General features: G+C 39.3%; 35 protein-coding genes and 1 pseudogene. 4 read left to right on the forward strand and 32 right to left on the reverse strand.

The features are described 5' to 3' along the window. From ACFX4I_RS23250 to ACFX4I_RS23265, 4 genes are all read right to left on the reverse strand, one after another. A partial coding sequence (locus tag ACFX4I_RS23250; RefSeq protein ID WP_377423317.1) for a ribonuclease YeeF family protein occupies nucleotides 1-1,096 on the reverse strand: 1,096 nt, incomplete at its 3' end. Beyond that, nucleotides 1,093-1,383, reverse strand: a complete 291-nt coding sequence (locus ACFX4I_RS23255; protein WP_057277738.1) for a YwqI/YxiC family protein — start codon at nucleotides 1,381-1,383, stop codon at nucleotides 1,093-1,095. The genes ACFX4I_RS23250 and ACFX4I_RS23255, both read right to left, overlap by 4 nt. Further along, the gene (locus ACFX4I_RS23260; protein WP_034312189.1) at nucleotides 1,383-1,811 is read right to left on the reverse strand and encodes a YwqH-like family protein; all 429 of its coding nucleotides are present in this window, start codon (nucleotides 1,809-1,811) and stop codon (nucleotides 1,383-1,385) included. The genes ACFX4I_RS23255 and ACFX4I_RS23260 overlap by 1 nt, the downstream gene beginning before the upstream one ends. Nucleotides 1,812-2,049: 238 nt before the next feature. Next, complete coding sequence (locus ACFX4I_RS23265; RefSeq protein WP_377423319.1) at nucleotides 2,050-2,298, reverse strand: hypothetical protein; 249 nt, start codon at nucleotides 2,296-2,298, stop codon at nucleotides 2,050-2,052. A 388-nt stretch (nucleotides 2,299-2,686) separates the two neighbouring features. On the opposite strand from ACFX4I_RS23265, the gene ACFX4I_RS23270 reads away from it, so the two are divergent. Next, nucleotides 2,687-3,091 carry a hypothetical protein gene (locus tag ACFX4I_RS23270; RefSeq protein ID WP_230303505.1) on the forward strand — a complete coding sequence of 135 codons (405 nt, stop codon included), beginning with the start codon at nucleotides 2,687-2,689 and terminating at the stop codon, nucleotides 3,089-3,091. A gap of 170 nt (nucleotides 3,092-3,261) precedes the next feature. Here the strand turns inward: ACFX4I_RS23270 and ACFX4I_RS23275 are convergent, their stop codons facing one another. The 3 genes from ACFX4I_RS23275 to ACFX4I_RS23285 form a co-directional block, all read right to left on the reverse strand. Further along, a complete protein-coding gene (locus ACFX4I_RS23275; protein ID WP_230303506.1) occupies nucleotides 3,262-3,555 on the reverse strand; it encodes a hypothetical protein in 294 nt (97 codons plus the stop codon). A 527-nt stretch (nucleotides 3,556-4,082) separates the two neighbouring features. Next, complete coding sequence (locus tag ACFX4I_RS23280; RefSeq protein WP_377423321.1) at nucleotides 4,083-4,403, reverse strand: RidA family protein; 321 nt, start codon at nucleotides 4,401-4,403, stop codon at nucleotides 4,083-4,085. Nucleotides 4,404-4,448: 45 nt separating this feature from the next. After that, entirely contained in the window at nucleotides 4,449-5,231 is a 783-nt protein-coding gene (locus ACFX4I_RS23285) for a PhzF family phenazine biosynthesis protein (protein ID WP_377423324.1), read from the reverse strand. 114 nt (nucleotides 5,232-5,345) lie between these two features. On the opposite strand from ACFX4I_RS23285, the gene ACFX4I_RS23290 reads away from it, so the two are divergent. Then, nucleotides 5,346-6,734, forward strand: a complete 1,389-nt coding sequence (locus tag ACFX4I_RS23290; RefSeq protein WP_377423326.1) for an aminotransferase-like domain-containing protein — start codon at nucleotides 5,346-5,348, stop codon at nucleotides 6,732-6,734. A gap of 737 nt (nucleotides 6,735-7,471) precedes the next feature. Here ACFX4I_RS23290 and ACFX4I_RS23295 read toward each other — a convergent pair. The 6 genes from ACFX4I_RS23295 to ACFX4I_RS23320 all read right to left on the reverse strand — a co-directional run bounded on the left by ACFX4I_RS23295 (nucleotide 7,472) and on the right by ACFX4I_RS23320 (nucleotide 14,473). Beyond that, a complete protein-coding gene (locus ACFX4I_RS23295) occupies nucleotides 7,472-8,470 on the reverse strand; it encodes a carbohydrate kinase family protein (protein ID WP_377423328.1) in 999 nt (332 codons plus the stop codon). 52 nt (nucleotides 8,471-8,522) lie between these two features. Beyond that, nucleotides 8,523-9,986, reverse strand: a complete 1,464-nt coding sequence (locus tag ACFX4I_RS23300; RefSeq protein ID WP_377423362.1) for a glycoside hydrolase family 32 protein — start codon at nucleotides 9,984-9,986, stop codon at nucleotides 8,523-8,525. A gap of 21 nt (nucleotides 9,987-10,007) precedes the next feature. Then, on the reverse strand, nucleotides 10,008-11,249 hold the full coding sequence (locus ACFX4I_RS23305; protein ID WP_377423330.1) for an MFS transporter: 1,242 nt from the start codon (nucleotides 11,247-11,249) through the stop codon (nucleotides 10,008-10,010). Between the two features lie 121 nt (nucleotides 11,250-11,370). Continuing rightward, entirely contained in the window at nucleotides 11,371-12,219 is an 849-nt protein-coding gene (locus tag ACFX4I_RS23310; protein WP_309519016.1) for a carbohydrate ABC transporter permease, read from the reverse strand. Continuing rightward, on the reverse strand, nucleotides 12,219-13,163 hold the full coding sequence (locus ACFX4I_RS23315) for a carbohydrate ABC transporter permease (RefSeq protein ID WP_230303515.1): 945 nt from the start codon (nucleotides 13,161-13,163) through the stop codon (nucleotides 12,219-12,221). The genes ACFX4I_RS23310 and ACFX4I_RS23315 overlap by 1 nt, the downstream gene beginning before the upstream one ends. 11 nt (nucleotides 13,164-13,174) lie before the next feature. Beyond that, nucleotides 13,175-14,473, reverse strand: coding sequence for an ABC transporter substrate-binding protein (locus ACFX4I_RS23320; RefSeq protein ID WP_377423333.1), 1,299 nt, complete (start codon nucleotides 14,471-14,473; stop codon nucleotides 13,175-13,177). Nucleotides 14,474-15,083: 610 nt separating this feature from the next. On the opposite strand from ACFX4I_RS23320, the gene ACFX4I_RS23325 reads away from it, so the two are divergent. Then, a complete protein-coding gene (locus ACFX4I_RS23325; protein ID WP_377423335.1) occupies nucleotides 15,084-16,058 on the forward strand; it encodes a LacI family DNA-binding transcriptional regulator in 975 nt (324 codons plus the stop codon). Nucleotides 16,059-16,479: 421 nt separating this feature from the next. Here the strand turns inward: ACFX4I_RS23325 and nadE are convergent, their stop codons facing one another. The 18 genes and pseudogenes from nadE to pruA form a co-directional block, all read right to left on the reverse strand. Beyond that, nucleotides 16,480-17,310 carry an ammonia-dependent NAD(+) synthetase gene (gene nadE / locus ACFX4I_RS23330; RefSeq protein WP_230303518.1) on the reverse strand — a complete coding sequence of 277 codons (831 nt, stop codon included), beginning with the start codon at nucleotides 17,308-17,310 and terminating at the stop codon, nucleotides 16,480-16,482. A 34-nt stretch (nucleotides 17,311-17,344) separates the two neighbouring features. Beyond that, complete coding sequence (locus tag ACFX4I_RS23335; protein WP_230303519.1) at nucleotides 17,345-18,814, reverse strand: nicotinate phosphoribosyltransferase; 1,470 nt, start codon at nucleotides 18,812-18,814, stop codon at nucleotides 17,345-17,347. A gap of 61 nt (nucleotides 18,815-18,875) precedes the next feature. Further along, nucleotides 18,876-19,427, reverse strand: a complete 552-nt coding sequence (locus ACFX4I_RS23340; RefSeq protein ID WP_377423338.1) for a cysteine hydrolase family protein — start codon at nucleotides 19,425-19,427, stop codon at nucleotides 18,876-18,878. Nucleotides 19,428-19,442: 15 nt separating this feature from the next. Beyond that, entirely contained in the window at nucleotides 19,443-20,207 is a 765-nt protein-coding gene (locus tag ACFX4I_RS23345) for an NUDIX domain-containing protein (protein WP_377423341.1), read from the reverse strand. Nucleotides 20,208-20,401: 194 nt separating this feature from the next. Beyond that, the gene (locus ACFX4I_RS23350) at nucleotides 20,402-21,931 is read right to left on the reverse strand and encodes an acyl-CoA carboxylase subunit beta (protein WP_230304189.1); all 1,530 of its coding nucleotides are present in this window, start codon (nucleotides 21,929-21,931) and stop codon (nucleotides 20,402-20,404) included. Between the two features lie 23 nt (nucleotides 21,932-21,954). Further along, complete coding sequence (locus ACFX4I_RS23355; protein WP_230304188.1) at nucleotides 21,955-22,737, reverse strand: enoyl-CoA hydratase; 783 nt, start codon at nucleotides 22,735-22,737, stop codon at nucleotides 21,955-21,957. Between the two features lie 19 nt (nucleotides 22,738-22,756). Then, nucleotides 22,757-23,656 (reverse strand): hydroxymethylglutaryl-CoA lyase, encoded by a 900-nt coding sequence (locus ACFX4I_RS23360; RefSeq protein ID WP_377423344.1) that lies wholly within the window; start codon nucleotides 23,654-23,656, stop codon nucleotides 22,757-22,759. 17 nt (nucleotides 23,657-23,673) lie between these two features. Then, the gene (locus tag ACFX4I_RS23365) at nucleotides 23,674-23,886 is read right to left on the reverse strand and encodes an acetyl-CoA carboxylase biotin carboxyl carrier protein subunit (protein WP_230304186.1); all 213 of its coding nucleotides are present in this window, start codon (nucleotides 23,884-23,886) and stop codon (nucleotides 23,674-23,676) included. Nucleotides 23,887-23,924: 38 nt separating this feature from the next. Then, complete coding sequence (locus tag ACFX4I_RS23370) at nucleotides 23,925-25,274, reverse strand: acetyl-CoA carboxylase biotin carboxylase subunit (RefSeq protein WP_377423347.1); 1,350 nt, start codon at nucleotides 25,272-25,274, stop codon at nucleotides 23,925-23,927. A 12-nt stretch (nucleotides 25,275-25,286) separates the two neighbouring features. Continuing rightward, a complete protein-coding gene (locus ACFX4I_RS23375; RefSeq protein ID WP_377423364.1) occupies nucleotides 25,287-26,924 on the reverse strand; it encodes an AMP-binding protein in 1,638 nt (545 codons plus the stop codon). 124 nt (nucleotides 26,925-27,048) lie between these two features. Next, nucleotides 27,049-28,191 carry an acyl-CoA dehydrogenase family protein gene (locus ACFX4I_RS23380; protein WP_230302191.1) on the reverse strand — a complete coding sequence of 381 codons (1,143 nt, stop codon included), beginning with the start codon at nucleotides 28,189-28,191 and terminating at the stop codon, nucleotides 27,049-27,051. 60 nt (nucleotides 28,192-28,251) lie between these two features. After that, the gene (locus ACFX4I_RS23385; protein WP_377423350.1) at nucleotides 28,252-28,926 is read right to left on the reverse strand and encodes a TetR/AcrR family transcriptional regulator; all 675 of its coding nucleotides are present in this window, start codon (nucleotides 28,924-28,926) and stop codon (nucleotides 28,252-28,254) included. 178 nt (nucleotides 28,927-29,104) lie between these two features. Beyond that, the gene (locus ACFX4I_RS23390) at nucleotides 29,105-29,863 is read right to left on the reverse strand and encodes a hypothetical protein (RefSeq protein WP_230302190.1); all 759 of its coding nucleotides are present in this window, start codon (nucleotides 29,861-29,863) and stop codon (nucleotides 29,105-29,107) included. A gap of 28 nt (nucleotides 29,864-29,891) precedes the next feature. Then, nucleotides 29,892-30,938 (reverse strand): cytochrome d ubiquinol oxidase subunit II, encoded by a 1,047-nt coding sequence (locus ACFX4I_RS23395; RefSeq protein ID WP_283932976.1) that lies wholly within the window; start codon nucleotides 30,936-30,938, stop codon nucleotides 29,892-29,894. Nucleotides 30,939-30,953: 15 nt separating this feature from the next. Further along, on the reverse strand, nucleotides 30,954-32,315 hold the full coding sequence (locus ACFX4I_RS23400; protein WP_377423352.1) for a cytochrome ubiquinol oxidase subunit I: 1,362 nt from the start codon (nucleotides 32,313-32,315) through the stop codon (nucleotides 30,954-30,956). A 1,349-nt stretch (nucleotides 32,316-33,664) separates the two neighbouring features. Then, complete coding sequence (locus ACFX4I_RS23405) at nucleotides 33,665-34,171, reverse strand: acyl-CoA thioesterase (protein ID WP_230302194.1); 507 nt, start codon at nucleotides 34,169-34,171, stop codon at nucleotides 33,665-33,667. A gap of 546 nt (nucleotides 34,172-34,717) precedes the next feature. Next, nucleotides 34,718-35,632, reverse strand: a complete 915-nt coding sequence (locus tag ACFX4I_RS23410) for a proline dehydrogenase family protein (protein WP_377423355.1) — start codon at nucleotides 35,630-35,632, stop codon at nucleotides 34,718-34,720. A gap of 72 nt (nucleotides 35,633-35,704) precedes the next feature. Continuing rightward, nucleotides 35,705-36,916: pseudogene (gene pruA, locus ACFX4I_RS23415) on the reverse strand (L-glutamate gamma-semialdehyde dehydrogenase); the annotation flags it as partial. A gap of 99 nt (nucleotides 36,917-37,015) precedes the next feature. Here pruA and ACFX4I_RS23420 point away from each other — a divergent pair. After that, a complete protein-coding gene (locus tag ACFX4I_RS23420) occupies nucleotides 37,016-38,410 on the forward strand; it encodes an amino acid permease (RefSeq protein WP_377423357.1) in 1,395 nt (464 codons plus the stop codon). Nucleotides 38,411-39,607: 1,197 nt separating this feature from the next. Here ACFX4I_RS23420 and ACFX4I_RS23425 read toward each other — a convergent pair. Beyond that, a complete protein-coding gene (locus ACFX4I_RS23425; protein ID WP_377423360.1) occupies nucleotides 39,608-41,305 on the reverse strand; it encodes a sigma-54 interaction domain-containing protein in 1,698 nt (565 codons plus the stop codon). Nucleotides 41,306-41,612: the final 307 nt, after the last annotated feature.

The following is a 41,612-nucleotide window of genomic DNA, read 5'->3' on the forward strand; positions in this document are numbered from 1 at the left end:
CGCCGAGGCCGTTGGCTGCGAGGAGTCCGTATATTCCGTATTCGGTTTTCTGGAGGAGGCTAAAGCCTTTTGTCGTTTTATAGGCATCGAGCGCGTGGTCCGCTGCGTTGAGTCCTTTGGCCGTTTTGTATAGGGCGCTGCCGCCTTTGATGGCCCGTCCGGCCCAGCCGACGACGGGGATGAACCCAGCGGCTGCCATGGCGCCCGCGGCGATTCGTTCGGCATCGGACAGCTTGCGGCCCGTTACTGGATCGACTCCGGTTGAGGCCCTGATTGAATCATAATATCCCGTGAATTCCCCTGTAAAGGTTTTTGTCGTATCCCAGGCCTTTTCGTACCATGGCCGGTTTTCGAGTTCTTCCATTTCCTGTTCGATTTTCCGGGCTTCGGCTTGCTGCTTTTTGAAGGTTTGATAGTCTTTCATCTGACCGGCGACTTCATCCTTCACTTGATAGACGTCACTGCTCTTGAATGCCGATTGATCGAACGTCATCGGCGAAACATTGCCGTCCTGTTTGGTGGCATCAAGCAAGGCACGGAAGAGCCCAACGGCCACGTTTTCCTGCCCGACGGACACATCATATTCCTCGACCAATTGCCGGTCGATATTCTCGACCTTTGTCACGGTGTCATCCAGCCTGTGCCCGGCCAGCGTGATTTTTTCATTAAAGTCCTTTTGATCGAACATATCAAGAGGCAAAATATCGTCAATGCTGTTCAGGATTTTTTGGAGATCATTCGCTTGTTCATCGACAAGCGATTTCGCTTGGTTGATGCCGTTAGACACTTCGCCATCTAAAAAGGGAACCTCGACCACCGTATTTCCCGAGAGGTCCGCCTCTTCCAGACTGCCCGGTATGCCTTCCAAAAAACTGATTTGGGTCGTGAATAGTTCCATCCAGGCGTCCGCCACCTCGATTTGCGCTTCATAGAAGCTTTTGATGGCGGTAGCACCGGCTCCCTGAAACTCGTTATCAAGGCCGACAATGCCCTGAAATTCCTTTTTCAGGGCTGCGACTTCCTTCTTTAGTTCTTCATATTGCTTGGCTCGCGACTTGGTTGCGGCCGTCAATGTCTCGGCTTCATATATTTTCATCTCACAGGATACCCATGTGAAGACGTATGAGAGATGGCTTCATCCTGTTCTTTTAATAAGTCAATGTTGGCACGGGTATCTTCCACATTTTTCTGGACGATTTTGATATATTGCTCGAAGACCTTCTCCAGGTTCGTTTCCCGATCGATCCATTTCGAAGTGAATTCCAATTTATTGTTGCCAAGCTCGCCTGCCGGCAAATTTCCAAGCGTGACTGTACCAAGTGCCGTCTTCACTTGATCGACTTGCTTCATTACGGCAGGATGATTCAGTTTGATTGTCGTCATTAAAACAACCGCCTTTTTAAATCGGATATTTTACTTTCCAGCTGCTCAAATGCCTCTTCGCCTTTGTTCAAAAGGGAGTCGGCTTCTTGGGCTATATTCCCCGCTATGCTAAGAAGCGTATTCTCTGCATTCAGCTTTGTAATCATCGCTTCGATTTTCCATTGGTAATCATCATAATCGTCATGAATGATACTAAACATCACATTATAAGCATCATGACGTGCATCCTGAAAGTGATCCGAACGGTTCCCTGTCCAGCTGCCACCAAGCTCAGGCTCTTTTATTTTCCTAATCTCGTTAAGACACATGCTCTGTTCTTTTATAATATCGTTTTTTGCATTTTCTAATCGTTCAATTTTCACATTTAAATCTGCTTTTTTACTGGAGATAGCAGAGTGTATATTACTCAAAATATCTGCATATACCATGAAACTCACCTCAGAAACAGTATAATCCTACACTAAATGTCATATTTTCCTATTTAACATTATAAGGATTAAAGTCCGAGAGTTAAATAGGGAGAAATATGCTATTTTGTCAGTTAAAAGAGAAGATTGGCATAAAAAAGTTCCTACATACCATATTCTTTATACCCTGCATTTTACCAATTTTAAACAAGTGAACAGAATGTCACTCATTGGATTCTCTATAAAAATTTCAACCACTTCATTCAAATTGCCCTAAACTGTATCTGTGCAACAATTCATCCCGAACAAATTCCCTGCAAGTCGAAGATAGATGTGACCGTTTTGGATGTATCAAATCTCCAAAAGGCAAATCGCCGACAAACTTAACTTCGCCTTCAAAATCCTGTCCGGATTCACCATCAAAACCGATGACTTTCACAAAGCAAGTTTTGTGACCGGTTTTCATAAAATCAATTACCGTTAACACATGAGTATGTACATCATTCATTCCTTTTTCCTCCTACCATGAAAACATTAAGTAAGGATATTTTTTACTACCTATAAATAAAGAAACCGATCAAAAACCATGGCTAAGATCGCTAAAGGCATTAAAACATTGGAAATAGACACACCCACTTTCCATGAATCGCTTATACTTTATTATTTTATGTATTTTGGTTGATCTATTAACCATACCTTATTTAACTGACGTTGCATGGCCTGACTTCCCAATTCATTCACTTATGCTTTTTTTACGTTTCCCGGAATATACTTCTCTTAGCATGTCCATGATTTCATATCACTTCCATCGAAGATCAGGCTGGCACCCCCGTGGACCTCCCCTCTTCTATATAGATTTAAAACCTGCTATAATCTAAGGATTGGAGGTGTGAAAAATGAAAGAAATCATCCAGATATTAGCTGAAATCGTCAATAATCTTCACGATTTCATCCTATTCTTTGTGAGTGACACATTAAATTCAAATGCAACGGACAAAGATTTGCATTTTTGGATAATGGGAATCATCGGTATCATCATATTTTTGTTCGTGTTATTTTTATCTAATTTAATTTCCCGGATGCGTTTTGGAATAACGATACTCTCTTTCCTTTATACCTTTACAGTCATGGTTGTTTTAGTATTTGCCATTGAAATACAGCAAGCCCTTACCAGCAGGGGGAATATGGAGTTTCAAGATGCGGCGGTAGGCCTTTGGGGGTTCATCGTATTTTTCATGGTTTTTGCTGTACTATCATCCATTTTCCTTTTGGTGAAGAATTTTTTCAAGCAATCAAAATAAAGGTAACGATAGGTCACCTTGCTTAAAACATTCCTATTGGCCTTTCAATAACTTTAAATTCGGATTTTGTATTGGCAGGAATGATAAACTCTCTGTAGCATCATCTTAAACCGGAAGGAAGGTTACAGAGAAGATAATTTGATTCGGGGTAAATAAGCATATACTATCAATTACTTCGGTTCACTTTCATTGAATAAATCAATGCTAAACAGATTGAAAGAATCGTCGTCATTCAAACGTTCCTGGTCATTCCCGGATATATCAGGACTATTTTCCCTGCGACGGCGATTCACTTCCCTTAATTCCGCTTCCAGAAATCCAGCTTGTTCGTGGGAGAGCTTGATCGTGATTTCATTATTTTGATCATCTGCAGCTTTCAAGAGGACATAACTATCCGCTGCATTACGTAAAGTCACATTGCTTACTGTTAAGTTCATGTTCGCGAGTTCATATCTTGCCTTCATAAAGTAAAAAGAACCTCCATCGGAAAATACCGGTTAAAATAATGTATATTAAATATACTCTACTTCAAGATATCTAAATATACAAATTCTTTGTTTGCAGTGCTACACTTAAAAGTAACGTAAGCCTCAGTTATTTTATCCCATCACCAATATGGTTTAATTTGAAAATCAGCAACCCTAGTAACCCCCAAAGTAAAACCGATGAAATAGCCCCGCGTATTGTATTGTGTAAAGTCGCTGGTAGAGGCGGCCGTAAATATAATTGCCTGCCCACAGAAATGTTGCAACTAACAATAATAAAATCCCTTTTTTCATTGTATTGTTTCTTTCTAAGACTAGTTTAGCTGTATCAATTACATCAGAAAGAGGGAATTACCTTTTAAATCCCTCCTTACTTATTTCTATATATTAATTATTTACTGTGGTTTCAAAAATGCCTTCTATTTCGACTGTCATATCCATCGGAAGCTGATTGACACCAACCGCTGTACGGGCATGCTGGCCTGCATCGCCAAAAACATCATATATTAACTGAGATGCTGCATTGATAACAATATGCTGCGATCAAATCCAACCTCGCTGCTAACAAAACCTTGAAGCTTTACGACATTTACAACACGGTCTAAATCACCAATATAATCCTTGACTGCTGCTAACATATTTATCGGGCAAATTTTTGCTGAATCCTGTGCATCTTCCAATGTTCTCTCCCCACCAACTTTTCCAGTATTATCCGGTTCGCCATTAACAAACGGAACCTGTCCTGATACAAACAGAACATTTCCTAATTGTTTTACAGGCACATACATTGACTTAGGAGCAGAGCTTTCAGGGAGTACAATAACCAATTCTCCAATCTTCCGTTCTATTTCCATAGTTCCTAGGTTCATTCCTTAACAATTTATTTGGAGATCTGCAATGGAATATAATACAGCTGATCCACTGATTTTTACTCTATCACCGACTAATTTGCAATATAATGTTCCACCGCGTTTGGAAAGCTGTCTCGCCACCATTTCACCCATTTCTAAACGTTTTGCCCAGAAAGGTATGAAACTACAGTGAGCAGAACCACAAACGGGGTCTTCATTTACATTTAATTTTGGAAAAAAGCATCTAGAGACAAAATTGTACGTTTCACTTTTCGCTGTAATTAAAACGCCCAAACCATCTGGTAATTTTACCAATTTAGAAAAATCAGGGGATGCATTTAGGACATCTTCTTCCTTTTCCAGTACAAACATTAAATCTCTGCCCAGATAAGTTTCAACAGGTTTTACACCAAGAGCTTCGACCATTTGATCTGTTAGAGACAATGCTTCTGGCATCCTGCTTGGGAAATCCATTTCGTAAAGTTCATCTTTTTTTACTACAACAAGTTCACCACTCATTGTTTGAAATTTGATTTCCTCCACATTATTTTCGTAATAGTTAGCAATGACATACGCTGTTGCCAAAGTCGCATGTCCACAGAGATCAATCTCTCCGCCGGGAGTAAACCATCTTAACCGATAGCTATCTCCCTCTTTTACAGCAAATGCTGTTTCAGAAAGGTTATTTTCAACAGCAATACTTTGCATAATATGATCTGGTAGCCATTCCTCCATAATACAGACCCCAGCAGGATTTCCCTCAAACACTTTCTCAGCAAACGCATCAACAACATAATATTTCATTCTAATAACCTCCATCCGTTTATCAAAAACATATATTTACAAATTAATGTATCATCGTAATTGTATGCCTTCAATGATACAATTGTATGCAAGACAATTATCAGGAGGTTTAACATGCCTGTAAATTCATTTAAAAATTATCCCATGTCTTGGAAACCGGATAAGAAACAACTTGTTTCTCCAATATATCGCTCCATTGCAAGTTTATTGGAATATGATATTCTCAATGGCTTTCTTTCACCTAATACCAAACTTCCACCTCAAAGGGAATTAGCAGATTATCTTGATATTAATCTTAGTACAGTAACTAGTGCGTTTAAAATATGTGAGGTTAAGGGATTAATTTACGCTGTTACCGGAAGTGGAACCTTTGTCGCCCCTAATGTGGGAAATGCAATTTTCAAGAATGATAGCGATGAGAAAAAGCGTATTATAGAGATGGGGATTATAGAACCACTTGATTGCTCAAATGTATTAGTAGCAGACACAATTAAAAGCATTGTCACTAAAAATTATTTGGAAAAATTATTGGATTACAGACACCCGTTAGGCATGCCTTATCATAGAATGGCAGCTAAAAAGTGGATGGAACGGTTTAACATGGATGTAGCCATTGAAAATATCGCGATAACTTCAGGGGGGCAAAATTCTCTTACTCTAATTTTAATGTCCCTGTTCAATCCTGGGGATAAAATTGCTGTGGATACGTATACTTACCCTAATTTTATAGAATTAGCGAATATGCTCAATATTCATTTAATTCCAATAGAAGGTGATACCTTTGGAATGATGCCGGAACGGTTAGATGCCGCATGCAGGACAAATCATTTACAAGGAATCTATTTAATTCCTTCATGTAATAACCCGACTGCTATCACTATGGATATGAATCGAAGAAAGGATATAGCAAAGGTCATAAAAAAACACAACCTTATACTAATAGAAGATGACATATTTTCTTTCCTTGCTCCGCAAGGTTATTTACCGATTTCACATTTTATACCGGAACGGTTTGTATATAGTTTAAGCATCTCTAAATCACTAAGTTCCGGCATGCGAGTTGGATTTTTAGCCTACGCAAACCAGTTTGCCGAAAAAATTACGAACGGAATTTTCAATATCAATATAAAAACCTCGGCATTAAATGCAGAAGTTATAACTGAGTTGATCAATACTGGCTGTGCAGAGAAGATTATTACGCAAAAGAAAGAAATTGCGAAAGAACGTAATCTTCTCTATCAACAATATTTTCAAATAGATAATTCTAACGAAAACCCGTTAAGTTTCTTTCGTTGGCTTCCATTACGCAAAAAGTATCAGCTGAAGCAGTTTGAACAGAATGCTTTAGCACATGGTATTCATGTTTATCATTCCCATCGTTTTTTGGTCAAAAAAGATGAATCCGATCAGTTTATTCGTATTTCGCTGACATCTGCTAAGGATTCTAATGAATTGGAGATAGGGCTTTGCGCACTTAAAAATTTCTTACTAAGCAACGAGTGAAAATCGGAATATTTTAAAGGAATTGATTTGCGGTGTTTTGGATCATGTCAGAAACTTGAGATAGACAAGGGCAAATTATCAAGTAGGCCATTATCCTTTTAAAAGATCTGTTGTTTAAATGAAGATGGGATTTGAGCTACTTGAAAAGGATAAAAAGAGATTAATTTCTTTTTTATCCTTTTCAGTTCATTTGTTCTTTCACATTTTGTTTTTATACGACACAAAAGACAGGTTCGCCTTATGCAACTAACCTGCCTTTAGTTGATCAAGCTATAAAAGGAATGACACAATTTTGTTGTCATTCCTTTTGAAATATAAAAAAGCATATAAACTGTTTTTATTGTACATGGTCTAGGGTTCTTAAATTTAAGTTTTATTCCCTAAACCAAACTCATTACCGTTTTATTATTAAATTGTTCACTTTATCAATGCAAAGATGATCGTATGAGGGTTAATGATAGCTACAAACCTAGCTAACAGCCGGCTAATTGAATCAAACCTCATATTCCTCACGGATAGTTTCGTTCTAAGGTCCACTTTCATTTTTCAAAGCTTGCAGAAAATTTCGGTCACCCTAGGATGACTGAAACCTCTCCCGAGAAAAAAGTGATTACCACGTCTCCATTTAATATAATTCCTGCACCTGGATCATTTTGACCGGAATACAAATAAATAAGATTGATGGTCCTTATAATAATGATGAACACATCAGGGTAGTTTAAAGCTAGTTTCAGAATTTAATTCCTTAACCCTTGTTGTGCCCGTTGAGTAGAAATAAAATTTAATACATGTCGTTTTCCAGGTGCTGCCTGAATAGCTCCTTTTACGGAAGCAGTGAGTGCTCCACTTGCATTTGCAAAAGTAAGTAATCGTTGATGATTTTCACTCACTCTTTCACATAGATTTTCATTAGATACTTCAAGTGACACTAGTTCGGATAAGAAACCTCCCATAAATGCATCACCTGCCCCTGTTGTATCCGAAACAATTACTTTAAATCCTTTGTCTTCATATTCCTCTCCATTTTCCAAATAAATTTTTGCGCCATCGCTTCCTTTTGTATATACGACTACTTTCACGTTACCGACAAAAAGGGATTTAATCGCTTCTTTTTCCTTACTAATATTTGTTATAAAATATAATTCTTCATCGGATACTTTTACAATATCAGCTAGAGGCAAGAAGTTTAGTATGGTACGCCGACAGCTTTCTTCATCAGGCCATAAAGGAAGCCGGACATTAGGGTCAAAACTTACAATTCCACCTATTTTATTAAACCTGTCTATCACTTTTATATGAGTTTGTTTCATTGGGCTTTCAACTAAATCCACTGAGCAAAAGTGAAGAAGATCTCCTTGATTAAACCACTCTGACTTCACCTCTTCTGGTGAAAGTAATAAATCAGCTGTATTCTTGCGATAAAAATTAAAGCTTCTTTCTCCGAAATTATCTACAGAAACAAATGCTAATCCAGTTTCTCCTTCATCGCTTCGAATAATATAGGAAGTGTCTACATCATTTTCTTGAAGCACGTCCACTAAATAATCACCAAAATTATCATTAGCCATCTTGGTTATTATGACTGAATTCCCACCATATTTTGCAATTGCAATCGCAACGTTCATAGGAGCTCCACCGGCAACACGTTCAAAACCAGTAACCTCTTTTAATGATTTTTCTTTTTGAATAGGAATAAAATCAATCAATGTCTCACCAAGACAAAAAACCTTTTTCAATGTATTCACCCCTAAACAAGGAACAAGTGCTAGACACTTGTTCCTTGTTATTTTATTTCCAGATGTCTTTTAGGTTCCAATAAGTTATTTCCTTGACTTGTACATCACCCTTCTCAGTAAATACCTCAATACCTAGTCTATCTTCATTCGGATAGATACGACTTGTCATGGTCGTTTGTCCATCATTCGCAAAGATTTCAATGGAAGATCGATCAATAAATACACGTAGGGAAAGCTCTTGATTTGTCTCAAGTATTGTGTTTCTAACACCATCTTCCACTTTTCCTGACTTGGAGCAATCAAGTGTTAGCTGTTGTTTATCTAAGTGATACGTTAATACTGTTTCTTCTTGGTTAACTCCACGAATCTTTAGACCTACAGATTGAGCACTACAATTAGTTAAGTCAAACACAGCTTTCACTTCAAGTAAATCCTCTTTCGTTTCTACCAAATAGCTTTCAGAAATGGATTGATTTGTACACTCATTGTGTTCAGAATCACGTAATAAGATTAATTCCTCAACAGGATTCATTAAAATCTTGTTATGATCCCCTAGCGTTATTTCGCGTGGTAATGTTAAGGCTCCACACCATCCATCTGCTTTTGTTGGCATGTTTGACTCCCACATATCCATCCAACCAATCGCAATTCGACGACCTTTATCATCTAATAGTGTTTGAACTGCATAAAAGTCATGTCCATTATCTAATTCAGTAAATGATCCATGAACAAACTCGTTTGTTTCGTAATTATAATCTCCAACCAAATAACCTGTTTGGAATAGATTATTATATAAATCTCCATTTGATTTAATACCTTGAGGTGAGATCATTAGAATATATTTTCCATCTAATTCAAAGAAGTCTGGGCATTCCCACATATATCCAAGTGAGCCGTCACTTTGTGCAAGAACGCCAATGTATTCCCACTTCAGTAAATCATAAGAACGGTATAAAATAACTCTTCCGACATTCTCTTTCGTCGAATTTCCTAAAACCATGTACCAGGCATCATTGTGCTTCCACACCTTGGGATCACGGAAGTGATGTGCACTATCTATTGGTGGTTTAGCAATAACCGGATTTTCTCCAACTTTCTCAAATGTTATGCCATCCGTACTGACCGCAATATTTTGATTTTGATAGAAGAGATCGTTTTCCTTGTCTGTATAGTGATGTCCTGTATAGATTAGGGTTAGTTCACCATTATTATCAACGGCACTTCCTGAGAAACATCCATCTGTATCACAAGCATCCCCAGGAGCTAAAGCAACAGGCAAATGCTCCCAATGAATGAGATCTTTACTTTTTACATGGCCCCAATGCATTGGCCCCCAATTTGCATCATATGGATGGCATTGATAAAATGCATGGTATTCCCCTTTATACTGTGCGAAACCGTTCGGGTCATTAATCCAGTTAGCTGGGGCCATGATATGGTAACCTAATCGATAACGATTATTTATTTTCTTGTTTGCAATCTTCAGTGCCTCTTCAGCCTTTTTAATTCTATTAATTGTTATCATAATAATATCCTCCTATATTATCTTTCGTAACCTTTCCACATTGCCATTTAAGCCTTTGCTTTCTTTAGATCCTAATAAAGTAAAGATTGAAATAATGGTAAAACAGAAAACCATGATTCCCATGATGAGATAGGTATGACGAAATCCTAGACTGTCGTATAATCTACCTGCGAGTGGTGAAAGAATAGATGCACCTACCTGAGAGGCAAATTGGAAACCAACTAGATAGAGCACAGAAGATAAACGTGTATCAAAATTCGCTGCTAAATATTTAAAAATAGCAATTAGCATAATAGGCAATTCTAGAGCATGAATTAATTTCATGGAAGAAATTCCGATTGGTCCAACAACAATTCCAGAACCGATGATTCGGAAGGACATTAAAAATCCTGCTAGAATTAAACTATTCTTTACACCAAACTTTTTTACGATAAACGGTGCAAGAAACATCATTCCAGCCTCTAAAAATACTTGAAATGAGTTTAGGTATCCAAATACTTGATTGCCTAACGCTTCAGTCGGAAATAAAGATGCGTAATAAAGAGGGAATTGCTGATCATAAACACTGTAGATGCATGTCACCCCAATAATGTACATCATGAAAAACCAGAAATCTTTTAATAGAAAAAGATGTCCAACGTCTTTTAGATTAATAGAGTTGGCTCTATTCATTTCTTGATCTGTCATTTCTATTTTCACAGACATAATAATGGCCACTAATATGATGGCCGAAACAGATGCAACCCAGAAATTGATATTTGGATTAATATTAAACAGCTGTCCTGCGAAAAATGTAGCTGCCGCCCACCCTAGAGAACCCCACATTCTTGATTTTCCATATTCGAAATCATATTTACGGCTAATCTTTTCAATATAGGATTCAATCGCTCCAATCCCTGCTAGAAAAGCAACTGCTAAATAGATTCCTCCAACAATTGCGCCCCAAAAGACATTGTATTTTAATAATGGTCCATAGATGAAAATATAAAATGGTCCTACAAATACGAGCAGCAAACTAATGAAAGTTAATATATTTTTCTTTAAACCTATTTTGTCAGATAAATAACCATATAGCGGCTGCATACATAAGGCGAAGATAGCGTTTACAGAAAAGATAATACCTGTAGCTGACCCACTTAAATTTATTTCTTGTCCTAACCAAATGGAAAATAAAGAGTAACTAGAAGACCAAGTAAAAAAGAAAAAGAAAAAATACGCACTTAACATCCAATACAGATTTTTTGAACTTTTCAATTTAATTGCTCCTTTTACTAGACATGTGAAAAGAAATGAATTACTAGTTAACGATATGAAAAAGAAGAAATAGAAATGTGAATTTCAAGTCCAAACATGGTTGTTAATAATGATACACTCTCTATTTAATGCCTGTTCCTGAACCACCAATCCCCTCTAAAATATAACGTTGAGCCACAATATAGATAATAATCAATGGAACGGTGGATATCGTAAGTACAGCCATGACTTGGTTAGTATAAACCGGATCTGTACTATTAATTGCTGTAATCGCTACTTGGATCGGAAATTTCGACTTGTCTGTCAAGACCATCAGAGGCCAGATATAGTCATTCCAACTTCCGATAAAAGCCAATGTCCCAACAGTGGCAACGGCTGGTTTAGACATCGGTAGCATGACCCGCCAGAATACTTGCCATGTATTGGCCCCATCCAATTTAGCCGATTCAATGATCTCTGTTGGAATAGCCATAAAAAAGTTCCGGAACAAATAGATATTGAATGCCCCTGCCAACGCTGGCAAAATAACCGCAAGACGTGTATCCACTAATCCAATTCTATGAATAATGGTAAATTGAGAGATTAAGATGGTTTCAAATGGCACGATCAAAATAGCCAATAAAAGACCAAACAGCACTTTTTTTCCACTAAAATTAAGTTTAGCAAATGCATAGCCCGCCATCCCATTGATAATTATGGAACCAACTGCTACACACAAACCATAAAACAAACTGTTGCCGATATAACCTAGTAAATGAAATCGTAACAGAACTTGCTTGTAGGATACAAACCAGTCTGATGGATGAAATGATGGCATGAAAGCCTTAATGTTGCTCATATCGTTATAAATTCCCGCTTCTGGTTTCATCGAGGATGCGACCATCCAAAACAGCGGAAAAATAAATAGCACTGCGAGCAAAACCAGGCAAATGTATTCTAAAATCGTCTGAGGCCCGAATTTCCGTCTCATCAGTCTTCATCCTCCTTCACCAGTTTACGTTGCGTAATCGTAACCAATCCGATAATCGTCCCAAACAAGAGAGCAATTGAACTGGCATAACCAACCATACGGTCCGTAAAACCAGTTTGATAAATATAATAGACAACCGTCATGGTGGAATTCACTGGTCCGCCTTGCGTCATAACCATTGGTTGAACTAACAGCTTGAATGCGCCAATTAATGTGGTAATAAATATAAAGATTGAAGTTGGTTTCAACAAAGGTAACGTAATGTAAATAAATCGTTGCCATTTATTCATCCCGTCTAATTGTGCCGCCTCATAAACATCACCAGGAATATTCTGCAGTCCTGCTAGAAAAATCAGCATCTGAAAGCCAGCTCCTTGCCAAGCTGAAACCACAACAATTGTAAATATTGCCTGCTTAGGACTTGTCAAAAACGGTTGCGCAGAAATGCCGAAGTATGTGAGTACGTTATTAATAATCCCTTCATTCGGATTCAACAAATACAACCATAGAACAGAGATAACGACAAGTGACATGACAACTGGACTAAAGTAAGCTACTTTAAAAAACATGTTTGCTTTACGTTGTTTATTTAACAGGAGGGCCAGCCCAAGAGCTGCCCCTATCTGTAACGGAATCACCCAAACGACAAATTCCAGTGTGTTCACCAAGCTTTTCAGAAAAACTGGGTCTTGGAATAGATTGATGAAATTGTCCAATCCGACAAATGTACGCATATCTGGTGTCAATAAATAGTAATCCGTAAAAGAATAATAGACTGACATAATAGACGGAATAACAAGGAACATCGATAAAAGTAACAACGCCGGTCCCAAAAACGTATACGCAACTACATTTTCTTTCCACCGAATTTTATTCTTGGTTCTTCCCTCTGGTCTCAGAAATGTATAGACAGTCCTATTTTCTTTCCATCCAATTTTACTCATAGTTCCTCCTTCTAATTGGCCTTATCGATAGCTGATTGCATTTCTTTCGCATGTGTATCCAATACTTTTTGGATATCTTTATTTTGATCATAGAAGCTGATGTCATCGATTGTTTGTTGGAAAGCACGCGTGACTTGCGGATAAGCCGGTGTAACGGGACGTGCGTGTCCTGTTTCTTTCAATTGTTTCAGGAAGACATTCATTTGTTCTGAGAACTCTTTTTCCATCACTTTTTCAGAAGAGTACCGGACTGGCAGTGCTGCAATCGTACGGCTCAGTTCCACATTCGAATCTTTATTTGTCATCCAGTCAACTAATTTTGCAGCCCATTCTTTATTTTCGGACGTTTGTGTCATCGCAAATTGCCAACTACCTGAAGGAGAAACTAGTTTCTTTGTCTTTGGTGATACTGGATATGGCATAACGCCATAATCTACCTTTTGGTAGTTTGTTTTCATATCAGTTACTGTCCATACCCCACTAAACTTCATTGAATATTTTTCCGTTTCAAACGCTTGTTTGACTGGCGTTCGTGTCGTATAACCTTCTTTTAACATTGTTTGAATAAAAGTCATTGCTTCAACAGTAGGTTTTTCATTGAAGACGCCTTCTGCTTTCTTTCCATCTTTCGAGATGATATCCCCATCAGCTGACCAGACAAACGGAGTTAGCGCATACGTCAACATTTCGTCTTTCGACTGTAATTGCATATCAATAGCTGGCTTGTCGTATTTATCTTTCAACGTTTTACAAAGAGCAAGGAATTGGTCCCATGTCCATGGATTGTCAACTGTTGGTAGCGTATTCAAATCTACGCCCGCCTCTTTTAACATTCTTTTATTGTAGTAAATCCCAACAGATGATTCACTAACACCAATTGCATACAGCTTGTCTTTATAAGTTCCTTGTTGCTTAATACTTGGCAGTAAATCATCTTGATCTTTTACATACTCATCCAATGGTGCAATGACACCAGATTTCGCGTAAGCAGCTGTATTAGGTCCGTCCAAAGTAATAACATCCGGCAACGTGCTGGTTGTAAGGGCCGCGTTTACTTTGTCCTCATAACCCCCACCATTTCCGCTACGCGGAATAAATTCAATTTTGGCTTTGATATTGTCAGAAGCATACTTCTTATTGAAGGCTTCTACCCGTTTTTTATACACTTTTCCTTCTTCATTATCATCAGATATGTGTACCCACATTGTAATCGTCTGTTTAGCATCACTATTTACACTTTCGCTTTTGCTACAGCCCACCACAGTAAACATCAGTAATAAAGATATACTTACTAGTAGCCATTTCTTCATACCTTTCACTTCCCCCTCATAATGTCTTTCGTCTTAAATAACGTATAAAAGCGCTTTCAACTGTAGTTTATGTCAACCGGTTACATATGTCAATCGGTTGACAGTTATTTTTTTGAAAAATCAGACATTTACTTCCGTTTATAACGGAAAGAAGATTATTATAGGGGAAAATGATATGTAGGAACGACACATCATTAATAATGAGCGTTAATCAAAATAATTCAGGAAAAACTTCAAGACAAATGAAAACAATCTCCATCCCTTGCACATTTTAGTAATTTTCTCTAAAATAGGTGCGTGTGATCAGCATGACGGAGGAAAATTCATTTAAGTAAACATACACTAATTTAAAGTTATTTTATAATAGGGTTTTCCAAGCAGGTGACAGATTATGATATGCTATTAAACAGTTTAGTAATGGAAATTCATTTTTATCACTTCGCTCTTTATATAATATGGATGATGTTGTTTAATTCGCTGTGAACCAACTGAAATAAATCTTAGTATCCAACCGATGGGAAAAATGAAAACTTTACCATAAATGAGTAGTTAAAAAAGTATTTCAGTATAAATAATAATGGATGTTTCTTTTAAGGTAGGAGGACATGAAATGAAGCCTAACATTCACGATGTGGCAAAAATAGCAGGTGTTTCATCAACCACAGTTTCCCGTGTATTAAATAACCGCGGTTACATAAGTGAAAAAACAAAAGAAAAAGTTTATAAAGCGATGGAAGAGATTAATTATTTTCCAAATGAACTAGCCCGTTCTCTATTTAATAAACGAACTAATTTAATAGGGCTAATTATCCCTAATTCAAGTAACCCATTTTTCGGTGAACTAGCCTTTCATATTGAAAGTATCTGTGCTTCATTAGGCTATAAATTGTTACTTTGTAACAGCTTAAACCGTATAGATAAAGAAGAAAAATATTTGGAAATGCTCATACGTAATCAGGTAGATGGAGTAGTCGTTGTAACATATAACCGAGGTATACTAAATTATGAGAAGCAAAATCTTTCTGTTGTAGCAATTGACCATTACTTATCGAAAAACATTCCTGTTGTTGGCTCTGACAATTATGGCGGAGGAAAAAAAGCTACAGAATTATTAATAATGAAAGGTTGTCAGTATATTGTTCATATAAATGGACCAATTGAGCTGCAAACACCAGCAAACTTAAGAAGAAAAGCGTATGAGGATGTTATGCAGGAACATGGAAGACTTCCAATTACATATGAAGTTTCACCTCTTCAAAGTCACCAAAAAGTAATCTCTAAGCTTTTTGATGAACATCCAGAAGTAGATGGTATCTTTGCAAGTGATGATTTAATCGCGGCATCTGTTATAGCTGAATCTAAAAAACGCGGAAAAGATATACCAACGCAATTAAAAGTTGTCGGTTATGATGGAACAGAAGCCGTTCAAGTTTTACTGCCAGAATTGACAACCATACAACAACCAATTGATTTAATTGCTAAGACAGCTATTGATATTTTATTAAAAGAAATTGAAGGTGAATTTAACGATTTGCCGTTTGAGACATATCTGCCTGTTAAACTTTTAGAAGGTGGAACGACTTAACTTATTATCTTTGTATAATGTTTTGGGTGTGGGAATTTTGTGATAACTCCAATTAACCTCTTTTATGAGTAATAAATTAGATAACCCCAAGTTCCCCAATAGCTTGCGATAAAAAGTGGTGTGGGAGATACCTGAGGGGCCATCTCCGATAATGGTGTTAGCACCCCAAATTACACAATTGGAGGTACCTGGACGCAATTTTACTATTTAAGTGACTGAAGTCCTTTAAATTTAGTAACGACATTGACTGTCTCGCTTCCTGTAACCACTGCTACAAGGTTCTTAGCCGCATTAACAATTAACGGATGAAGTGTCCCATTTAACAAAAAGGTTCATTTGGGTACCCTCCAGTTAAGGTGCTCGTTATGTTCTTGCAAAAAACCCGCATCTTATGTGATGCGGGATAACTTATCAGCTTCTTTTATTTCCACCAAGTATCATAAACGTTAATGGCTTCATTGCGTTTATGTTCAGTTTTGGTATACCAACCTTCGATGATTTCAGCAGCTTCCGTTCTGATATCCTTGCCTTCAAGGTAATCATCGATTTCATCGTAGCTAACGCCTAAAGCCGCTTCATCAGGAAGTAACGGTTTGTCATCTTCCAAATCGGCCGTTGGTATTTTCGTATAAAGACGCTCAGGTGCACCGACGAATTTCAGGATTTCTTTTCCTTGCCTTTTATTTAAGCGGTATAATGGAAGGATATCCGCTGCACCATCACCATGTTTCGTAAAAAAACCTGTGATCGCTTCAGCGGCATGGTCCGTACCAAGCACGACGCCTTTATAAAGTCCCGCTAAATCATATTGTACCTTCATTCGCTCACGTGCTTTGACATTTCCCCTTAAGAAATTCGATAGCTTTTCAGAAACTGCTTCTTCCACAGCTTTTACTGATGCATCCACCGCGTCCTTGATGTTGACTGTAACATTTTGGCTTGGCTTGATGAATTTTAAAGCCAGCTGCCTGTCATCTTCATCAGCCTGTACTCCATATGGCAAGCTTACAGCAACAAACTTATAGTCGCTGCCATTCGTTTCTTCATTCAATTCATTGACAGCAGTTTGGGCAATATACCCCGCCAGTGTTGAATCTTGACCTCCAGATATTCCAAGTACAAAGCTTTTCAGAAACGTATTCTTCTTCATATACCCTTTTAATAGATCAACACTTTTCCTGAATTCGACTTCAGGATCGATCGTTGGTTGGACAAGTAATGTTTTTACGATTTCTTTTTGTAATGGACGCATTGGCAAAGCCCCGCTTTCTAATAAAATAGGATTGTCATTTCGTTAGCATTCTTTCTACATTGGCTTTAACTTCATCTATATTCCTCATTTTATTATCCCAACAATCCTGGCTTAGATCTACCGGGTATTCTTCAGGATTAAGTGCACGCAGGTACTCCGGCCATAATACTTGGAGATTTTTTTGCGTGAATGCCTTGATTTCATCTATGGTTGGCAATTCATAAATCAAACTTCCATCCTTGAAAATATCCACATGCAGATCAACCGCATCGAAATCCGTGACGAATTTACTTAGGAAGGTATGGACAGGATGAAACATTTTTAATTTTTCCTGTTCCTGCGGCTTCTCATATTCCATCGCCAAATAATCACCTTCAGCATGATGGTTCACTTTATTGATGATTCGATATACTCGTTTTAAGCCAGGTGTCGTAACCTTTTCAGGGTTAGAAGAAATTTTGATGGTATCTCTCATATTCCCATCTTCGCCCTCTATTGAAACCATTTTATAAACGGCGCCGAGCGCTGGCTGGTCATAAGCCGTAATCAATTTGGTTCCGATGCCCCAAATGTCAATTCTTGCTCCTTGTTGCTTCAGGTTGATGATCGTATATTCATCCAAGTCATTGGAAGCGACAATCTTCGCATCATGGAACCCTGCAGCATCAAGCATACGTCGCGCTTCTTTTGATAAGTAAGCCAAATCACCGCTGTCAAGACGGACGCCAATGAAATTGATTTTATCGCCCAGTTCCTTGGCAACACGGATTGCATTCGGGATGCCAGAACGTAATGTATCATAAGTATCAACCAAGAATACACAGTCTTTATGGGAAACAGCGTATTTATGAAAAGCGGTATATTCATCTTTATAAGCTTGGATCATGGAATGTGCATGAGTCCCTGAAACCGGAATGCCGAACAGCTTTCCAGCACGTACATTACTAGTGGAATCAAAGCCAGCAATATAGGCGGCTCTCGCTCCCCAAATTGCAGCATCCATTTCTTGCGCCCGCCTTGAACCGAATTCAAGGGCAGATTCTTCACCGATGACCTGTTTGATGCGCGAAGCTTTTGTTGCCACGAGTGTGTGATAGTTCACAATGTTAAGCAGTGCAGTTTCAATGAGTTGAGCCTCACCGAGCGGTGCCTCCACCCGTAAAATCGGTTCATTGCCGAAGACGAGCTCCCCCTCTTTCATGCAGCGGATCGCTCCCGTGAAACGGATGTTCTGCAAATATTTCAAAAATTCTTCATCATAGTGCAAATCATTTTTTAAATAGTCGATATCACTTTCCGAGAAGGCGAAGTTTTGAAGGTAATGGACAATTTTTTCAAGTCCCGCAAAAATCGCATATCCGCTGTTAAATGGAAGTTTTCTGAAAAATATCTCAAAAACTGCCTTTCGGTTATGAGTTTTGTCCTGCCAATAAGTTTGGGCCATATTGATTTGGTAAAGATCAGTGTGTAATGCGTAACTGTCGTCGTTGTACTTTTTTTCCATGGATAGTTCCTCCCAAAAGAGAAGCATTCGCTTCCCTTCTATTCTGTTGCTTAAATGGATATTATAGAATGGTTGCTCCAAGAGATCCTTTAAAATGTCCAAGCGCCCAATGGTGACCGGCATCATTGAACGAGGCCACTGCATTTTCATATACAAAGATTTTATAGCCTAGATTATAAGCGTCGATTGCCGTATGCAAAATGCAGATATCCGTACAAACCCCGACTAAATAAATATCGGTAATGTGACGTTCCCTTAGACGTATATCAAGGTCCGTTCCCGAAAAGGCCGAATAACGTGTTTTATCTATATAATGAACATTCTTTTGATTTTTATTTGTTTCATATTCCTCTTTTAACGCCCCGTATAGGTCTCTACCCATTGTACCGCTAATATTATGCGGTGGAAACAAATTCGATTCGGGATGTAAGCGGTCTCCTTCTTCATGTAAATCAATCGCGAATACCGTGTATTCGCCCTGTTTAATGAAATCCCTGGTTATACTGACAAGTGCCTTCTCGATATCCTGGCCTGGCTTCCCGCAGGTCAATGAACCCCCGCCTGCCACGAAGTCATACGTATAATCTATATTGATCAATGCCTTTTTTCCCATATCACCAATTCCCCCTTAATAGTAAATAGAGTCCATGACAACCTCTGCATTAAACCGGTAAAGCTGAGAAGGCCGATACGAATTACGTTTCGTTTTCTTCTGCATACCCTTTTCATCCAAGACTTTCTCCAAAAAAGGGAGTTTCGGGGCTTTTGCATAAAAAAGTGAGTCTGCGCTGATTTTAGCATCATCTCTGGCTGTCAGCAAAACACGTTGCAATTCAGAAAGTGTAAATTCATCCGGCAGGAATTTTTGGGCTATCGTCGTTTGCACCATTTCTTTTTTCATTAAATTCATCGCATCGTTAATAATAGTATAATGATCGAATGCAAGATCTAATTGTAAGGCTTCCTGTATCGTGAACAATTCAACCTCGGCTGCATCGTCATTTGCTTTTCTTTGATGAAGGAACTCTTCCTGGACAATTGCATAAAAAGCATTCGATATGATCCATCCCCTGGGATCGCGCCCTGGCCGGTCATAAACCCCGAAATGCTTGACATGGAATCCAGCTACGCCCGTTTCTTCTTTTAATTCCCGTTTAGCTGCTTCATAAGCAGTCTCCCTGGCATTTACAAATCCTCCAGGCAATGCCCATTTATCTCCTTCAACATTCGGGCTTCCTTCCTTATCTTTTGTGGCTCGTTTGATTAATAATAGCTTCAAAAACATTTCAGGCGGGGCTTTCTCTGCCGTTTTCTTCGTAGTAATCGTAAAAATCGCAATATCTGCTGTGTATCCATCTGGAGTAATATATTTCTTTTTTTCCTGCTGAGCCATGGCAACTCTCACTTTCTTTCACTAAGTATGGAATTAAGTAATTAGTAAATCATTAATTACTAATTATAGTACTCTTCCTTGTGTAATTTAGCAACTCAAAATCAGAAAAATTTTCTAATTATTTAAAAAATCATTTATTTTCATACATGATAAACAAGCCCGGTCATGATGACCGGGCTTGTTTATTGAATTCTTTAAACGGGATAGACTCCATGTTTACGATCGGTAAATGTCAATTGCTTACTGCTATACGCTTCAAACCGGGTGCTCAATTCATCACGCAGGTCATTTGGCTGGATGATGCCATCAACAATCATCTCGGAGGCTAAGCGGTAGATATCGATGTCTTCATTGTATTCATTGCGTTTCTGTTCGATGAATGCAGGGCGTTCTTCCGGTTCCATTGCATTGATTTTATTGGCATAGACTGCATTGACCGCAGCTTCTGCTCCCATGACCGCTATCAATGCCGTCGGTAAGGCAAGAACGCAGTCCGGTTCAAAAGCGGGACCTGCCATCGCGTAAAGTCCAGCACCATAAGCCTTCCGGACAATGACAGAAATCTTGGGAACCGTGGCTTCACTCATGGCCGAAATCATTTTCGCGCCATGGCGAATGATACCTGCCTGTTCGACTTTCGTCCCAATCATGAATCCTGGAATATCCACCAGGAACAATAGCGGTATATGAAAAGCATCACATAAATTGATGAACTTGGCTGCCTTATCAGCTGAATCATGGAACAGCACGCCTCCCTTGACACGCGGCTGATTGGCTATGATCCCTATCGTTTGTCCATTTAGCCTTGCAAGCCCAGTAATTAATTCGGGTGCAAATAGTTTCTTGATTTCACAAAACGATTGCCTGTCTATAACCCTATCGATCAGATCATACATATTGAAGGGTGCATTCTGATTTTTGGGAATCAGTTCTTCCAATGTTTTTTCAAAATCCGCAGGCAGCTCAGGTTTTACGCTTTTAGGTCTTTCTTGATAATTTCCTGGAAAATAGCTTAAGTATCTGCGCGCAAACGCGATGGATTCTTCTTCAGACTTGACAAGAACATCCCCGCATCCTGAAACAGAACAATGCATTTTCGCCCCGCCCATTTCTTCTTCGCTTACCTTTTCGCCAATGACCATTTCTGCCATTCTCGGTGAACCTAAATACATGGATGCATTCCCATCAACCATTACGACAATATCACAAAAAGCAGGGATATATGCCCCGCCTGCGGCAGACGGACCGAACAATAGACAAATTTGCGGGACTTTTCCTGATAACTTCACTTGATTGTAAAAAATGCGTCCTGCTCCGCGGCGTCCCGGAAACATTTCTACTTGATCCGTAATTCGTGCCCCGGCAGAATCGACTAAATAAAGAAGGGGCAACTGCAACTTTTCAGCTGTTTCCTGAATGCGAATGATTTTCTCGACGGTCCTTGCTCCCCAGGAACCAGCTTTTACAGTCGAATCATTGGCCATGACACAAACCCTCTGACCATTGATTTTCCCGATGCCTGTAACTACACCATCAGCAGGTAATCCATCACTGGCACAATTAGCAAAGAAGGCGTCCTCTATTTCAACCCCTTCATCGAAAAGCAGCTCTAGCCGTTCACGTACGAAAAGCTTTCCTTTTTCAGCGTTTTTTTGATGATATTTTTCTAAACCGCCTTTTTTAATCGTTTCAACCGTTTCGGTTAGTTTATCCGTCGTTACCATCCCTGTTCCTCCTTCAATTGAAATCATTGGCCCTTAAAAACCGGTTTGCGCTTTTCCTTGAATGCTGACAGACCCTCCAGTCGGTCACGGGTTTTTAAAGTTGTCTGATAGCAGTCTTTTTCAATTTGCAATCCTGTTTTCAAGTTAGTCTCAGCCCCTTGATTGATCGCCGCTTTTGCAGCCCTGAGTGCTAATGGGGCATTGACCGCAATTTCCCCAGCCAATTTTTTCGCTTCCTCAAGTAAATGTTGGGGTGAATATACATGACTGATAATTTTCAAGGCATGTGCCGTTTTTGCATCCAACCTCCTTGCCGTATAAATCAGTTCTTTCGCTGTCGGCATTCCGACTATCCGCGGCAGTCGCTGAGTACCGCCGGCGCCTGGGATGATGCCTAATGACGTTTCTGTCAGTCCAACCTTAGCCGTTTCCGATGCAATGCGTATGTCACAAGCGAGTGCCAACTCCAGCCCTCCGCCAAAAGCCGAACCGTTAATCGCGGCGATGACTGGAACTGGAAGGTTTTCGACCGCCGTAATCGTGTCACCAATCAACTTGACTGTCTCCCTGACTTTATCATCATTCATACCTGCTCGTTCCTTAAGATCCGCACCTGCACAAAACGCCTTTTCACCTGCTCCCGTTAAAATGACCGTTCGTAAATTGGAATCTCTTTTCAATTCATACAGCCCTTCGACTAAGCAATGAAGCAGTTCTGTGGATAGAGCATTAGCAGCATCCGGCCGGTTCAAAGTCACAAGGGCAATTCCTTGTTCCTCATGACTGATTTCAACTAATGAAGTCATAAATTCACCTCAATTTCTCTTATTGTGCGTTATAAACAGCCATCTGATGGCTAGGCAATGGTTTTTCCAAAAAGCTTTGCATCATGGCCGCAGCCTTCATTAGTTTTTCTGGATTGATTCCCGTTTGAATTCCCATTTTATGTAGCATATGGATCAGGTCATCCGTTGCCACATTTCCGCTCGCACCTGGTGCATACGGACATCCTCCTAAACCTCCGAGCGAAGAGTCGAAAGTGTCAACACCATAATTCAATGATTCAAGGACATTTGCGAGTGCCATACCCCTTGTATCATGAAAGTGGAGGGCAATTCGGCTTATATCATATCTTTTTACTGCCTGTTCAAGGAATAAGGCAACTTGTCTTGGAGAGGCGACCCCAATGGTATCACCCAATGAGACCTCATCGATTCCATATTCAAACAGTTGATCACAAACACGGAAAACCTGTTCTGTCGAAACCTCCCCTTCATAAGGACAGCCGAAAACGGTTGAAATATAGCCCCTAACCGTTTTCCCGCTGTTTGCTGCTGTCCCGATGACATCCTTCATTATTGGAAAGGTATCGGAGATCGATTTATTAATATTTTTAAGATTATGCGTTTCACTGGATGACATGAACACGGAAATTTCATCGATATTAGCTTCAAGAGCCGACTCCAGTCCCCTTTGATTAGGTACAAGGGCCGCATAAGTGATACCGGGATTGCGCTTTATTCCCTTAGCCACAAGGGCGGCATCACTCAATTGGGGAATCCACTTTGGATGGACAAAAGAAGTCACTTCTATATAAGATAATCCCGTATCAGAGAGCTGATCGATCCAATCCATTTTGCTTTGTGCAGGTATCATGACCTTTTCATTTTGCAGCCCGTCACGCGGACCCACTTCCTTAATTGTCACTTTTTCAGGCCATTTCATCTTACCCCTCCGTCCTTTTATTCGATGACGGCCAAAATGTCGCCCTCATTTACGAAATCCCCCTCATTCACTTTAAGTTCTTTGATGGTGCCAGCTTCTTCGGCTGCAATGGGGATTTCCATTTTCATCGATTCCAAGATAACGATGTCCTGTCCGTCTGTTACACTTTGCCCTTCATTTGCCACAATTTTCCAAACACTTCCTGCCATGCTTGCCTTTAATTCTGCCATTTTACATTCCTCCTGATCATTATGTTTTAAAATATGCGTTATACAGTCAATTTTTTAATATATTTCGCAATGAAATCCGTAGTCGTATCTCCTTGGGAAAAAGCTTCATGAGAAATTATTTCCATAAGCAAAGGAAGGTTTGTTTTTATTCCTTCTATTTTATAGTTTGCCAGCGCTTCTCTTAATCTCATGATCGCTTTATCCCTTGAATCGCCGCTCACTACCAATTTGGCGATCATCGGATCATAAAAGTGGGATACGACGGAAGTTCCATGAACCGCCAATTCATGACGGATCCCTTCACCTTCCGGAAGTTCCATGCTGGTTATTCTCCCCGGTGCTGGATAAAACGTTTTCGGGTCTTCAGCGTATATGCGCACTTCAATGGAGTGTCCATCCTGTTTAATCTCACTTTGAGTGAATTCCAATTTGTTACCCGATGCAATTTTAATTTGCTGTTCGACTAAATCCAGCCCCGTAATTTCTTCGGTGACAGGATGCTCAACCTGAAGACGAGTATTCATTTCCAGGAAATAAAAATTTTTATCACCATCAACTAAAAATTCGAGGGTGCCTGCATTGCTATAACCGATGGATTTTACCGCTTTCACTGCAGCCATTCCCATCCTGTTTCTTGTTTCTTCGTCAAGGAAAAAAGAGGGAGCCTCTTCCACGACCTTCTGGTGGCGCCTTTGAACGGAGCATTCCCTTTCCCATAAGTAAACAGCATTCCCAAAGGAATCCGCCAATACCTGAATTTCGATATGACGAGGCTTCTCTATCAATTTTTCTATGAACATATCTCCATTGCCAAAAAACAATTGGGCACGTTTTTGATTCCCTTCGAAGGCCTTGGTCAGTTCATCTTCATTAGCAACGGCCTGCATGCCGATTCCCCCGCCGCCTGCTGCTGCTTTTAACATGACTGGATAGCCAATCTTTTCGGCAACGGCTGCCGCTTCTGCACTATCAATTAACGGACGTGAAAATCCAGGCACCAATGGAAGTCCCGCTTGTTCCATCTTTTTCCGTGCCTCGACTTTATTGCCCATCTGCTGGATGATTTCTGGTTTTGGACCAATGAATATCAAGCCGGCTTCTTCGCATGAACGTGCGAAATCTGCATTTTCACTAAGAAATCCGTATCCAGGATGAATGGCTTCCACTCCAGTTTTCTTAGCTATTTCCAAAATCTTATTGACGTTTAAATAGCTTTCCTGCACTCTCGGTCCGCCCAATAAATATGCCTCATCCGCCAATCCCACAAATGGGGAATCCGCATCTGCTTCCGAATGGACGGCGACAGTAAGTATTCCCAACTTCCTGCATGTACGAATAATGCGTGATGCTATTTCTCCCCTGTTTGCGATAAGAATTTTTCGAATCATTCGATACCCTCCTTATTTAGTGCGTTCCGATAGTAGATCAAGAGTTTGTTGCCGAAGCTTATACTTTTGGATTTTTCCAGATGCAGTCATGGGATAAGCATCGGTAAATTGAATGTAACGGGGAATTTTATGAAAAGATATTTTCCCTTTGCAATACTCTATCAATTCTTTCTCCGTAAGGGTTTCACCCGCTTTCAATATGATCCATGCCGCTACCTCTTCCCCATACTTCTGATCTGGAACGCCGAGTACCTGGACATCGACAATTGCAGGATGTTGATAGAGGAATTCTTCGATCTCTCGGGGATAAATATTTTCCCCTCCGCGAATGATCATATCTTTCAGCCGTCCTGTAATCTTGCAATAACCCCTTTCATCCATCACTGCCAAATCTCCCGTATGAAGCCAGCCTTCCCCGTCAATCGCCTGCTCAGTGGCCTCCGGGTTATTATAGTATCCCTTCATTACATGGTATCCCCTCGAACAGAGTTCCCCTTGTTTGCCCCGCTGGACTTCTTCCCCGGTAACCGGATCAACAATTTTCACTTCCACTTTCGGCAGAGCCCTTCCCACTGAGGAAACACGAAGTTCGATCGGATCGTCCGTTCTTGTCATCGTAATTCCTGGAGACGATTCCGTTTGACCATAAGTAATCGTGATTTCCGAGATACCCATCTTATTCACCACGCTTTTCATGACTTCAATCGGACATGTGGAGCCTGCCATGATTCCAGTCCGCAACGAACGTAAATCATACTGATCAAAGTCATCGAGATTAAGTTGAGCGATGAACATCGTCGGAACACCATGAAGTCCCGTACATTTTTCGGCTTCAACGGTCTGAAGGACTACGCGTGGATTAAATTCCACAATCGGCACCATCGTTGCCCCTACAGAAACAGAAGCCATCGTACCAAGGGAACATCCGAAACAATGAAAAAACGGAACCGGGATGCAAAGCCGGTCAACTTCGGTAAGCTTCATGCATTCCGCGACATTCAATCCGTTGTTGACCAAGTTTGAATGCGTCAGCATCACTCCTTTGGGAAATCCAGTCGTCCCTGATGTATATTGCATATTAATCACATCATCGGGAGCCAATTCCTCCATCCTCATGTCCAGTGACTCCTCCGAAATGGATTCGCTTCCACTAATGACATCCTCCCACGAAAACGTTCCGGGATAACGCGTTTCACCTAAAACGACGATATTTTTCAATTTGGGCAGTTTCTCAGAATATAATTTTCCTGGTTCTGCATTTTTCAATTCAGGTACGATTTCATACAGCGTATCTATATATGAATGATCCTTATATTGTTCCATCAGGACGATCGTCGTCGCATCCGATTGCTTAAGCAAGTATTCCAGTTCACTTGTACGGTAATTAGTGTTGACCGTAACCAGCACCCCGCCCATTTTCGCGGTGGAAAATTGGGATATAAGCCATTCCGGTTTATTGGACGCCCAAATGGCGATATGTTCCCCTTTTTTTATATCGAGTGACATGAACCCCCTGGCCGCCTTTCGGCAAATCTTTTCAAATTCGCGATAGGAATGGCGGAGGCCCAGTTCATGGTACACCACTGCTTCATTATCACCATATTGTTCAGCTGTCCTTTCAAGCAATTTCCCGATAGTGATATCTAGCAAATCAGACATCAAACTCCTCCTAATCAAATAAAAGTAAGAATGAACGCGTTTTGCTGTATAGATAACATCTGCTTTTCACCAAAATGAACAAAAGCATCATCGTTCATTTTACGTTCCATATAGATTAACAGCCTAATTGTCTGGCGATAACGATTCTTTGAATTTCGGATGTGCCTTCACCAATCTCCAATAACTTAGCATCTCTTAAATAGCGCTCCACTTCATATTCGCGCATGTAACCAGAACCGCCGTGTATTTGAATTGCTTGATTGCTGGCCCGGAAGGCGGTTTCACTTGCAAAAAGCTTGGCGTATGCCGCTTCCTTTGCAAAAGGTTTTTTATTGTCTTTTAACCACGCCGCCTTATATACCATATTCCTCGCCAGTTCAATCTCCATCGCCATGTCTGCCAGCTTGAATTGAATGGCCTGGAAATTTGATATCGATTTACCGAATTGTATGCGCTCTTTTGAAAAAGCTAAGGCTTTATCAAAGGCAGCTTGAGCGATACCGACGGCCAAAGCTGCAATGGAAATCCTTCCTCCATCCAGTGTGAATAAGAATTGTTTGAACCCTTTGTCTGGATCTCCCAATAAATTTTTCTTTGGTACCCGGACGTTATCCAGAATGATTTCACAAGTATTGGAAGCCCGAACTCCCATTTTTTCATAATTGCTATTGATCGTAAGCCCTTGGGTATCGGTTGGCACGATGAATGCCGAGATGATATTCTTGCCCCTGGAATCTTTGCCCGATACAGCAGTGACGGTAACGGTTCTTGAATAGCTGGCATTTGTAATCCATGTTTTCTCACCATTGATCACATATTCATCACCTTCCAACACGGCAGTGGTTCTCGTACCGCCAGCATCGGAACCCGCATTAGGCTCTGTCAACCCGAAAGCTGCCAGAGTTTCACCGGTCGTGATTGGAACCAGATATTTTTGCTTCTGTTCTTCGGTTCCAAAATAGTAAATTGGACTTGCTCCGAGCGAAACTGCTGCAGCATAACTTAAGCCGGTTCCCCCGCACGCCTTGCCAACCTCTTCAACTGCAATGGCATATGAAATCGTATCTCCGCCCGAACCGCCATATTCTTCAGGAAATGGAATTCCAAGCAACCCGAGTTTCCCCATTTTTTTGAATACATCCTCCGCAAACATGGACTTTGCATCCAACTCAATCGCAATGGGTTTAATTTCCTTTTCGGCAAATTCCTTAACCATTTCCTTAATCATCTGCTGTTCTTTTGTAAGTGAAAAATCCATATGTTCATTCCCCTTTCAATTGAGACCGACTAGTTGGTCTGTACAAATCAAGTTAATTGTTTAATCGACAACAACATTGTTCTTCAGTAGAAATGGCTGGGTGATTTCCGCATCTTTTTCTTCATCTGTCAATAGGGCATTCAGAATTAAATCTACGTAAATATCACCGATTTCATCAATCGTTTTTCCACCGTCCCTTTTGTACCATTTGTATGACCAGTTCACCATGCCCAGAATTGACATTCCGGTAATTTCCACTGGCAATTCGCTGCGGAACACTCCCTTTTCAATGCCTTCTTTGATAACGGAGAAAATGATTTCTTTATACATTTGACGCTTTTTTTTAATTGCTTCAACATAAGGTGGTTTTAAGTAATTGCTTTCTTGATAGAAAACTGAGATGTGTGGTTTATAGAGGTCAAAAACTTTAACGAATGATTGAATGATCTTTTGCATTTTTTCTGTTGGATGGGTACTTTCTGAAATGGCTTCCTGTGCTTTTATTAAAACATATGAAATAAAGTAATCATGAATGACAAATAGGAGTTCATCTTTGGAAGAGAAATGGTGATAAAACCCCCCCTTACTAGTTCCGCATGCCTTAACGATTTCGTTAACGGAAACACCATGAAAACCATGCTGATCGAAGAGAGTCAGCGACGTTTCAATTATTTTTTCTTTTAACTCCGTAAGACTGCACCTCCTTTTTTGTATCCGCTTACATTTAACAACCAAAAGAGTGTGGTTATGTAGTTAACTGGATTTATTTAGATTTTACCAAATATTTAAAAATTGTCAATTTTTAAATATAAACAAAAAACAGCCCTCAAAACCAAGAGCTGTCAACCTGCTTCATTTAACTAAGATATGCATGAACTATGTCACATTTAATACTATCCCATGATAATATTCACTATTTATTTCTTCCCTTGACCGGTTTAACTTGGGCTTTTACAAGCTGCCATCCATTGTTATACTTCCATACTGATTTGATTTCCAGTATCGAATCACGTTCATCGGACCCTTTTACATTTTGGACTCCTACAAGTGCTTTCCCTTTTCCAAAAACGTTCTTTAAGTCCAGTGAAGAATATGGATCAACCAAAAGCTCTGTCGGTTCATTTAATTTTCCATTTAGATAAATGCCCATTTCATCATAAGCTTGTTTTCTGGAACTGACATCTATCACCACAGGCTTTTGACCTTCAATAATGATTTCCGCTTTGTATCCGTCAAGAAATTGAGCCATTACAGGAACGGATGGAGGGATTTCCAGTTCCTTCACTTTTCCATCCTTGAACGTATAGGCGTAACTGGTTATCAACCGCTCTCTACCTTCCATCAAAACCGTGACCAATACATCCTGGACCCCATCATTATTCAAGTCGGCAACCTTGAGATCTGGATTATACCCAGCTTCAAGCGGGACGCTGATTGTACGGCGATTGCTTTCCACACTTAACTCAATTTCCTTCAGAAACTTGCTTCCATCCTCATATGGCAAACCCTGAACCTGGATGATGTCTATTTTCTGGTCACCTGTTACATCTCTTTTTGTTGAAATATAAGTGCCATCGACCTGAAAATTTTTATCATGCGCTTCAACCGCTTGATAGCTCAAAAAGAGTGAAATGACTAAAACCGCATATTTTAGCAGATCTAACTTTTTCATAGTGATAACCTCTCTTTTCCAAGATGAACTAATTTGACATTTGCCGCCGTTTGAACTTTCGACGCTGATCTTTCATGAAGATGGACCAGAAATAATAGAACCCTGGCACTAATATCGCAAAGCCCACGATATATGTGGCAAAAACGGCCCGGAAAGATGTTGGATCGGTAAATCCTGAAAGAATCGTGACATTCGGAAATATGATATAAGGTAAATGTGCGATACCATAAACATAACTGCCGATTAAATACTGTATGATAATCGCTATTACAGCGACGCGAGGCATCCCTTTAACCTCCTGCTTAGAAAAATAGGGTAAGTACAGAGCTATCCCGCTAATGATGAAAAAAACGAGCGAGACGAATAACAATGCCGAGTTTTTCATCATTCCTTGGTAGATCCAATTGGCTTCGTTTTTTAACGTGAGCATAACCAACAGAGCCATGACTAACATAAGCGGTCCCGTTATCATCGCATCCCTGCGATATATTTTGTATGCTTTCATTTCATCAGCCTGTTTTGAGTAATCAGACAGGAGCAAAGATGATAAAAAAAGCGTGCTCATGATTCCAAAACCCACAAATGCATACTCATTCGGACTCGTGAAAAGTTTAGATAGATTCAATTCTTCATTTCCTCTCACGCCTTCGACAAATCCAAGGTGGGTGATGGGCAATACACTGATTAATAGCCCGGGTATGATCAATCCCGTCAACCCTGAGATATATGTTAACGCTTTTTCATATTTGTCTACGCTATGCGAGAAAACCAAGAAAGCGCTCCTAATACATAGCAGGACCAATATCAGGCTCGCAGGAACGATCAAGGCTACCCCAATCGGGAAAACTGCACCTGGAAATAAACTGTAAATCGCAATAACAAGACCGACCACAAAAGTATTAGTCACTTCCCAAGTCGGTGATAAATAGCTATTTGCTATCTTCGTAGCATTCGTATCTTCCTTTTTAATGTAAGTCATTGCCCAGAAGCCAGCGCCAAAATCCATAGAGGCCATGATGGCATAAAGAAAAATAAAGCCCCAGACCAATGTTATTGCAAGAAGAGCATCACTCAACCGCCTTCCCCCCTTTTATGAATTCGAATCGAAAAGCCTTATATCTTTCTGTTCAGCCTTATATATATCATCCATAACCGAATGACGTTTGAAATAATACAAAAGTGTAAATACGACAGAAACGCATAAAATGATATATACAATAATGAACATCGTGAATAAAAATCCAAGGTTTTCGTACGAAGTGACTGAATCCTCCGTAGTCAGCATCCTGTATATCGTCCATGGCTGTCTGCCTGTACAAGCAAAAATCCAACCGCATTCAATCGAAATCACCGAAAGCGGACCTGCAGCAACAAATAGCCAGAGAACCCATTTCGGATAAGTCTCCTTTTTCAGCCATTTATTCCAAACCAATGCAAACAGTGCTAAGGCGATTAAGCCGGAACCGATGATGACCATGGCGTTGAATAAGATATGGACATAAAGCGGCGGCCAATACTCTTCTGGAAAATCGTTCAAGCCGGTCACGACCGTATCGAAGCTATTACCGGATAGAAAGCTTAATAACCATGGGAATTCAATCCCATACTTCACTTCCTGGGCTTCCCTATCGGTATAACCGAACAAGGTAAGTCCGGCATGGTCCTTTGTTTCAAACAACCCTTCAGCCGCCGCCAGTTTTTCCGGCTGTTCCCTATATAAATGCTGTGTAGTCGCATGACCGTTCAATGCCGTCAAAAAAGAAAAAACCAAACCCAATACAATACTGAGCCTCAGTGCTTTTTGGTGAAAATTAAATTCAGCTGTTCCATATTTATTTTTCAGCATCTTATAGGCTGCAACTGCCGCTACGACAAAAGCACCTGTAGTATATGCAGTCAGGGCCGTATGACCTGCCGTCACCAAGAAACTTGGGTTGAAAAATGCCGCCCAAGGATCGACATCGACGATTTCCCCATTTTCAAACCGGAACCCAGCCGGTGTCCCTTCAAAAGCATGGACATTAGAAATCAAAACCGCCGAAGCCATTGCGCCGAAGGCAACAAAGAATAAACTCACGATACGGGCCCATGGCTTAATTTTTTCAGCTGCATACACGTAAATTGACATGAATAGCGCTTCAACCATGAATGCATAAATCTCGATTTGGAATGGAAGCGCCATGACACGACCAATCACTTCCATGAACCCAGGCCATAATAGTGACAGTTGCACACCCGCAATCGTACCAGTCGGAATCCCGACCCCAAGCAAAACCCCTAATGTTTTGGTCCAGCGTTTAGCCATGACAACATACTGTAAATCCTTTGTCCTTTGATACATCAATTCCGCTGCCAACATCATCATCGGCAACCCAACGCCAATCGTTGCAAATATGATATGTACAGCCATATTCGTCCCGAACATCGCACGGGCCATTTGTATATGATCCATACTGTCTTCCTTTCTAACCTTTGTCTCTTGGTAGTATCTCCTCTGTAAAGGAAAATATTTAATATTATTCCACAAACTAAGTTTTCATGGTTTTGCAGAAAGACAGAATTTTACTTGATGATGTTTTTGGTTGATTATTTTATTAAAATATTCTATCGAGGTTATTATTGGGATATATTTACTACGGTTGATCGCTTCTTAACCTTGATTAGGTGACGTCAAGTCGATGAAATTCACTCCGCTTTACAAATACACCTGTCCGGCCCGAATACGATATACTGCACGTTCCATCTTTATTTTCCGCCTAGTACATAGGCTGCCAATCAATACGGTGTGTCGTTTGCAATCTATTGCTTCTTCGACACCGTCGATAACAAACATTACGCAGACCAGTCGAAAGATATCTTTTTGTTATATCGTCATTTCGTTCGTCACATCAGCTAAGATAGTAGATGTCACATAGAAACCTCCGTCCAAACCTTTTGGCTTGCCAGAACCACCTGTTAATTTATGGTTCCGCACAACGAACGGGTCACCGAACAAACACCATTGATAACACTATCGAGGATTGCAGCGAATTCTTCAAAATTCTCTAAAGAACTATTTATTCATTTTTATATTTCCTTCAATAAAAAATACACATATACCCTACAATATAGTAGTCTATGTGTGTATTTGCGGCCGGCATTGACTTTTGCCCAATTTCAAGAATAATGTTCCTAAAAAGAACAATACTACAATAAAAAAATTAGCTTTATTGCAAAAATCGCTCTATGTTTCTAACGAGTGGTTTTTGCACCAGAACGAAGTTTTTTTATAATAAAAAAACTCTACCATATCGTAGAGTCTTTAAACATATGTGCAATAACTAGTACTTTTATGAATGGAAAAAAATGAATGAACTCAGCAAATTTATTAAATAAGCTTTCTTTCATCATAAAAAAAAGGGATTACTCCGTTTTACTAATTAGAAACTCTTGCTTTAAGTCATTTATTCGCTTTGCCTCATTAAAATATACAAAATGTTCTAAATATTCAATATGCACCAACACACGTCTCTAATTTAGAAAAATCCATATTCAGGATCCTAAACCTTAAATACCCACCTTTTCTTTTCCTCTATCAGTAGGAAGTTCAATAATCCCACATTTTAAACTTCATCCACTTGGATAAAGCAGTTACTTTCTTTGATGAAAACGAACTCGTCCCTTTGTAGGCCAGACCAATCATTATGCTGAGAACGATAGCCGGAGAAAAGACTGGGTTGAACTTAGTAAATCTAATGCTTCACTTTGCTTATTGTCCGGCTTTTCAACAAGGATTGCCTCTTACCTCGCAGGTTATGAAAGTTAAGGATAATCTACATTTAAAAACATAGCCACATCTTTGCTTTTTTGTTTTCTTTGTTTCCGCATACTTGCTCGATCTAAGGCCGTTTCATGTAATTTTTTTTCTTCTTCTGTCTCCGGAATAACTTTTGGAACACTTGTGGGACGTTTATGTTCATCTAGTGCAACAAATGTTAATAGAGCAGTCGCTGCAATTCTACGAACACTGCTTTTTAAATCTTCAGCAATAATTTTCACAAAAACCTCCATTGAAGATGTGCCGGTCCATGCCACATAAGATATAAAACATACTGAATCAGTTGTACGAATGGGATGTAAAAAGTCAACTGAATCTGTTGAAGCAGTTACACATTCACTGCGACTATGACGTGCTGCAGAAATCGATGCTACTTGATCGACATCACTCATTAATCTGCCGCCAAATAATGTATTATGATTGTTCACATCATTTGGAAATATTCGACTCGTTCTTATGACCCTTGATTCTCTGCAATATTTTGCTTCTATAAACCCGTCCTCCTAAAACATGGGACCTGAAATCATCACCTATGTAAACTTTTAGTATATGGTTATATTATGATACAACTTTGAGCTTTTTATCCTAAAAACACTATCGGCGTATGTAGCCTTGTGTTCTGAGAATGCGCAGCTTGCTTAGAAATATCATTCACCGCCTGCTCAAGCTCTTTGTGCAGCATTAAAAGCTCCTCCTGCTCGAGTGAACTTTTGTCATTCTCTTGGAAGGAACCCAGACTTTTCATACTGGTGAATCCATCGGTCAATGGAGGACGGGGTCATATTATATCTTCATTGAGCGCTTTCTTTGATTTCCAGTTCTAGTCGAAACTGCACCATCATCAATGAATTCGACTTATTTATCAACAACGTAAATCTTCCTTAGGCAAGTTAAATCGGAGAAAGAGAGAAGATTTATGCTTATATTTTTCTATTTTAAAAGAGTGGATGTGCCAATCTGTTTAGTTTCCCCGTTTCGAACGCTAAAAGTAAAATAACTATCTATGAAAACTTCACCCATTATTATAAACTCATCAATTATTTAGAAAAGAATCCTTTAAGGGCAAAAGCAATATTTTGTGGTCTTTCTGCCAAGCGACGCATAAAATAACCAAACCAGTCGTTACCAAAAGGAATATACACACGCATTGTATATCCTTCTTTAGCTAAACTTAGTTGCATGTCTGTTCTAAATCCATATAACATCTGAAACTCAAATTGGTTACGTGGAATATTGTGTTTTTGAACAAACTCTTTTACACTGGCAATGATACGATGATCATGGGACGCAATCGCCGTATAGCTGCCACTCAGCAAATGCGCTTCAATGATTCTCATATAATTCTTATCCACTTCTTCTTTCTCTTGATAAGCCACTGAAGGAGATTCTTGATAAGCTCCTTTAACTAAACGAAGGGGAATTCCTTTTAATTCTTTTACGTCCTGTTCCGCTCGATATAAATAGGATTGAATCACTGTTCCTACATTATCATATGTTTCTCGTAATTCTCTCAGGATATCTAACGTGATTTGGCAATGCGCATGATCTTCCATATCGATTCTGACAAAATTGTTGTATTTTTTGGCTGTCTCAAGAATTCGACACATATTTTGAACACAAAAATTCCGATCAATGTCCAAACCAAGTTGGGTCATTTTTACAGATAAATTACTATTTACTCCTGTACTACCCATAGCTTCCAACGTTCTTACGTTATATTCCGTTGCCTCTATCGCCTCTATTCTACTTGAAACAAATTCTCCTAAATGATCCAGTGTACAAACCAAGCCTTTTTCATTTAATTCTTGAACTTTCTTAATCGCACTTTTGATTGTATCTCCTGCCACAACCTGGGAAGCTCCAAATCGAAGGCCCCATTTTTTCGCAGCTTTATTTAACGCTTTGTTGTTGGAAGCGTGAAGAAAAATATTTTTTGAAACTTCTGCCAGCATGAATATATCCCCCTAAATACATGTCCTCGTTTTATTAAATGGGGCAACCTTTTTAAATTGCCCCAACCCTTATTAAAGTGTTTCGCTAGTTGTTTTCGCTTGCATGTGCAGAACCAAATAATCAGGGCCGCCTGCCTTCGAATCCGTTCCAGACATGTTGAACCCACCAAACGGATGATACCCAACGATTGCTCCTGTACAACCGCGATTAAAGTATAGATTACCTACGTGGAATTCTTCTTTTGCTCGTTCAATATGATCAGGAGTGTTAGAAAGTAACGCACCCGTTAAGCCGTAGTCTGTATTGTTCGCTATTTCCATCATATGATCGAAATCGCGCGCTTTACAAAAGGCTACAACAGGTCCAAAAATTTCTTCCTGCATCAGACGTCCTTTTTCATCAATATTCGCAAAGATGGTCGGTTCAATAAAGTACCCTTTGGAGTCGTCCCCTTCTCCACCAGTCATCAACTTGCCTTCTTCCTTTCCTATTTCAATATATTTCATGATTTTATCGTAAGAAGCCTGGCTGATTACGGGTCCCATATAGGTATTTACATCTTCAGGGCAGCCAATCGTTAAAGCCTGAGTTAATGCCACTGCTTTTTCAAGGACTTCATCATAAACATCCTGATGTACCACTGCACGTGAACCAGCCGAACACTTTTGTCCGGAGAATCCAAAAGCAGAGTAAACAATCGAAGAGGCCGCTACATCCAAATCCGCGTCTTTATCTACAACTACAGTATCTTTTCCGCCCATTTCGGCAATCACACGCTTTAACCAAATTTGACCCGGCTGCACTTTTGCCGCGCGTTCATAAATGCGGCAGCCTACTTCACGGGAACCCGTGAAGGAAACAAAGCGAGTTTTCGGATGATCAACAAGATAATCGCCTATTTCCGCGCCGCCTCCTGGAATATAGTTAAGTACACCATGAGGAAGACCTGCTTCTTTCATAACTTCAACGAATTTCGCTGCAATCACTGGTGTGTTATTTGATGGTTTCAGAAGAATCGTATTTCCGGCAACAATCGCTGCAGCTGCCGTTCCGGCCATAATAGCTAATGGAAAGTTGAATGGAGAAATAATGACACCTACACCAAGTGGAATATAGTTGAACTTGTTTGCTTCTCCATCTCGACTTTTTACAGGTACTCCGTTTTTTAATTGCATCATTTGACGGGCATAGAATTCAAGGAAATCAATGGCTTCAGCCGTATCTGCATCAGCTTCTTTCCATGGCTTTCCAGCTTCTTTAACTAGATAGCCTGAAAATTCATAATTGTTTATTGTTTTAAGGGTTTTCACTTTCTGCTATTTTTTTGAAAGATTTGAATCCCCTTATTTTTTTATTTTTACGTTATAGAGAGGATGTAGGATATGAATCATCAACAACCTGTATTAAAAAAAGAGTTGAAAATTCGGCATATTACCATGATTTCTCTCGGAGGAATCATCGGTGCTGGGTTATTTGTTGGAAGTGGCCCGTTAATTAATACGGCTGGGCCAGGTTCTATTTTCTCATATGCGATAGCAGGATTACTGGTAATTTTGGTGATGCGGATGCTTGGGGAAATGTCAACGGCAAATCCATCAAGTGGCTCTTTTTCCACTTACGCCCGAGAAGCGATAGGCCCATGGGCCGGGTACACGATTGGCTGGTTATACTGGTTTTTCTGGGTAATTGCCATCGCAGTTGAAGCAATAGCAGGTGCGACAATTATACAATATTGGTTTCCTTCTTTGCCTTCTTGGTCAGTCAGCCTTATGCTTACTTTTTTATTAACCCTAACTAACATCTATTCTGTTAAATCATTTGGTGAGTTTGAGTATTGGCTGTCTATGATTAAAGTTGTCAGTATTGTTCTCTTTTTAATTCTTGGAGGGGCCATTATATTCGGTTTCATACCAGGTATAGAATCACCTGGTACTTCAAACCTTCTACATAGAGGTGGATTCCTGCCATCTGGAATAAGTTCTGTCTTTATAGGAGTTGCCCTTGTTATGTTCTCTTTTATGGGCAGTGAAATTGTGGCGACTGCAGCAGGGGAAACCTCACATCCTGAAAAAGCCATGAGGGTTGCTACTAATACCGTTATCTATCGTATTTTAACTTTTTACCTAGGTTCAATTTTAATAATTATAACAATTCTTCCATGGGACTCTTCTAGTTTGATGAAAAGTCCTTTTGTTTCTGTCCTTGAACTTTTAAATATACCAGCTGCAGCTCAAATCATGAACTTCCTTCTTTTGACGGCAGTACTTTCTTGTTTGAATTCTGGTATTTACACGAGCTCCCGTATGTTATTTTCGATGGCGCAAAATGGAGATGCTCCCCGAATGTTTTTAATGGTAAATAAGAAGGGGATACCAATGAATGCGATTTTAGGATGTACCGTTATTGCTTATATTAGTATTGGGTTCAATTACATCTCTCCAGATAAAGTATTTCTGTTTTTAGTTAATGCTTCCGGAGGTGTAGCACTTCTTGTTTATCTAGTGATTGCCTTCTCTCAGTTACGCATGCGAAGAAAATACGAAAAAGAAAATCCTGAAGCACTTAAGATCAGAATGTGGTTATTCCCTTATTTAACATATGCCACGATTATTACGATCACTAGTATATTTATCTCGATGACATTTATTGATTCCTTACGTTTACAATTCTTTTTAACCCTACTTCTCACTATACTGATTGTCGGTTCTTTCTTTGTCTTAAAGAAAAATAAATCATCGGATTTATTATCAACGAACAAAGAAAAAAATGCCTCTTAATTACAAAACAAAAGGAACTATGTCATAAATAATGGACTCTATTAGAAATTAGGCACGGGCTTGCGCATAAAAAAATCCCAACTCAGATTAGTCATTTGATTTACCCCAGTCACAGTCATAAAAAGACTACAGCCATCGAGATTCGATATTCAATCGGAGCTCGGTGGCTGAGTCGTTTCTGGAATCGTTTGCAGTTGTAATAATAGAATTTCTTCCACTCCTTGAATCAGTTTTAAAATGATTTTGATTCAACATCTCTGATTAGTATGGGAAAAGAACGATTCCACTCAGACATTATCATGTTCGTTTCATTTAATACCAAGCTATTGAAATAATGGTACATAGTATTCATGGGATGTGTAATAGAAGCCTTGATCTGAATGGAGAATGGTTCTGTATACATCCCTTTTTTGTGGATAAACCATCTAACGTCTCAGATACTAGTTTGAGCTGATTATGTTCCCATGAAACAATCTCTTTGTTATAGAGGTCTTACAATGGATCCTTTTTATGGTAAACGAAGAATGGCCCCTTCTCCTGCAAAACATTTTTCATGCGAGGTTAGCGATTCTATTTATGCTTGAGGCGAATCAATTTAATCGTTCCTTTCAACTGTTTATCATGTTCAAGAGGCGTGTATCGTTTGCCTTTAGAATTGATGTCATTTATAGTGGCTTGACCGTTGTACATCTCCATTTCATGTAAGGCGTTCTTGCATGATCTCGTACTTCTCAACGAGATTCTGGATTGTTCCATTGACAGATTTGCATAACGCTTTTTTTAGGCATTTTACCTGTGCTTTATAATAATCACACTCTGATACCTTTCAATTGATTTGTTAAACCTTTTCCGCCTCTAAACTTCTTTACCCATGCTTTCAATTGCGTACTACTACGAAGGACTACGTTCTACGTAATCGTTTCCCTGCTTCATTCCCCATTCAAATTCATCTGTACAGCTTTCATTTCTTTTCCTTTGAATATTTGTCGAACTTTTGCCCTTTTTTAGCCATTATAAAATCCCCTCCAGATAGTGGTGTAATATCCACGATTGTTTGTGGTCTTTTTACACTGTCTACCTTAAGGGGATATTATCAAAGCAGTCTTATCAGACACTGGCTCTCGTTTTTTTTGTTATCGGCGATAACATAAGTTTCAATAGAGAGCGTAACTGGGAATTAATAAAATGCCTAATAAATCAGTTTAATCTGTATTCTTTGATCTTATTGTAGAGTGTTCCTCTGGACATACCGAGTAATTTGGCAGCCGCACTTTTGTTTCCATATGTCTTGCTTAAGGCTTCTTGAATCATGAATAACTCTTCTTTTTCCTCTTCCTGAAATGATGTTTCTTGCGGGCCTGAGATATGGCTATTATGAACATTATAACTACTAGTTATGTTTTTTTGAAGATGATTACTTCTAATAATATTTTCATCATTCAGAAGGATAACACGTTCCACAACATTCCGAAGTTCACGGACATTTCCTGGCCATTCATAGTTAACTAATATAGTTATAACTTCCGATTCAATTTTCGGAACTAGTTTCTTATACTTAGAACTGAACTCTTGCACAAACTGTTCAACTAATTTGACAATATCTTCTGGTCTTTCGCGTAAAGGGGGAATATCAATGTTAATTACAGTTAAGCGATAATAAAGGTTTTCGTTGAATTTCCCTTCCTTTACCATTGCTTCTAATGCCTGAGATGTAGAGGCAATTACACGTGTATATGTCGTCAATAATTCCGTTGTACCTACACGATAAAATGATCCATGTTCTAAGTAGTGTAGAAATTTTTCTTGAATGTCTAATGGCATTTTATCAATTTCTTCAATAAATAATGTTCCATTATGTGATTGTTCGATTTTCCCGTTTTTTCCAGTTTTCTTATCAGCTGTGAAAACTCCTTTTTGATATCCAAATAATTCGATCTCTAAAAGAGTGGAAGGAATGGCTGAACAATTAATGGATACAAAAGGGCCGGTACGCTTTGAACCGCCGTAATGAATAGCTTGTGCTAACATCTCTTTTCCTGAACCTGGTTCTCCGGTTAACAGAACCGGAATGTCTGCGTAGGCAACTTTTTGCGCTACCTTCACTGCTTTTTGAATTTCTACATTAACTCCAATAATAGAGGAAAAAGGGTTGTCCTGATGGATAAGTAACGGTAACGAAGAATCAAGTTCCTCGTTCAAACGAACAATTTGAGTAATATCCTGTTCTGTTGCAATGCCTCCAATAACCGTATTATCCTTTATAACTGGAGAGGCATTTACTAATACGTGATTATCATTATTAGGGCGATGATAAGCCCCACGAACGGGACGTCCCTCATTTAATATACGATGTAATATAATAGACTCTGATTGAAAATGCTCTCCAATCTTTTGACCTAGGATATTTTCACGTTTAATGCTGTATGTTCCCTCAGCAACAGTATTCCAGCAGATAACTTTACCCTCTTGATCCACAGCTGTGACTGCGTCATTAATGGTTTCCGCCAATGTAGAAAAGTATGCGGATAGCTCCTCATTTTTCAATTCCAGCATTTGAACCCATTGGTTTGCAGTTATGATTCCAATAATTCCTTCTTTTTCTGGATCTTTAATTAGGACCGGTCTGCTCCAATCAGTTTGTAACATAGAAAGTTCAGCTATTGTAGAAATGGTAGAGGGATCCCATTTTACCTTTTCAATCCACTCGATTACAGACAGTGATTCATCCATTAATGCCAAGAAATTGCATTCATTCCTTGAAACAATGTAGAATTCTTTCGCTGAAATGATTACAAAATCATACTTTAAAAAGTTATTCTTTATATCAATTAAAGATGTATAGGGTTTCACTATAGTGAAGGAGTTGTCTAGGTTAATTTCTTCCATTTTAAACATAATAAACCCCTTTTATTATATATTTTATGAGAAAGTATAAGAATTTATACAGTATCATCTTCTAAAACAATCATAAAACAAATATGTTTAAATAAAAACTAATAACTTTATTATAATATAAACTTCACTCTATGTTTCTATCGATTGATTTTCTGTAAAAGAAATAAGAATACTATAAAAAAACTCTATCATAGAATAGAGTTTTCAGTTTGTAGACAAAAGGGGTTCGAAATTAAAAAATTCTGAAACCCTTTTGAAATTCCCTTTGAATTTTCGCCTAAAGTTAAGAGATTGGGGCTCTACGAGC

The sequence above is a fragment of the Peribacillus sp. YIM B13472 genome, assembly GCF_042788005.1.
GTDB lineage: Bacteria > Bacillota > Bacilli > Bacillales > DSM-1321 > Peribacillus > Peribacillus simplex_E.

Bases quoted from the DNA above. Each gene is read 5' to 3' on its own strand.
- ACFX4I_RS23255 (WP_057277738.1), bottom strand. From the start codon at position 1,383: ATGACGACAATCAAACTGAATCATCCTGCCGTAATGAAGCAAGTCGAT.
- ACFX4I_RS23260 (WP_034312189.1), bottom strand. From the start codon at position 1,811: ATGGTATATGCAGATATTTTGAGTAATATACACTCTGCTATCTCCAGT.
- ACFX4I_RS23265 (WP_377423319.1), bottom strand. From the start codon at position 2,298: ATGAATGATGTACATACTCATGTGTTAACGGTAATTGATTTTATGAAA.
- ACFX4I_RS23270 (WP_230303505.1), top strand. From the start codon at position 2,687: ATGAAAGAAATCATCCAGATATTAGCTGAAATCGTCAATAATCTTCAC.
- ACFX4I_RS23275 (WP_230303506.1), bottom strand. From the start codon at position 3,555: ATGAAGGCAAGATATGAACTCGCGAACATGAACTTAACAGTAAGCAAT.
- ACFX4I_RS23285 (WP_377423324.1), bottom strand. From the start codon at position 5,231: ATGAAATATTATGTTGTTGATGCGTTTGCTGAGAAAGTGTTTGAGGGA.
- ACFX4I_RS23290 (WP_377423326.1), top strand. From the start codon at position 5,346: ATGCCTGTAAATTCATTTAAAAATTATCCCATGTCTTGGAAACCGGAT.
- ACFX4I_RS23310 (WP_309519016.1), bottom strand. From the start codon at position 12,219: ATGAGACGGAAATTCGGGCCTCAGACGATTTTAGAATACATTTGCCTG.
- ACFX4I_RS23315 (WP_230303515.1), bottom strand. From the start codon at position 13,163: ATGAGTAAAATTGGATGGAAAGAAAATAGGACTGTCTATACATTTCTG.
- ACFX4I_RS23320 (WP_377423333.1), bottom strand. From the start codon at position 14,473: ATGAAGAAATGGCTACTAGTAAGTATATCTTTATTACTGATGTTTACT.
- ACFX4I_RS23325 (WP_377423335.1), top strand. From the start codon at position 15,084: ATGAAGCCTAACATTCACGATGTGGCAAAAATAGCAGGTGTTTCATCA.
- nadE (WP_230303518.1), bottom strand. From the start codon at position 17,310: ATGCGTCCATTACAAAAAGAAATCGTAAAAACATTACTTGTCCAACCA.
- ACFX4I_RS23335 (WP_230303519.1), bottom strand. From the start codon at position 18,814: ATGGAAAAAAAGTACAACGACGACAGTTACGCATTACACACTGATCTT.
- ACFX4I_RS23340 (WP_377423338.1), bottom strand. From the start codon at position 19,427: ATGGGAAAAAAGGCATTGATCAATATAGATTATACGTATGACTTCGTG.
- ACFX4I_RS23345 (WP_377423341.1), bottom strand. From the start codon at position 20,207: ATGGCTCAGCAGGAAAAAAAGAAATATATTACTCCAGATGGATACACA.
- ACFX4I_RS23350 (WP_230304189.1), bottom strand. From the start codon at position 21,931: ATGGTAACGACGGATAAACTAACCGAAACGGTTGAAACGATTAAAAAA.
- ACFX4I_RS23355 (WP_230304188.1), bottom strand. From the start codon at position 22,737: ATGACTTCATTAGTTGAAATCAGTCATGAGGAACAAGGAATTGCCCTT.
- ACFX4I_RS23360 (WP_377423344.1), bottom strand. From the start codon at position 23,656: ATGAAATGGCCTGAAAAAGTGACAATTAAGGAAGTGGGTCCGCGTGAC.
- ACFX4I_RS23365 (WP_230304186.1), bottom strand. From the start codon at position 23,886: ATGGCAGAATTAAAGGCAAGCATGGCAGGAAGTGTTTGGAAAATTGTG.
- ACFX4I_RS23370 (WP_377423347.1), bottom strand. From the start codon at position 25,274: ATGATTCGAAAAATTCTTATCGCAAACAGGGGAGAAATAGCATCACGC.
- ACFX4I_RS23380 (WP_230302191.1), bottom strand. From the start codon at position 28,191: ATGGATTTTTCACTTACAAAAGAACAGCAGATGATTAAGGAAATGGTT.
- ACFX4I_RS23390 (WP_230302190.1), bottom strand. From the start codon at position 29,863: ATGAAAAAGTTAGATCTGCTAAAATATGCGGTTTTAGTCATTTCACTC.
- ACFX4I_RS23400 (WP_377423352.1), bottom strand. From the start codon at position 32,315: ATGGATCATATACAAATGGCCCGTGCGATGTTCGGGACGAATATGGCT.
- ACFX4I_RS23410 (WP_377423355.1), bottom strand. From the start codon at position 35,632: ATGCTGGCAGAAGTTTCAAAAAATATTTTTCTTCACGCTTCCAACAAC.
- ACFX4I_RS23420 (WP_377423357.1), top strand. From the start codon at position 37,016: ATGAATCATCAACAACCTGTATTAAAAAAAGAGTTGAAAATTCGGCAT.
- ACFX4I_RS23425 (WP_377423360.1), bottom strand. From the start codon at position 41,305: ATGTTTAAAATGGAAGAAATTAACCTAGACAACTCCTTCACTATAGTG.